45 protein-coding genes and 1 tRNA gene are annotated in these 44,323 nt (G+C 58.7%); 18 read left to right on the plus strand and 28 right to left on the minus strand.

Going from position 1 to position 44,323, the window contains the following annotated elements:
• The 5 genes from VGL70_01195 to VGL70_01215 form a co-directional block, all read right to left on the minus strand.
• On the minus strand, positions 1-692 hold a 692-nt coding region (locus tag VGL70_01195; protein HEY3302129.1), incomplete at its 3' end, for an SDR family oxidoreductase.
• 74 nt (positions 693-766) lie between these two features.
• A complete protein-coding gene (locus tag VGL70_01200) occupies positions 767-1,012 on the minus strand; it encodes a hypothetical protein (protein ID HEY3302130.1) in 246 nt (81 codons plus the stop codon).
• 75 nt (positions 1,013-1,087) lie between these two features.
• Entirely contained in the window at positions 1,088-1,957 is an 870-nt protein-coding gene (locus VGL70_01205; GenBank protein ID HEY3302131.1) for a hypothetical protein, read from the minus strand.
• Between the two features lie 70 nt (positions 1,958-2,027).
• Positions 2,028-2,573, minus strand: coding sequence for a hypothetical protein (locus VGL70_01210; protein HEY3302132.1), 546 nt, complete (start codon positions 2,571-2,573; stop codon positions 2,028-2,030).
• A gap of 456 nt (positions 2,574-3,029) precedes the next feature.
• Positions 3,030-3,299: a hypothetical protein gene (locus VGL70_01215; protein ID HEY3302133.1), complete on the minus strand. Its 270-nt coding sequence runs from the start codon at positions 3,297-3,299 to the stop codon at positions 3,030-3,032.
• A gap of 729 nt (positions 3,300-4,028) precedes the next feature.
• On the opposite strand from VGL70_01215, the gene VGL70_01220 reads away from it, so the two are divergent.
• Together VGL70_01220 and VGL70_01225 are read left to right on the plus strand one after the other, a co-directional pair.
• Entirely contained in the window at positions 4,029-5,138 is a 1,110-nt protein-coding gene (locus VGL70_01220) for a hypothetical protein (protein ID HEY3302134.1), read from the plus strand.
• Between the two features lie 350 nt (positions 5,139-5,488).
• Entirely contained in the window at positions 5,489-5,635 is a 147-nt protein-coding gene (locus VGL70_01225; protein ID HEY3302135.1) for a hypothetical protein, read from the plus strand.
• A gap of 1 nt (position 5,636) precedes the next feature.
• Here the strand turns inward: VGL70_01225 and VGL70_01230 are convergent, their stop codons facing one another.
• The 7 genes from VGL70_01230 to prmA form a co-directional block, all read right to left on the minus strand.
• Positions 5,637-5,780 (minus strand): hypothetical protein, encoded by a 144-nt coding sequence (locus VGL70_01230; protein HEY3302136.1) that lies wholly within the window; start codon positions 5,778-5,780, stop codon positions 5,637-5,639.
• A 116-nt stretch (positions 5,781-5,896) separates the two neighbouring features.
• On the minus strand, positions 5,897-6,139 hold the full coding sequence (locus tag VGL70_01235) for a hypothetical protein (protein ID HEY3302137.1): 243 nt from the start codon (positions 6,137-6,139) through the stop codon (positions 5,897-5,899).
• A gap of 77 nt (positions 6,140-6,216) precedes the next feature.
• A tRNA-Phe gene (locus VGL70_01240) sits at positions 6,217-6,289 on the minus strand.
• Positions 6,290-6,324: 35 nt separating this feature from the next.
• The gene (gshB, locus tag VGL70_01245) at positions 6,325-7,299 is read right to left on the minus strand and encodes a glutathione synthase (GenBank protein ID HEY3302138.1); all 975 of its coding nucleotides are present in this window, start codon (positions 7,297-7,299) and stop codon (positions 6,325-6,327) included.
• Position 7,300: 1 nt separating this feature from the next.
• Entirely contained in the window at positions 7,301-7,867 is a 567-nt protein-coding gene (locus VGL70_01250) for an RDD family protein (protein ID HEY3302139.1), read from the minus strand.
• Positions 7,868-7,909: 42 nt separating this feature from the next.
• Positions 7,910-8,686, minus strand: coding sequence for a 16S rRNA (uracil(1498)-N(3))-methyltransferase (locus VGL70_01255; protein HEY3302140.1), 777 nt, complete (start codon positions 8,684-8,686; stop codon positions 7,910-7,912).
• Positions 8,647-9,525 (minus strand): 50S ribosomal protein L11 methyltransferase, encoded by an 879-nt coding sequence (prmA, locus tag VGL70_01260; GenBank protein HEY3302141.1) that lies wholly within the window; start codon positions 9,523-9,525, stop codon positions 8,647-8,649. Before prmA ends, VGL70_01255 begins: the two co-directional genes overlap by 40 nt.
• A gap of 191 nt (positions 9,526-9,716) precedes the next feature.
• Between prmA and VGL70_01265 the strand changes: the two genes are divergently transcribed.
• From VGL70_01265 to VGL70_01280, 4 genes are all read left to right on the plus strand, one after another.
• Complete coding sequence (locus VGL70_01265; protein HEY3302142.1) at positions 9,717-10,718, plus strand: ABC transporter substrate-binding protein; 1,002 nt, start codon at positions 9,717-9,719, stop codon at positions 10,716-10,718.
• Between the two features lie 10 nt (positions 10,719-10,728).
• Positions 10,729-11,574 carry an ABC transporter permease gene (locus tag VGL70_01270; GenBank protein ID HEY3302143.1) on the plus strand — a complete coding sequence of 282 codons (846 nt, stop codon included), beginning with the start codon at positions 10,729-10,731 and terminating at the stop codon, positions 11,572-11,574.
• 88 nt (positions 11,575-11,662) lie between these two features.
• Positions 11,663-12,448 (plus strand): ABC transporter ATP-binding protein, encoded by a 786-nt coding sequence (locus VGL70_01275; GenBank protein HEY3302144.1) that lies wholly within the window; start codon positions 11,663-11,665, stop codon positions 12,446-12,448.
• 8 nt (positions 12,449-12,456) lie between these two features.
• The gene (locus VGL70_01280) at positions 12,457-13,776 is read left to right on the plus strand and encodes a DUF1015 domain-containing protein (GenBank protein HEY3302145.1); all 1,320 of its coding nucleotides are present in this window, start codon (positions 12,457-12,459) and stop codon (positions 13,774-13,776) included.
• A gap of 22 nt (positions 13,777-13,798) precedes the next feature.
• Here VGL70_01280 and VGL70_01285 read toward each other — a convergent pair whose 3' ends face one another.
• Together VGL70_01285 and VGL70_01290 are read right to left on the minus strand one after the other, a co-directional pair.
• Entirely contained in the window at positions 13,799-15,430 is a 1,632-nt protein-coding gene (locus tag VGL70_01285) for a hypothetical protein (GenBank protein ID HEY3302146.1), read from the minus strand.
• 44 nt (positions 15,431-15,474) lie between these two features.
• Complete coding sequence (locus VGL70_01290) at positions 15,475-16,857, minus strand: dihydroorotase family protein (GenBank protein HEY3302147.1); 1,383 nt, start codon at positions 16,855-16,857, stop codon at positions 15,475-15,477.
• 177 nt (positions 16,858-17,034) lie between these two features.
• Between VGL70_01290 and VGL70_01295 the strand changes: the two genes are divergently transcribed.
• The 5 genes from VGL70_01295 (at position 17,035) to VGL70_01315 (ending at position 22,038) form a co-directional block, all read left to right on the plus strand.
• Positions 17,035-18,048, plus strand: coding sequence for an extracellular solute-binding protein (locus VGL70_01295; GenBank protein HEY3302148.1), 1,014 nt, complete (start codon positions 17,035-17,037; stop codon positions 18,046-18,048).
• 13 nt (positions 18,049-18,061) lie between these two features.
• Positions 18,062-19,813, plus strand: a complete 1,752-nt coding sequence (locus VGL70_01300) for an iron ABC transporter permease (protein ID HEY3302149.1) — start codon at positions 18,062-18,064, stop codon at positions 19,811-19,813.
• Positions 19,814-20,069: 256 nt separating this feature from the next.
• Complete coding sequence (locus VGL70_01305) at positions 20,070-21,062, plus strand: ABC transporter substrate-binding protein (protein HEY3302150.1); 993 nt, start codon at positions 20,070-20,072, stop codon at positions 21,060-21,062.
• Between the two features lie 2 nt (positions 21,063-21,064).
• Positions 21,065-21,481, plus strand: coding sequence for a TIGR03668 family PPOX class F420-dependent oxidoreductase (locus VGL70_01310; GenBank protein ID HEY3302151.1), 417 nt, complete (start codon positions 21,065-21,067; stop codon positions 21,479-21,481).
• Positions 21,482-21,615: 134 nt separating this feature from the next.
• Positions 21,616-22,038 carry a hypothetical protein gene (locus tag VGL70_01315; GenBank protein HEY3302152.1) on the plus strand — a complete coding sequence of 141 codons (423 nt, stop codon included), beginning with the start codon at positions 21,616-21,618 and terminating at the stop codon, positions 22,036-22,038.
• Here the strand turns inward: VGL70_01315 and lpxA are convergent.
• The 4 genes from lpxA to VGL70_01335 are packed head-to-tail and all read right to left on the minus strand — an operon-like array spanning position 22,022 to position 24,409.
• Positions 22,022-22,807, minus strand: a complete 786-nt coding sequence (lpxA, locus tag VGL70_01320; protein ID HEY3302153.1) for an acyl-ACP--UDP-N-acetylglucosamine O-acyltransferase — start codon at positions 22,805-22,807, stop codon at positions 22,022-22,024. The genes VGL70_01315 and lpxA overlap by 17 nt on opposite strands.
• 15 nt (positions 22,808-22,822) lie before the next feature.
• On the minus strand, positions 22,823-23,014 hold the full coding sequence (locus tag VGL70_01325) for a DNA gyrase inhibitor YacG (GenBank protein HEY3302154.1): 192 nt from the start codon (positions 23,012-23,014) through the stop codon (positions 22,823-22,825).
• 11 nt (positions 23,015-23,025) lie between these two features.
• The gene (locus VGL70_01330) at positions 23,026-24,003 is read right to left on the minus strand and encodes an ABC transporter substrate-binding protein (GenBank protein ID HEY3302155.1); all 978 of its coding nucleotides are present in this window, start codon (positions 24,001-24,003) and stop codon (positions 23,026-23,028) included.
• 10 nt (positions 24,004-24,013) lie between these two features.
• Positions 24,014-24,409, minus strand: a complete 396-nt coding sequence (locus VGL70_01335; protein HEY3302156.1) for a VOC family protein — start codon at positions 24,407-24,409, stop codon at positions 24,014-24,016.
• A gap of 134 nt (positions 24,410-24,543) precedes the next feature.
• Here VGL70_01335 and VGL70_01340 point away from each other — a divergent pair, with 134 nt between their 5' ends.
• Positions 24,544-26,322, plus strand: a complete 1,779-nt coding sequence (locus VGL70_01340; GenBank protein HEY3302157.1) for an alpha/beta hydrolase — start codon at positions 24,544-24,546, stop codon at positions 26,320-26,322.
• Positions 26,323-26,560: 238 nt separating this feature from the next.
• On the opposite strand, the gene VGL70_01345 is transcribed toward VGL70_01340, so the two are convergent.
• Positions 26,561-27,064 carry a 3-phenylpropionate/cinnamic acid dioxygenase subunit beta gene (locus VGL70_01345; protein HEY3302158.1) on the minus strand — a complete coding sequence of 168 codons (504 nt, stop codon included), beginning with the start codon at positions 27,062-27,064 and terminating at the stop codon, positions 26,561-26,563.
• Position 27,065: 1 nt separating this feature from the next.
• Complete coding sequence (locus VGL70_01350; GenBank protein HEY3302159.1) at positions 27,066-28,430, minus strand: SRPBCC family protein; 1,365 nt, start codon at positions 28,428-28,430, stop codon at positions 27,066-27,068.
• A 212-nt stretch (positions 28,431-28,642) separates the two neighbouring features.
• On the opposite strand from VGL70_01350, the gene VGL70_01355 reads away from it, so the two are divergent.
• The 6 genes from VGL70_01355 (at position 28,643) to VGL70_01380 (ending at position 34,962) form a co-directional block, all read left to right on the plus strand.
• Entirely contained in the window at positions 28,643-29,431 is a 789-nt protein-coding gene (locus tag VGL70_01355) for an SDR family NAD(P)-dependent oxidoreductase (GenBank protein ID HEY3302160.1), read from the plus strand.
• 8 nt (positions 29,432-29,439) lie between these two features.
• Positions 29,440-30,315, plus strand: coding sequence for an alpha/beta hydrolase (locus VGL70_01360; GenBank protein ID HEY3302161.1), 876 nt, complete (start codon positions 29,440-29,442; stop codon positions 30,313-30,315).
• Between the two features lie 232 nt (positions 30,316-30,547).
• Positions 30,548-31,396: a VOC family protein gene (locus VGL70_01365; protein HEY3302162.1), complete on the plus strand. Its 849-nt coding sequence runs from the start codon at positions 30,548-30,550 to the stop codon at positions 31,394-31,396.
• Between the two features lie 14 nt (positions 31,397-31,410).
• Positions 31,411-32,682 (plus strand): aromatic ring-hydroxylating dioxygenase subunit alpha, encoded by a 1,272-nt coding sequence (locus VGL70_01370; GenBank protein ID HEY3302163.1) that lies wholly within the window; start codon positions 31,411-31,413, stop codon positions 32,680-32,682.
• A 367-nt stretch (positions 32,683-33,049) separates the two neighbouring features.
• Positions 33,050-34,336 (plus strand): aromatic ring-hydroxylating dioxygenase subunit alpha, encoded by a 1,287-nt coding sequence (locus VGL70_01375; GenBank protein HEY3302164.1) that lies wholly within the window; start codon positions 33,050-33,052, stop codon positions 34,334-34,336.
• Between the two features lie 95 nt (positions 34,337-34,431).
• The gene (locus VGL70_01380; protein ID HEY3302165.1) at positions 34,432-34,962 is read left to right on the plus strand and encodes a 3-phenylpropionate/cinnamic acid dioxygenase subunit beta; all 531 of its coding nucleotides are present in this window, start codon (positions 34,432-34,434) and stop codon (positions 34,960-34,962) included.
• 21 nt (positions 34,963-34,983) lie between these two features.
• On the opposite strand, the gene dmpG is transcribed toward VGL70_01380, so the two are convergent.
• From dmpG to VGL70_01420, 8 genes are all read right to left on the minus strand, one after another.
• Complete coding sequence (dmpG, locus tag VGL70_01385) at positions 34,984-36,009, minus strand: 4-hydroxy-2-oxovalerate aldolase (GenBank protein HEY3302166.1); 1,026 nt, start codon at positions 36,007-36,009, stop codon at positions 34,984-34,986.
• Positions 36,010-36,023: 14 nt separating this feature from the next.
• Complete coding sequence (locus tag VGL70_01390) at positions 36,024-36,959, minus strand: acetaldehyde dehydrogenase (acetylating) (protein HEY3302167.1); 936 nt, start codon at positions 36,957-36,959, stop codon at positions 36,024-36,026.
• 245 nt (positions 36,960-37,204) lie between these two features.
• Complete coding sequence (locus VGL70_01395) at positions 37,205-37,993, minus strand: fumarylacetoacetate hydrolase family protein (GenBank protein HEY3302168.1); 789 nt, start codon at positions 37,991-37,993, stop codon at positions 37,205-37,207.
• A gap of 1 nt (position 37,994) precedes the next feature.
• Positions 37,995-38,420: a DUF559 domain-containing protein gene (locus VGL70_01400; protein ID HEY3302169.1), complete on the minus strand. Its 426-nt coding sequence runs from the start codon at positions 38,418-38,420 to the stop codon at positions 37,995-37,997.
• A 76-nt stretch (positions 38,421-38,496) separates the two neighbouring features.
• Complete coding sequence (locus tag VGL70_01405) at positions 38,497-39,372, minus strand: alpha/beta hydrolase (protein HEY3302170.1); 876 nt, start codon at positions 39,370-39,372, stop codon at positions 38,497-38,499.
• A gap of 154 nt (positions 39,373-39,526) precedes the next feature.
• The gene (locus VGL70_01410) at positions 39,527-41,209 is read right to left on the minus strand and encodes an ABC transporter permease subunit (GenBank protein ID HEY3302171.1); all 1,683 of its coding nucleotides are present in this window, start codon (positions 41,207-41,209) and stop codon (positions 39,527-39,529) included.
• A gap of 62 nt (positions 41,210-41,271) precedes the next feature.
• Entirely contained in the window at positions 41,272-42,360 is a 1,089-nt protein-coding gene (locus VGL70_01415) for an extracellular solute-binding protein (protein ID HEY3302172.1), read from the minus strand.
• Positions 42,361-42,635: 275 nt separating this feature from the next.
• Positions 42,636-44,072, minus strand: a complete 1,437-nt coding sequence (locus VGL70_01420; protein HEY3302173.1) for a UbiD family decarboxylase — start codon at positions 44,070-44,072, stop codon at positions 42,636-42,638.
• Between the last annotated feature and the right edge of the window lie 251 nt (positions 44,073-44,323).

Raw genomic sequence — 44,323 nt, forward strand, 5'->3', positions numbered from 1 at the left:
TCCTCGGCGGTTCCGTAGCGGCCCAGGGGAATTTCCCCGGCCATTTCTTTATTTATTTCTTCTACCGCCTTCTTCATGCGCTCGGCGCGCGCCTGGTTCAATTTTTTCGCGCGGTCGGTGTCGATCCTGCCGGGACAGACGTTGTTGACGAGGATGTTGTCCTTGGCCAATTCCCGCGAGAGCGACTTCGCCAGGCCGATGGCGCCGCTGCGCACGCCGTTCGAGAGCACGAGCCCGGCGATCGGTTCCTTGACCGCATACGATGAGATGTTGATCACGCGCCCGCCGCCGACCTTGCGCATGTGCGGCACCGCTTCGCGCGTGAGCCTCACGGCGCTCAAGAAGTTAAGGCGAAACGCGTTCTCCCAATCCTCGTCGGTAAATTTCATGAACTCGCCGGGCGGCGGTCCGCCGGCATTGGTCACGATGACGTCGAGGCGGCCGAACTTCTCCACCGTCTTGGCGACAAATTTTTGAATATCTTCCGCGCGCGTCATGTCGGCGACGAGCTCCAGCACATCGGCGCCGGTCCCGCGCCGGATCATCTCCGCCGTCTCGTTGAGCTGCGCCTCGCCGCGGGCGCAGATGCTCACTTTTGCTCCTTCGCGCGCGAAGCCCAAGGCCACCGCCCTTCCGATGCCCTGGCTCGCGCCCGCCACCAACGCCACCTTTCCCTTCAATCCTAGATCCATGGCCACTCCCAAAGGATGAATGATGAGGGATGAAGGATGAAATTTCCGATTTCAGCCTTCCGCCTTCATCCTTGTCATTTCTGGCTCCAATAAATATTGTTACGAAATTCAAGATTCAATCTCAGAATGTAAAGAGCCAGCATTCCATGCGCGCCGAGCTGGCGCAGTTTCCTCGGGTCGCCCGCCTTCAGCGCTTCCCTTTCCTCGGACGTGAGCTCGTACTGGCCGATGGCAGCCTCGAGATCGGCGGCGGCCTGTTTCAAGACTCCCCCGTTCATCTTGAGATCGAAAAGAAACCGATTGAGATGGTAACTGCTCATGGCGCCTCCGGCGCGATTTCAAATTTTAAATTTTGAATGTTGAGTTTTGAATTCCAATTCATAATTAAAAATTCATCATTCAACATTCTTCCAACTGACGAACCCCCATCCCGTCGCCACGTGGTCGGGCATGTAAAACGTCTCTGACGCCTTGGCGTCGCCGACGGCGCCTATCACGACCATCCAGTTGAGAAATTCCGAATCTCCCGCCTTGCTGATCTCCTCGACGGAATAATCCGCCAGCGCTCTGCCCCTGCCGTCGCGCAGGATCTCCAGCAGCTTGTGATCGAACTGCGTGTCGATCTCGCCGATTCTCGGCGAGCCGGGAAAATGGGAGAGCCCGCCGGTCGCGAGAATCGCCACGCGCTCTTTCCAACCGTCGGCGACTTGTCGAATCAGCTCGCCGATCTGGTAGCAACGTCGCGGCGTCGGTATGGGATCCACCCAGGTATTGACGTAGATCGGCAGGATCGGAATCTTGGGCTCGGGCAAGAGAAAGTAGAGCGGCACGGTCTGCGTGTGCTGCAGCTCGATATACTCGCCGAAGGAAAAATCGATGCCGCGGTCGATCCCCGCCTTCAAGATCGCCCGGCCGAGCTCTTTGTGATTGCGGTAGTGAAACTTGTGGCGCGTGAACTGCCCTTTGACTTCGTCGGCCAAGGTGACAAAAAAAGTCGGGATGTTATTGAAGACGAAATTCACGAACTGATCGTTGGCGACGACGATGAGAACGTCGGGCTCGGCCGCCTCGAGGTCGGCGCGGAGCGCCGCATAGGCCTTCTCGGCGTCGCGCCGGAGTTTTTGCTGCGCCTCTAGAGAAGGCTTGGACGATGCCGCTTGCGGGGCCATGCGATAGTGGAGCTGCATGAACTCGTCCCACTCCGGGCCCGGCTCCAGGAGAATATTCGGCGCGTGACTGGCGGCGACTGCGGCCACGAAAGGCATTCTATCGCCCTCTTTTAGCTTGAGAACCTATAACCCACCTGGGAAAAAAATCAACTTGGTTTTTTGGCGGCTAACCTTTTCTATAGGTCGCAGGGAAGTCGAAGGACGGCGGAATCTTAGGCGGGTCCTTGCCGTAAACAACGGCTATCTCCGCAAGGTCCGCGATTTCAACCCGATCCAATCCTCCGTTCACTCTTTTGCCGTTAACGAATATCTTCGGTTTTTGTTGCACCGGCGGCGCTCCCTTCGCCGTAGCTTTCCAAATATCGAAAAACTGATCCAGCGTGAAAATTCTTCGTTGCGGCGCCTCGACATGGATGATTCCGCTTGGATCGTGCGTATGCAGCCAGTATAGGCAGGTGCGACCCGCGATGCCCACCCCTTCAGGAACCGGATAGAGTTTTCCGTCTACGAATACATCCAGGTGAGCATGGATATGAAAAGCCGTTCCCTCCTCGCGATCGCAGGGGATCCCGGCGATGGGTTGGATCTGCTCGGCGCTATAAGCCGGGGAAATTCGAGTGGCAAGACAACCGATCACCATTCCGGCGGCGATGCTCGCGACGCCCATCTTGGCCAGCTCGCCACTTAATCTTTTGGCTGTCGATGAGTCCATGTTATTTCTCCACGCAGCATTGGCGTCAGAACGCTCACACTATACTTGCTTCCGTGCACGAGAGGCAAGACGGCGCGCCGGCTGACCGGAGATGAAGGTTGGATGTGGCCAGGGACGGAATCGAACCGCCGACACGAAGCCCAAAGCGCGAGAACAGTAAGTGATACAGAGTAGCCGACCTCTAGGAAAATCGTGGTGTTCTGGAAAGCGGGTTGTTACCGAGTGCTACGGTTTGCCGCCTGAAGTTGGAACATTTCTGGAACATTTTTTTCCCGAGGCCAGGGGGTGGGGGGAAGGCTTTCAAGCCCTTCGCGGGACATCGACGAAAGGTCTCTCCGTTCGGCACAAAACAAAAAGGAAACTATGCAATGCGTGACGCAAGTTATGCGTAGAACTCGGGAGGGAGTAGGCTGGCCGAATTGATCGGAATACGTAGTCGGTCAATGTAGGACAGGTTCACGGCTGCTTGCTCGGCGGTGGATTCGCTTTATTCCACTCCTTCACTTGCTCAGGGGTATCGAGGCGTGTCATGAGATGCCAAGTATCAGATCCGCGGAGTCTCCAAGTCTTACCTGTCCAAGTATCCAGCAAAATAACATTGTCGATATTGGTGAGCAGACGATGTGTGGCTATCTGATATCTCCCAGGTTGGGGCAGATCCTTGGCTTGTTGACCCAGCGCGGTACCGCTCAGTGCTAAGATAACCACGAGAATAAATGCTTTCATACAGCTAATCGCTTCCTTTTTTTGGTTTCTGATTCTCACGCCTCCGCAAGAATCCGCAGCCCGTCAGTATCTACGGCCCACCTATCATTAAGCGCCGGATCAATGCCTTTCCACATTAAGGCTGTCGATGGAGCGATTCTGCCCCCATACAGGGCGGGCCGTCAAGCTGAATTTCTTGCTTTGGACCTGAATAGCGTTACGCTAAGTTGATCCTTGGGCGCCTAGCCTGATCCCCGAGAGCCGGGCCGAGGGACGCACGTTCAACCTTCCGGCGGGGGTCTGTTCCTGAGAAGATACCAACCGAGGAAAACAAAGCAAGCGGGAAGCATCGAGACTCCGACCAGGTAGCCAACAACGACGGCCGCGTCGAAGACCAACCACTCCGAGGTCCGGGCCAAGCTTGCACCGAAAAGATAAACCCCGAGAACAACCAAGGCCCATCCGCAGATTTTCTTTGCGACGAAAGGAACAACATTTACCCACTTCACTATGTTCGTTTCCTTACTCACAATTCACCACGCATCTCGATAGCGGAATCTGGAAAAAACACGGTGTCATTGTGCCACCACTCGGCAAAGGCCGACAACTTCAAATTTTTCTTGCCTTTTCCGAGTTCCGCCTTATGATTGAAATCATTCTCGGGGCTTAGCCTGATCCGCGAAACGCCGGTGCCCTCCTGCCCGGCCTGGCCCCTTTCCTCAAAGCAGGAGATATCCGACAGGAGGCGATATGAAGACCAAAAGCAACGGCGAAGTTCCCAGTTCGCCACCAAAGGATTTCCATCCGAACAGCACTTGCATAGCTTACGTCAACGAGGAAGATGACTTTATCGTTGACAATATTTTCACCCCCACCGCTAAGAAAAAAATCAAGGCGCAGGCAGAAAGACGGGCAGCGTACCTTCAAGACGAGAACATACCCGCCGTGTACAGACTATCTCCGTCTTACTATTATAGGGATCAGATCGCACGGTGCATCGAAATCACCGATTCGGGCAAGCAGCGATACACGGATGAGGTCGTGAAGTACGTGGTCCAAGCCGTAAAGCAGTTCGGAGTGGACGCTTTACAATTAAACACGTCTGACAAATTTCGCATTCATCCCCTGTCGGACGAGGAAATTACCGCGAGATTAGCAAACTTCAACGAGACCGCGATGAAGTTTTTTTCGGCTACGGCTCCGGGGAACAAAGTCGTCACTCGATCCCACGTGATCCAGTTAAAGACACTAACGAATCGGGATGAAAGATCGAGATTCGACCCGAAGTATGCAGAGGATTCAAGCGCGTGGATTTCAGAGCTGGAGGAAAAACCAGTCAAGCGAGATCCCCTAGAGTACCTCCATCCATTGGCTAGAGCCCAAGAGGAAAGGGAGTTGTTCGAGCTTCGATACCGAGAAGGATTAGGCGACGTGATTTGCGATGTTCTCAGGTATTGGCGGGAGCAGGTGCAGCGTGGTTCCCTGAAGGAAAGACAGCTTGCAGCAAAACACCTGGGACAGTTTGGCAAAGCATTGATTCCTGAGACAAGAGGGAAAAGGAGGAAAATGAGAACAGCAACCTCGTATGAGGTACAGAAGTTTTACTACAAAGAGCTATTTCGCCTTTACCATGTCGAACTCGCGCTTCGGGAACTCCCCGGCAGTCCAAGGGAAAAGGTCCAATCTGCTAGCAAAAACTTTGAGATATCTGAAGAGACGATCAGAGATCTGTGGTTTCTGGATAAGAATTACAACCCTAAGGGACGGCCTGACCCGATCAGGCAAAGAGCCCGCCTGCTAACCGCGCGACATTTCAAGATTACCGAGCACTCCGTTTCTAATCTCCTCTCTGTGTGGTAGTCCGCTACTCGCTTTCGAACAATTCCCCGAAATAATCCTTCTTTCAGTGAGAAAGCAATCCGCCTTCGCGTGTTAACATCGAGTCAGATAGGCCAAGGAGGGTTGCCGAATGGAAGCATTACTAACCATTGAGGAGGCCGCCCGTTTCCTCAGGGCAAGAACAAGCACATTCCATACATGGGCGTACCGGAGACAAATTCCCTCACAGAAGGTCTGCAATGCGTTACGCTTCAGGCGGGAGGAATTAGAGGCACGGCTTAAGGCACAAGCGCGGCGTTTGTGGGGACTTCTAGGCAGATGGCTATCGGACACGATATCTGGATTAGTGCGAATCTGACTAGGAGACCGAGATGAACGCCGAGTTCTTTTATAAGGGCCCGCTGGGAGCAATGGGGTTTCGATATCGTGGGCGCGAGTGGGCGTTCCTAGCGACCGTGATCATCTTAGCGCTCGTGATTTTAGGAGTGATGATCGTGAAAAGCCTGGCGGGATTTTAACTCAACGAAGGTTGCCCGAGGCTTTGTTGGACTTTCTCAGGTCATGCCAAAGGGCCTTGAAGGGATTGTAGGTTCCCTTATGATAGGCGTAACCGACAAGAACGATGACGATAAAAATAAGATTGATCCAACTAAAGGCATCCAAAAGTCATTCTCCTGCGCCAATGAACTACTGCTTTAAAGATCGACCTAGCACCCAAAGGACGTAAAGGAATGAACCGAACACGACAAGGGCGCCAATGACAGCGATTATCTGGTAAATCATTTGAAGCCCTCCAGAGCCTTAATCGAAGCGCTAACTCTACGATGAATCATACCAATGATCACGGCAAAAACAACCTGAAGAAACATACCCAAAACAAAGAGCAGTATCTTCAAGTGGCTATCCAAAGCTAAAAGGAAGCTGATGACTCCGGCCCCAAGGAGAAACATCCCCGCCCAAAGAAGTCGAATCCACTCGGTGTAATAGCGTATTTTTTCTTTTAGGGCATCCAAATTGAGCACTCTAGGCGCCTCTTCTACCTGCGCCAAGAGAACCCTATATCACAAAATCTGGAATAGAAGTCAGGAAAAATTGGGTGTGGCCAGGGACGGAATCGAACCGCCGACACGAGGATTTTCAGTCCTCTGCTCTACCGACTGAGCTACCTGGCCAGAGGTTGGAAATATTGCTGAAAATGTTCGGAGAGTCAAGATTGGGCGCTGGTTCTTGCGCCGCGCGGTGATTTTTTTTCGACGAAGTCGATGATTCGTTTCTCCAGCCTGACTTTGTCGAGGGCGTTGATCTCCTGAACGCCCGTCGGGCTGGTGACGTTCACTTCGGTGAGATAGCCGCCGATGACATCCAGGCCGACAAAATAAAGACCTAATTGCTTCAACGACGGAGCCATCACCCGGCAGATTTCAAGGTCCCTGGCGTCGAGGCTGGCCTTCATCGCTTCGCCCCCGACGTGGAGGTTGCTGCGGGTTTCATCTTCGCGCGGTATGCGCAGAAGGGCGCCCAGGGGTTCGCCATTCAATACGATGATGCGCTTATCGCCCTTGCGAACCTCCGGAATGTAGCGCTGCGCCATGATGGGGTTCGTTCCGTTGTTCGTCGCCGCTTCCAGCAGCGCGTTGGTATTCCGGTCTTTCTGATTGAGGTAGAAAATCCCGCTGCCGCCGCAACCGTCCAATGGCTTGATGATCATCTCTCCACCCTGATCCGTCATGAACTGTTTAAGTCTCTCGATGCTGGAACCCACCAGAGTCGGCGGGATCAGCTCGGAAAAATTGAGAGCGTAAAGTTTCTCGTTGGCCTCGCGGAGACCGAGCGGGTGATTCACGACCAGGCACTTTCTCTCGTCCACCAGGCTCAACAGATGCGTCGCAAAGAAAAATTTCATGTCGAAGGGCGGATCTTTGCGCATGAGAATCACGTCGAAGTCGGCGAGCGGTCCGGCGCTCTCCTCTCCGAAGCGGTAATGAGGAGTCGCCCGCGCCACGCTTACCCGGCGAAAGCGGCCTTCCGGCACGGCGCCGCGGATCGAGAGGTCTTCGAGCTCCATATAGTAAACTTCGTGGCCTCGCGCTTCCGCCTCGAGCATCATGACGAAGGTCGTATCCTTGTCGATGTTGATTTTATCGATGGGGTCCATGACGACCCCGATCTTCAACGCCGGCATATCAGTCCGCTTTCCGTTCGCGGCTCGCCGCTCGTTCTCTAATCACCCAAGTTCCGGCCAGTAGATCGTGCCAGCCTCTTTTTTCCCGGTTCCATAGAACGCGTAAAAATCCCAGCAGCAGAGGCGCGGTGATAACGGCGGCCAGCCAGCGAATCAACGCCTGGCCAAAAGTGATCGGCCCCCGGCCGGCGCCGACGACGCGCAGGCCGAACAACCACTTGCCTACGGTCCTGCCTTCCATCCGGTGAAGCACGACAAAGTAGCCGCAGACGAGAAAGATCCATGCGCCGAGGAGGACGCTCAACAAACCCTGTTCCGACGCCCATGACATCGAGGATTGATGCGCCGCCAATCCCACGCGGTAACCGAGCAGCGATAGAAAAACGAGCAACAGAGAGAAGAAAATCAGTACCACAATATCCACGAGAAGAGCCGAAAAGCGGCGGAAAAAACCGCCCCATTCAACCGCGCGCGCTTGCTCTTCCTTTTTGAGGCGCTCGTAAAGCCGGTCGAATTCCCGGTCGATCTCAGCCTGGATCTCGGCAACGTCGTTTGCTTCCGCTTCCACAAGTGAAGGAATTGTAGACCCTACGCGGCGGACCGGCAACAACTACCCAAGATCGCCCCATAAAAACTGCGCCAGCGACAGCGCTGTCACGGCGGCGGTTTCCGTGCGCAAAGTTCTTTTCCCCATGCTGACGGAGCGAAAGCCGCTCGCGGTCGCCTCGGCGACCTCATCCCGAGTGAAGCCGCCTTCCGGCCCGATCACGAGGAGGAGCGATTCCACGCTGGATTTTTCTTCCCCGAGGCGCGCCAATCCGTGAGCCGTTTCGTTTTCCCCAAAAATGACCTTTAGATCGCATTGCCACGGCCGCCGGATGAGATCGGTGAAATCCGTGACGTCGAGAATTTCCGGAATTTGGACGCGGCCGGACTGTTTTGCCGCGCTGAGAGCGATCCGCTGCCAGCGCGTCCTCTTTTTTTCTCGCGCCGCGCCGTCCAGCTTAGGCACGGTGCGGCGGCAGAGAAACGGCACGATGGCCACCGCGCCGAGTTCCGTCGCCTTCTCGACCACCCAGTCGAACTTCTCCCCTTTGCCCAGCGCTTGGGCCAACGTGATCCGTGCCGGAGATTCCCGCTCCGGCCGGTACGAATTTAAAATCCGAACCTCTCCCAGACCGTCCGAGTAGGAGCGGATCGTCCCTTCGTGCTCCCAACCTTCGTCGTCGAACAGCGTCACCCGGTCGCCGGGTCCGAGACGAAGCACCCTGCGCATGTGTTCGAGCTCCGCGCCGGCAATCGTTGCGCTCTCGCCGAGGATGTTTCTTTTCGGGAGAAAAAAGCGCGTCACGGCCGGCTCTTCTTTTTGAGCAGCAGCGTCACCCACTCCCTCTCCCGGGTCTGGCGAAGAGGGAGGAACGTCGAGGGGCAGAACCGGCCGAGCACCTGGCGTGCCTTGGGCTCTAAAATTCCCGAGAGAACGAGATACCCGTCCGCGGCAACGCGCTCTTCGAGCGCGGCGGCAAGATCGACGATGGTCTCGGCGGTAAGATTGGCGACGACGACGGCAAACGATCCGTACACTTTGTCGAGTTTCCAATTCGCCAGCCTGATTCTGCGCTCGACGCCGTTGACGCGGACGTTGGCGCGCGCGACCTTGAGCGCCGTGGGATCGTTGTCGAGCGCCACCACTCTCGCGGCGCCCAGCTTGGCCAGCGCGATGGCCAGGATTCCCGATCCGGTGCCGACATCGAGCGCGGTGAGCTCGCCGCCATTGAAGCGCGAAGTCAGGAATTCCAGGTACTCGAGACAACAGCGGGTGGTCGCGTGCGTCCCCGTGCCGAACGCCATGCCGGGCTCGATGATGATGACTTGCCGGCGGCGAGTCGCGGGCGGGTCCACCCACGGCGGCGTTATCAAAAGCGACCGGCCCACTTTGTGCGGCGAAAAAAACCGCCGCCACGAGTTGGCCCAATTTTTTTCTTTGAGCAATTTCCAGTCGAGCGGGTGCTCGCCGAAGCCGGGATAGATTTTCCGGATGTCGCGGAGAAAACGGTGGATCTCGCGCTTCAGAACCGGGGTCCTCGGCGAGCGCGCGAAAAAAGCCCGCACTTCATTGCGTGTGAGAACGACGCCGGGGGAGCCTCTCTCGATGAGGAAATTCGCGATCGCGTCGAGCGCCAGCGGAGAGGCCTTGAGAGAGAGTTGCAGCCACGAGACAGGCACAGAGTTTTTTATGCCACACCGGCGCGCCCGTATCAATGTCGCCCGTCCCGGAACACTACGGGCGGCGTGCAAGAATCTTGTAAACCGTGAAGTTCTGCGATACATACGCAAGCGAGCAGTGCTTGAGAGCACGTTCGTGTAACACGCCGAAGGTCGCTGGCATCAACCCACACCCCAAATAGGAGGAAGCCATGACACAAACAAGATTTTTACGGGCCGCGCTCTGCTTTTGGTTGCTCTTATCCGCCGCCGCTTTGTTTCCGTCCGCCGCTCCGGCCCAGCAGAAGCCCCAGGTCCACATCACGTATTCGGAAAACATGTACGCCACCATAGCGGTGGTGGCGATCGAGAAGGGCTACCTCGCCGCGCAGGGTCTCGACGTCAAGCACGCCAGCGAGGGCACGGCCACGGAGGTGCTCGAGGCCATGATCGGCGGCTCGACCGACTTCGGCGTCGCCTCCCCTTCGCGCGTCGAGGCCATCGCGGCCAAGAAACTTCCCATCAAGGCGATCGCCCTCAACGCTTATGGCTTTACCGGAAGCGTGGTCGTTCCCAAGAAGGACGAGAAAAGCAAAACGATGGCGGACCTCAAGGGCAAGGCGGTCGCCGTCCAACTCGGAACCGGCACGTACGCGGTCTGGGCGCGCTATTTGAAGAGCCAGGGACTATCCGGCAAGGACTTCAGCATCAAAAATATCAAGAACCCGGAAATCCCGGCGACCTTGGAGTCGGGGTCCGTCGACAGCGCGGTAACCTGGGAGCCTTCGCCCAGCCGTATCGTCGCCAAAGGGATCGGCAGAGTTATTCTTGGACCCGACGATCTCACCAAGCCCATCAACTCTTCTTATCCTTTTTTCCTGATCGCGCCTTCGAGATTGATCGACAAAAACCCCGAGGTCGTGCAGAAGGTGCTGAACGCCTGGGCCCAGTCGATCAAGTACATCCGTGAAAACCCGGACGACGTGGCGCGCATCATGACGGAGTCGATGAAAAAGATGCGCGGCCTCACGCTCAATACAGCCGACGTCAAGCGCGAAATTTATCTGACCAAGTACGACCGCCTGGCCATCAGCGACGTAGACATCAAAGACACGGAAGAGCTTTCCCGCGTCTCGGTCGACGACGGCAGAATCAAGGCCGTGCCCGATGTTCGCGCGGTCGTCGACAATCGCTTCGCGGAAAAAGCCAAATAAACAGCTCGCGATGGCGAAAGCACCCGACGTAACCATCCCGGCGGCGCGCGCGGCTCTCAAACCGGAGGGCCGCGCCACCCCGGCCTACTATCTGCGCGGTTTTTTAGACAACTTCCTGCCGCTGGCCTTTATCCTGCTCCTCTGGGAATTGGTCGCCCGAATGGAGGTGATCCATCCCGCCTTTTTTCCCACGGTCACCGAAATTTTTGCCAAGATGTGGGAGCTCACGGTCCAGGGGATTTTCTTAACCGACGTTCTTCACTCTCTGCTCCGGCTTCTTTCCAGCGTCTTCTTCGGCATCATCGTGGGGACGATCTGCGGCCTGCTGATGGGAACCAGCCGTTGGGCGGAGAAGATCTTCATCCCGCCGCTCAATTTTTTTCTCGCGATTCCCGGCATCGCGATTTTTCCACTCGTGATTCTTTGGTTCGGGCTGACCGAGAAGGCGATCATCTTCACCCTCGCCTTCGAGGCGAGCCTCAGCATCATGCTCAATACCTGGACCGGCGTCAAAGGCGTGGATGCCACGCTGATCAACGCGGGGCGCGCCCTGGGGGCAAAAGGAATCAGCTTATTTTGGAAGGTGCTGATCCCGGGAGCGCTGCCCTCGATTATTACGGGTTATCGGCAAGGCTTCTCCCGGGCCTGGCGCATCCTCGTTGCCGGAGAGATGCTCGCCTCGATCGGCACCGGTTTGGGGTTTCGCATCTTCGACGCGCGGGCCTTCCTCGCCTCGGATATCATGTACGCCGGCGTCATCATGATCGGCGTCTTGGGATTTTTGCTCGAGCGCGTGGCGCTCCGGTCCCTCGAAATCTACACCGTCGAGCGCTGGGGAATGCTGAGGGAGCTATAAAAACAAGGCTGAAGGATGAAAGCGGAAGGATGAAAAAGGAAAATCAGAGATTCATCCCTCATCCTTCATCTTTCATCCTTTAAAGCCCATGTCGCAAACCAAACTCGCCGTCCGAAACCTGCGCAAGGTTTTTCAGATCGACGAAGGGTTCGGCCGATCCTCTTCGATCACGGCGATCGACAAAGTCGATCTGGAGATCAAGGAAGGCGAGCTCGTCACCATCATCGGCCCCAGCGGCTGCGGCAAATCGACCCTGCTCATGATCCTCGCCGGCCTCTACGAAAAATCGTCCGGCGAGGTTCTCCTCGACGGCAACTCGATCGACGGCCCGGGCCTCGACCGCGGCGTGGTGTTCCAGGAATTCGCCCTCTTTCCCTGGCTCAACGTGCGCAGCAACATCTGCTTCGGCCTCAAGATGAAAGGAATTCCTGCCGCCGACCACGACCGGATCGTCAAGCACTATCTCGAGATGGTGAAGCTATCGGAGTTCGAGAAGATTTTTCCCCATCGTCTCTCGGGCGGGATGAAGCAGCGCGTCGGCATCGCGCGCGCTCTCGCTTACTCGCCGGAGCTCCTGCTTATGGACGAGCCCTTCGGCGCGCTCGACGCGCAGACGCGCACGAGCCTGCAGCAAATGCTCGTGGACATCTGGGCGGAGACGAAGAAGACGATTCTCTTCGTCACCCACAGCGTGCGCGAGGCGGTCTTCCTTTCGGATCGGATCGTGGTGCTGAGCGCTCGCCCGTCCAAAGTGAGATCCGTTCTCGAGGTCAAACTGCCGCGCCCGCGCCAGCGGCTCTCGCCGTCTTTCCTGCGCTACGAAGAGGAACTTGAAGAGCTGATCGCTCAGGAAATCGCGGAAACAGCGACCTAAGAGTCCCCATGGCAAAAATCGCTTCCTTTAAGGGAATTCTCTACAATCAAAAAAAGATCGCCAATCCTTCGAGGGTCGTCGCGCCGCCTTACGACGTGATCACCCCGGAGGAGCAAGAGAAGCTCTATAGCCGTTCGCCTTACAACATCGTGCGGCTGATCCTGAGCCGGGAGCCGGAGCCGTATGAAAGCGCCGCACGGCTGTTCGACGAATGGCAGAGAGAAGGAATTTTAACGCGGGACGAGAAGCCCGCGATCTACTTTTTGACTCAGAGCTATGCGTACAAAGGAGAGAAAGAGCGAAAAGGATTCATGGCGGTCACCCGGATCGAAGATTTTTCCAGCGGCGCGATCCGCCCGCACGAGGCGACGCTCGCGGCGCCGAAAGAGGACCGGCTCCGGCTCATGCTCGCCTGCAACGCCAACCTGAGCCCGATCTTTGCGCTCTACAACGAGCCCAGGCAGATGATCAATCGCTTGCTGGCGGAGCACGTGCAGGGCAAGCCGGCGGACGTCGAGGTCAAGGAAGATAAAGGCGGGAGCTGCCGTCTCTGGCGCATCACCGACGCCGAGCTGATTCGCATGGCCGAGAGAGAGATGGAGCCACAGCCGCTGTTGATCGCCGACGGCCACCACCGCTACGAGGCGGCGATGAATTATCGCGAGCGCATGCGGCAGCAGACTCCGAACTTCAACGGCCGCGAGGCGTTCAATTACGTCATGATGGTTTTCGCCAACATGAAGGACGAGGGGGTGACGATCCTGCCGACGCACCGGCTGGTGCGCTCGTTTGCACCGATCGGTTTCAGGGAGCTTGAAGAGTCGTTGATGCGCTATTTTTATATCGAGCCGTACCCAAAAAACCCGGAAGGCCAGCGCTCGTTCCTGCGCGCGCTGCAAAGCGGAAGAAAAAAACATCGCCTGATCGGCGCTGCGTTCAAGCGCGACCCGCGCTATCTGATTTTACGGCTGAAAAACAAGCGCTTCATGCAGCGGCTGGCCGGCGATTTGAGCGCGCCGCTGCAAGAGCTGGACGTGAGCGTCCTCCACCGCCTTATCCTCGATCACATCCTCGGCATCAAGCCCGAGGATCAGGTCAAGGAAGGCGCGATTACTTATTCGCAAGACGAAGAGAAAGTCTTGCAGATGCTCGACAAGGAAGATTACATGGCCGCGTTTATCTTGAACCCGACCCAGCCGGAAGAAATCCTGGCGGTTACAGCCGCGGGCGAGAAGATGCCGCAGAAGACGACCTACTTTTATCCCAAGCTGATCGACGGGCTGGTGATGAACAGGCTCGATCCGGTAGAAGAGATCGCGGAAAACTAAAAACTCCCGATCGAGGTTCGGGTCAAGAGCGCGGGATGTGTAGCGGCAGGATCTTGCCGCGCGGGCTCGTGTAGGGGATCTTGCGTTGGATGCGAAACGTGTTGGCGTTGCGCCAGATCCGGCTCATGAACTCGTTGCCCCACGAGCCGGCCGCAAACGCGTCCTGGAGGCGCGAAAGCGCCTTCGCCTCGTCGAGCCCTTGAATGTGCGGATGAACGACGAGCGTCAAGCGGGTCCGCCCATTGCCGTCCTCTTCCTCGACCAATTGGTAATCTCCGGGCGCGCCGCCGAACTCGGCGGGAAAGACCTGCTCCAGAAGCTGGAAGAGATCGCCGTAAAAATAATTCATGCCTTCGCTGGTCAGCTTCTCGAAGCTCCGAATGTGGTGCAAATGGAGCGGGAGGCCGGCGCGCTCCAACTCGCAGCCGCAGCTTCTTTCCTCGAGGATCGCGTAATCTCCGTTCGCAACGTTCAAAAGCATTCTCGGCGCTTCGGCATAGAGCGTCGTGCAGAGCAGCGGATGGATCGAAGCGCCGTTCACGTCGAGCGGCGCAGGATGCCGAATGAGCGCGAGCGTGTTCTGGTTGACGTGAACCTCGTCTGGGAAACTCGGGTTGGCGCAACCTAACCCGGCGCTGTTGTTGCCGCCGTAGCTGTAACGCGACGTAAGGCGCGCACCCGCATGGCGGATAGCTTCTTCCTTCGCCTCGGTCAGCGGCTCTCCGGCGACGTTAAACAACGTGCCGTCGAGCGAGACTCCCAGCTGGCGCGCGGCGCGCGCAATGCGCGCCGCGCTGCTGGCGATCGTGATGACATAGCAGCGCTTCCTGGCTCGTTTTTCTCTTTCGATCCAACGAACGATGCGGCCTATGTCTTCGAATCCGATGAAGCGCGGTAGCGGAAACCCGGGTCCGTTTCTCTTGCCGACAACCACCATCAGATACGTCGACAGATGGTGCGCCAGGCCATGAAACGGACTCCTTTCCGGCACCCAGCGGGCGAACCAGCGATCCGTCGCTTTGCCCAACTTGGCATTCACGAGCAGGTGGTTGACCGCGCCGCCGGGAAGAATCGCGTCGTAGATTGCGTGCGAGTAGGAAAACAGATCGTGCGCGGCAAAGAAGACGCCGGTCCCGAACGTTCGGAGCCGAAGCCAGTCGAAATAAATGATCGAACGCAGCGGACGATCCCGCGTCCCGCTGCTCTCGATCGTATAGCCGGCGGGCGCGCAACGGCGCTCAAAGTCCGCCGGGGTGACGCGGAAGCTCTTTCCGCCCCGGACAATATCTTTTTTCCCCCTGAATTCATCGGAGGTGAGGTAAACTCCCTCCGCCGCAAGGCGCGCGAGCGCCGGTTCGATTCCATGACGGCGCACCAGCGCTTGAAGGTCGGAAAGCTCGCATCCGGCAAGCTTGAGAAGTCTCAAATAGGGATGGTCCGGGCGTTCGTAAATATGCGTTCGCGCCAGGTCGAGAAATCTCTCGGCCCTTTGGTCGAGAGACTTTTTGACCTCATCCTTGGCGCGTTCCAAGGTGATCTGCTCGCGAAGGAATTTACCGACTTGCGCGGCAAGCGCGAATGGATGCCGGATATCGAAGCTTCTGAAAACAGCTTTTACCCGGGGGTGGCTTGACGCGGCGTTGCTTTCTCTCATAGGGCCGAGGGGGCTCCGTTTCCTGACGGCGCGCGGCTTAGCGGCTAGCCGCCGACGGGTGTGACGAACTCGCCGTATCCGGGCTTCCCCACCACGTTGCCGTTCTCCATTACTACGTTGCCGCGAACGATGGTGTAAATCGGCGCGCCTTTCACCTTGCGCCCATGGTAGGGCGTCCAGCCGACTTTGGTGTACGTCGTTTCATTCGTGATCGTCTCCTCGCGCTCCATGTCGACGATCGTGAGATCGGCATCCGATCCGATCTGGATGACGCCTTTCCGCGGATAGACGCCGAAGATGCGCGCGGGATTGTAAGAAGTGATGCGCACGAGTTGATCGAGCGTCAGCTTTCCCTGATTCACCGCGGTCAGAAAAAGTCGCAGATAATCTTGGATCTGCGGCTCGCCGCCGGGAGACTTCCACATATCCTTCCAGCCGATGTCCTTTTCTTCCTTGGTGTGCGGCGCGTGGTCGGTGCCGACGACCTCGATCGTACCGTCCTTGATCGCGCTCCAGAGCGCTTCCGCGTGCTCGTCGGGCACCCAGAAGCCAAGGCAATAGGGTCCGAGCTTTTCGACGTTCTCCCAGGTCGCGAGAAAAAGCGCCCATGGATTGACTTCACCAGTCACCTGCCGCCCTTCTTCCTTGGCGCGCCGGATCATCTCGATGCCTCCGGGCGTGCTCATGTGGAGGATGTGGAGTTTCGTGCCGGTCGATTTTTGCAAGCGGATCAAGGTCGCGATCGCCGTGTCCCAGATGATGCCGTCGAAATCGCGATACGCCTTGCCGTAAGCCTGCGGGCTCTTGTCGCCGCGCTCCCAGTAGCGCTGCTCGATCACGTCCATCAAATCCTGATCGTGCGGATGGACCATCAGCGGCAGGCCGGTCTTCGCCACGGCTTCGAAAGAGCGGAAAAGCGCGCCGTGGTTGTGCAGACCGATGCCCGGCATGTGCGGATAATCCCGCCCGGTGTCCCGCACCATGAAAATTTTAAACGCCAGACATCCCTCCTTGGCGAGCCCGGGGATTTGCTCGGGCACGGTGCCGGACGGGTTGTGATTGAAATCGACGACGGCTTTTTTCTTGTGGTCTTCGATCAGAGCGCGGTAGCGCTCGACGGTCGTCGTCGGCGGGTTCACGTTCGGCATGCCGATCGAGAAGGTCACGCCGCCTGCGGCCGCGGCTTGAGTCGCCGTCGTGAGATCTTCCTTGTGCGTGAATCCCGGATCCCGGTGGTGCGTGTGCGTATCGATCAAGCCCGGTATGACCTTCTTCCCCCTGGCGTCGATGACCTTGGTCGATCCCGGAAACGAAGGATCCCGGCCGAGAGCGACGATTTTGCCCTGGTTTACGGCAACGTCGGCGCCGACAAAGCCACCGGGCGTCCACACCTCGCCGTTTTTCACCACAAGGTCCACCTGATCCATACTTCCCTTCTCCATGCAAAAAAAGTTCGAGAAACCTTTATATGATCCATGTTTTACCCTGTCAACAGAAGACGGAAAAACGGTCCGCGACGGCTGCGCGCGAAGCTTGACTCCGCTAGGTGAATTTGAAAGTATTCAGTCGGGCTTCGTCTAAAGAGGTGAAGGAGGGTTACTAACATGCGGAAGATTCTGAATTCGTTTGTTGCCGGGCTGGCGCTGTTGATCTTTGCCGCAGGTCCGAGCTTCGGCCAGGATGCAAAGCTCATCGACGCGGCCAAAAAAGAAGGCGGAAAGGTCGTCATTTACGGCTCGCTCGAATCCGACAGCATGGATGTCGTGAGTAAGGCCTTTCAAAAGAAAACCGGAATCGAGGTCGAGTACTGGAGAGGGTCGGCCACCAAGGTGATGGACCGGGCCGTGAGCGAGTACCGCGCCGGGAAGCCCGGTTTCGATATCATCCTCACCAACGACAATCCCATGCAGCTCATGCAAAAGGAGGGAATCTTCGCCAAGTACGATTCTCCCTCGGCCAAGGATTTTAGCAAGGACTCCATCGATCCGAATCTCGGCCCCAGATATCGCAACGTCATCATCGGGGTCGTTTATAACAAAAGCGCGATCAGCCCCGCCGACGCGCCGAAATCTCTCGAAGATCTGGTGAACCCTAAATATAAGGGTAAGCTCGTCATGCCCGATCCCACGCAGCACACGACGACGACGCAATGGGTGGCGAGTCTCGAGAAGCTGATGGGCAAGGAAAAGGCCGAGAAATACATCCGGGATCTGGCCGCCATGAAACCGATCCTGGTCGAGTCTCTGCTCCCCGCCGCCGAGCGCGTTTCGACCGGGGAGACGCCGATCGCGATCACCTACGTCAAATACGCTTACATCTACGGTCAAAAAGGCGCGCCGCTGGACTATGTCCGGCTGGGGAAAATGATGGGCGACGGCCACTATCTCGGCCTCGGCAACAAGGCGCCGCACGTCAACGCCGGCAAGGTATTCATCGACTATTTCCTCGGCCAGGAGAGCATGATGATGATCGCCAAGTTGGGCGAGTTTGTGAACCGCAAGGGCGTCTACCCGCCGCTGCCGGATGCCGACAAGATCCAGTTCGTCGAGCTGTACGATCTCGATGCGAAGGGTTTCGCCGAGAAGAAGAAGGAGTACACCAAGATCTTCCTGCAATAGGGATCGCAAGCCGGTGAACGACAGAACCGTTGCAATCGGGCGAGCGCTTCCCACTAACGGGGGCCTCGCCCGAGTCGCATTATTCTTCACCCAGCCCGTTAACCTGATTTTTGTCGGCGTCGCGAGCGTCATCGCTTTTTTGGCGCTCTACCCGAGTTTTTTTCTTTTGTACGGGAGCCTCACCGACTCTCCCCTGGGCGTTCCAGGTCATTTCACGCTGCAAAATTACGTCCAGGCCTACTCCGATCCGACCGCTTACCCGCTGATTCTCACCTCGTTCATCTTCGGCATCGGGGCGTCCGGTCTCTCTGTGATACTAGCGCTTACACTTGCCTGGATCACGATCAGGACCAACGCGCCTTTCAGGAGACTCTTCGAGCTGGTCGCCATCGTCCCGAATATCCTGCCGCCGCTTCTGATCTCGATATCGTGGGTGCTGCTCCTCAACCCGAGTAACGGCCTCATCAATGGGATACTGGTCCGGCTCTTCGGTCTGGAAAGAGGCCCTTTCAATATCTACTCGCTCCCGGGTCTGATCTTCGTCGAGGGTTTGATTCTCACGCCGCTGGCTTTTCTCATCATTGCCGCGGCGCTCAAAAGCATGGACCCGTCGCTCGAAGAATCCGCCAAGACCCTCGGCTCGGGCGAGGTGGGAGTTGCCGCGCGGATTACCTTTCCCCTGATGAGGCCGGCGATCCTGGCCGCCGGAACGTTGAACTTCGTCCGGGCGGTCGAGAGCTTCGATACGCCGGCCATCATCGCGCTGCCGGCGCGGCTCGAGGTTTTTACCACGAAGATCTGGCGCGAGGCGCTGGGCTCTTTTCCCACGAACCATAATCTGGCGGCTACGTACGGCGTCGGCATTCTTCTCATCGCGCTGATCTTTGTTTACCTCTACCGCAGGTTCACTTCCCAGGTGGAGAGCTTCTCTACGGTGACGGGCAAAGGCTTCCGGCCGCACCAGATCGATTTGGGCCGGTGGCGCTATCTCGCCTCGGGCACCGCCCTGCTGATGCTGACTCTGATGGTCATATTGCCGATTCTGGTTCTACTCCTCGTTTCCGTTCTCCCTTACTATCACGTGCCGACTTGGCAAACGTGGCAAAACCTGACGCTCAGCAACTTTCGCTTCGTGGTAGAAAACCCGCGCGTCTTCAGGGCGTTCCGCAACAGCATGATTCTTGCCATCGTCGGCGCCACGCTCTGCATGGGACTTGCAGCTCTGACCGCATACATTACGATCAGAACAAAAATCGCCGCCCGCGGGCTGCTCGAAGGCCTGGTCTTCATTCCGTGGGCGTTTCCAGGGACCGCGCTGGCTCTCGGTCTTCTCTGGGCCTATGTCGATTTTCCCATCCCGATTTACGGGACCCTCTGGATCATCATGATCGCCTACATCACCCGCTTTCTCCCGTACGGACTGAGAGCGGTCAGCAGCACGATCATTCAAATCCACAAGGAACTGGAAGAGGCCTCGACCGTGTGCGGCGCCGGCTTCTTCGCCACATTTCGCCGCATTCTCGTGCCGATGATGCGGCCGGGCATCATGGCCGGCTGGATCATCCTCGCGACGACGTTCATGCGCGAGTTCAGCGCCACGCTGTTTCTCTACAGTCCCGGATCAGAAGCTCTGGGCCCTCTGCTTTATTTTCTCTACCTCGACGGCATGCGCGGCCGGGTCGCCGCGATCGGCCTGGTTATTTCCGTTATCTCCGTTATCCTCATCGCGATCGCGCAGCGGCTATCGCGCTGGGACACGGAATAAGCTAAGAAAAAATATCTCGCGCAAAGCCGCAAAGAGCGCCAAGCACAAAAAAAATTCGAAGCACGAAACCCGAAATTCGAAACAATTTCAAATGATCAAAATATCGAAAATTCGAAACAAGCTTCGTCCAGATTCGATGATTTGGATTTTTCCGATTTGAGATTTCTTTGTCTTGGGAGTTTGTTTCGGATTTCGATATTCGTTTTTCGGATTTGTTTCCTTGGCGTCTTGGCGCGAAGAAATCAGAAAACCTTCGATGGATAAATTGCACTTGACCGTCGCCTGCGGCGACTACGACCGAACCAAGGCGCTGCAAGTCGGAACCGTCCAGCCGGAAGGCATCGCTCTCAACTATCTTCCTCTTCAGGCGGAAGAAATTTTCTGGCGCATGAGCAATTACCGCGAGTTCGACGCCTCCGAGATGTCGCTCTCGAATCACATCACGATGGTCAGCCGCGGCAATTCTCCCTTCGTCGCCATCCCCGTTTTTCCCTCGCGCTTCTTCCGACATTCCTGCATTTTCATCAACAGCGATGCCGGAATCAAAGGGCTGCGGGACTTCAAAGGCAAAAAAATCGGCGCGCCGGAATACTCGATCACGGCGGCGGTATGGATCCGCGGTTTTCTGAACGACGAGTACGGCGTGAAGACGAGCGATATCGAGTGGTTCGTCGGCGGGCAGGAGGAACCGGGCAGGAAGGAAAGAGTCCGTCTGAACCTCCCACCCGAAATCAAAGTGTGTCCGATCGCCGACGACAAGACGCTCAATAGCATGCTCGAGAGCGGCGAGATCGACGGGCTCATCTCCGCGCGGAGCCCTTCGTCGTTCGTCAAAGGCTCGCCAAAAGTCCGGCGCTTGTTTCCCAATTACAAAGAAGTCGAGATGGATTACTACAAGCGCACGAAGATCTTTCCGATCATGCACGTGCTGGTCATCAGGAAAGAAGTCTACGACCGCCACCCGTGGGTCGCCCGAAGTCTCTACAAGGCATTCTGTGAAGCCAAAGACCGCGCCATCCAGGCGATGCACGTCTCCAATACCTTGGCGTGCACTCTGCCCTGGCAGTTCGCCGAGATGGAACTGCTTAAATCGCTCTTTGGCTCCGACTGGTGGCCCTATGGCGTCGAGCCCAACCGGCATCTGCTGGAAACTTTGATCCGCTACATGGGCGAGCAGGGCCTGATCGACCGGCCGGTGAAGCTCGAAGAGCTGTTCGCGCCGAATATCGCCGGCGAGTTCAAGATCTAGATGTGACCAGGCGGGAAAAATTATTTGTCCAATCGGCGCGGATTGCACATCTTGCTAGCGCCGACGATAAAGGCCGGCCTCACGTTATTCCCATCTGCTTCGCCTTCGACGGCAAGGAGATTTACTCTCCGATCGACGAGAAGCCGAAAAAAACTTCTCCGCTCCTCCTTAAAAGAGTCCGCAATATCCGGGCGAACCCTCACGTCGCCGTCGTGATCGATCGATACGACGACAATTGGAATAAGCTGGCCTACGTGTTGATCTCGGGAAGAGCACAGCTTTTATTCCGCGGGGCGCGCCACGCAAAGGCAGTGCGTCTTCTCAGAAAAAAATATTCGCAGTACGAAAAAATGCGACTCGAGGAACGGCCGATTATTCAAATCACGATCGCTGGCTGGACGAGTTGGGGCGTGGTTTAGCATGCCGGCATAGCGCTTCCCGAGCCCAGCCTCGCTGGGGTCCAAAGAACGGTTTGGAGGCCATACGGGAGTATCGTTTTAAAGAATATAAATATATTTTGACAGGGTAGGAATCTTTTGGTATATTCGGGCGCATGAAAACACAATTTTCCACGCTTTTAGCGTGCACGCTGGTTTTAGTCCTCGGTTTGTCTCCCGTCGGGCTGAGGGCCCAGGAGCAACCCGCACAATCCCCGGCCCCGGCTGCCGAGCAGTCCCCGACCAAGGAAGTCGGGACAGAGCTGGGGTGGGGCGTCGGCTCTGTCCTCGCCAACATTTTCTACATGCCGACCAAGATCACCTATGCCGGCCTTGGTCTGCTGACGGGAGGCCTGGGCTATCTGCTGACCGCCGGCCGGGGTGATGTCGCCAACGAGATTATCTATCCGGCGGTGAAGGGCACCTACGTGGTGACTCCGAGGCATCTCAAAGGAGAGGAACCCGTTGTATTCATCGGCGCTTCTCCCGAGGCGTCACAGCAACAGCAGCAGGTTTCTGCGGCTACTCCGCAGCAGTAGGACCGAAGCAAACTCCGCGTTTTGAAGACTTGATGAACGCCAGAAGTGATAGCACTTCCGACGTCAGGTCTTTTTTTGTCTCGAGCTCCCGGACAGCCAAACTGAGATTTCGTCCTTTGCGGAAAAGGACGCGGAAGGCTTCTTTCAGCGCGCGAATTTTCCGCTCATCGAACCCGGCGCGCTTAAGTCCCACGCTGTTCACGCCCCGCACCGTGTGCTGCCAGTCCATGATCGAGTAGGGAGGAACGTCCCGGCTCGCGCCGCTTAAGCCGCGCATCAAGGAAAGCTCGCCCACCCGCACGAACTGATGGACGACACAGTTGCCTGAGATAAAGGCGCTGTTGCCCACCTCGACGTGTCCGCCGAGCAACGCGCCGTTGGCGAGAACGATGTGATCGCCGAGCCGGCAGTTGTGGCCGACGTGCGAAGTCGCCATCAGATAGTTGTCGCCGCCGATGACGGTTGAGGAGCCCGGCGCCGTACCGCGATGCGCCTGAACGAGCTCGCGGAAAACGTTGTGACTGCCGATCTTGAGATAAGTCTCCGCGCCGGAGTAGGCCTTATCCTGCGGCGCGCCGCCCAACACCGCGCCCGGATGGATTTCATTCTCCTCCCCTATTTCGGTCCAACCCATGATCGTCGCGTGCGCCATCACGCGCGTGCCGCGCTGGATCTTGACCGGCCCTTCCACAACGACGTACGGACCGATCTCGCACTCCGAATGTATCTCCGCCCGCTTATCGACGATCGCCGTGGAATGAATGCTCATCGCGCCGCGCTCTGCTCATTGAGAGTCGTCATCATCGTCTTCACCTTTGTTCTCGGTCTCGATCTTCTTTCCGGGAATTCGATAGCGGCCTTCGGCCCAAGCGCCGAGATCGATCAGCCGGCAGCGCTCGGAACAAAATGGGCGGTATGGATTTCCCTCCCATGGGACCTCGGTTCGACACGTCGGACAGCGAACCACGCGCGTCATCGTCGACAACCTTACGAATCCAGCATCGCCGGCGCGAAGAGATCTTCGACCGCCGGCTTTTTCTCCATCAGACCCTGATCGAATGAATAGTCCATGAAGCGTTCGAGGTTGGCGCGGTTCCTGGTTATGCCGTACGGCCAGGGATCCTCGCCCAATAAACTTCTCTCCTCCTCGAAAAAATGGCGCCCCCAGACAAGCCGCGACCAGTTCGGATCGTCGTAATAATGCCGGCAAACTTCTTTCGCCTTCTCGAAGGCCGCCATGACGCTCCCGGCGAGCCACGGGTTTTGTTCGAGGACTTCGTCCTTGAACGCCACGACATGCATGATGGGGAAAAAACCGTTCTTACGGAAGTAGTTGATCTCTTCCTGTTTGGCGTTGGGAAAGAGCCGGCGGATCTTCTCCGAGCCGCCGAGGACCTCTTTCGGCGGGTGCGGCATGAAGAGGGCATCGATCTCTCCCGCTTCCAAAAGGTGGCCGATCTTTCTTCCGGGCGGGACCAGGCGAATTTTTACTCCCTCTTGCGGCTTGAACGGAAGCGTCTCTTCCTTGGCGACGATCCACTCGATCTTGCGCCAGTCGACGCCGTACTCGGACTGCAAATCGCCTTTGGCAAGAACGGAAAGCGTGGTCTGAAACGTGCTGAGCCCGACTTTGCGGCCGATGAGATCTTTGGGACTGTCGATGCCCGCGTCGGTCCGGACCCACATCTGCGACATGCTGAAGAGGCGGCGCGGAAATACGGGAACCGCGGTAAACGGCATGCCGCGGCTTCGCGCCATGAGATAGGACGACAGCGAAAGCTCGCAGATGTCGAACTCGCGCTTCTGGAGCATCCGTTCGTGGCGATCGACGCCGTGTTTTAGAGGCTCCGATTGCCCGACCAGCAGGACGTTGAGGTCCACGCCGTCGATCGACACCGCGCCGTCGAAAAAAGGAAAGTGGCGGTCGTAGTGCGAGAGCGCCATCGTCAAGCTGAGTTTTGCCATCGCCGCTCTCTTAGCTCTTCTTCAACGGCTGATAATCCATGAAGCCGTGGACCGAGAGGTCGATCAGATTCCCCTCCGGGTCCGACACGCGCATTTCCGCGAACGGAGTCCCTTCCGGCCTTTTCTTGACCGCTTTGTTCGGCTGTTGCTTTTTCACCCGCTCCAACGTTTCGTCCATGTTCTCGATCTGAACGCCGAAATGATAGAGCCCGTTCGGGCTCTGCTGCGCCGAGTTGTCGAGGATGGCGAGCTCGAAGTAGCCGTCGGTGAGATGCACGGATTTTCCCGTCGCGTGTCCCGGATGCGAGCCTCGATGAAGCTCCTCGAAACCGAAAACTTCCTTATAAAAGGCGGCCAACTTTTCCGGATTTTCCGTTCGAATCGCCAGATGGCGTATTCGTGCCATGGTTCTTCCTCCTCTTCGGCGACGCTCATTTCTGATTATCCCATTTGCGCCGCTTCTGTCCACCCCTTCATCCGCTGCTGGTTGCGCAACCACGCACCATCGTATAGTTTCGTCCCATCAAACCGCACGGAATCATGCTCCACTCGCCGCGCCGCATTGCGCTAGTTATCGCGTCAGGCATCGGTTTCTTCATCATCGTCGCGAATTGGGAGAACGCGAAGCCGACGCAAGCTTCGGCGGCCCAATCGACGCCGAAGGCGAACTTGATTCGCGATATCGCTTACACCAAGCCGGCCGACCCTAAGAACGCACGGCGTCAAACCCTCGACCTGTATCTGCCGGAGATGTCCGTGCGCAAGCCGCCGCTCCTCGTCTTCGTTCACGGCGGTTTCTGGACGCTCTCCGACGACGAATATCAAATCGGCCCCGCTGTCGCGGAGGCTCTACTTCCTAACGGGGTCGCCGTCGCGCTCGTGCGCTATCGGTTGGCGCCGGCTCACACGCACCCCGTCCCGGCCCAGGACGTGGCCGCGGCCATCGCTCACCTCATCCGGTCGGCCGACAAGTTCGGCTACGACGCCAAGCGCGTCTATCTCGCCGGCCATTCGGCGGGCGCGCATCTTGCGGCGCTCGTCGCGCTCGATGGAAGTTATCTAGGCGCGCAGCGTCTGACGCCGCGATCGCTGGCGGGAGTCGTTGGCTTCAGCGGCATTTACGATCTGCGGCCGAGGCCGGAGAGCGCCGAGCAGCAGAAACTCGCGGTCCGACAGGCATTCGGAGACAATCCGGATAAGCTCGCGACTGCGTCGCCTACGACTCATGCGCGGGCGGAGGCGCCGCCGTTTCTGATTCTGGGCGCCGAAAACGATTTTCCCGGTTTTCTCATCGACGCGAAAAGATTCGCCGAATCGCTCCGCAAAACCGGCCACAAACAGGCCGAGCAATTCATTCTTCCGGACCACGACCATTTTTCTCTCGTTCAGTTGATCGACCGCGACGCCGAACTCCGGAGCCTGCTGTTGGAATTTTTTAAAGCGCAACCTCTCCCGCGAGAGATAGCGGTGCTGATCGAAGCCAAGCGCCGTTGGCTCAATCCGCCGCTCTCGACCGCGCCCTTTTGGCGCGAGAAAAAACTGATCCGCTCCTATCCGGTGGACCGAAGATTCGTGGAAGAGCTGGTTCTTCTCTACAGCGGTATGAAGTATGAGCTGCTCGAATGGCCGCTGGAGACGTACCACGCGATCGATCTCTTTGCCTATCTGGATTCTCTCCCGCCGGAAAAGATCGGCCGCGGCAAATATCTCACCGTCACCAATTTTCGCAACGAGAAATTATTTTTCGACCGCCATCAAATCGAGCCCTACAAGCCCGTCATCGTCGTCGGCCTCGACGACGAAAAGAATCTCTTCCGTCTCGGCGTTTTCTACCAGGCGCTCAGGGAATATAGCTGGAGAGGCGGCGCCAAGCCGCCGATGATGGCGCGTCCGTTGGGCGCCTTCATTCGCTTTCTGGAAGAGCCGCCGCCGGAGCTGATTCGCCAGGCGCCGTACTACGGGCTCACGGAAAACAGCTTCCAATTAGTCGAGGACGATCCCCTCGCCTCTTTGAAGGACCTACCCAAGCAAGTCTACGAAGCGGTTACCGTTCGTAACGGCTGCGTTTATTGCCACAGCTTTCACGGCGTCGGCCCGCAGAGCCACCACGTCACGGCGGCCAACAACAAGCCGCACGGCGGGCTGGCGTTGGCGCTGGAATCTTATCCCGAAAACGTGTGGAAAGAGTTCATGTTCAATCAGGAGGCGGCGGCGAAAAAAATCGGCGCATCGCCCAATATCGTCGCCGAAGACGCGCGGCAGGCATTGTACGATTTAGTGGTCGAGTCGCGGAAAAAGCAGAACGCAGTTGGGCAATGAAGGACTGGAATGAAAGTTTTGGAGCGGGCGACGGGGATCGAACCCGCGACGTCCAGCTTCGGAATTTTCTATCGAATTTGATGTTTTCTTCTTCTGCAGCAAGAACTTAGTCGATATTTTCTGCCCCTGAAACCTTTTCTGACCTCATATATAACTGCCGCATCTAAACGAGAAGCCTCTTTTTATCCGAAAATTCCGCTGACTTCTCCTCATGAGATCATTTAAAGTCGAGGGTTGGTTAGAAAAAGATGGAAAGGGTCCGCGGGAGAACGGGTCTCAGCATGATGATCTCGCGGGCGGCAATCTTCCAGCCCTGGTCGGTTCTTCTCAACCTGTCCTCACGGCGGCCCGTGAACGATGTTTCATGGCGGCCATGGCGAACTTGGAACACCAGGAAGTTGGAGTAAGCATTGACCTCGTCGCTCGCCTCCGAAGGCTCCACCAGAATATTGGTGATGAGCCGCTCCGTCAGCGACGGCGGCACTTCCGCGTGCCGGAGGCCGGTATCCAATTGCGAGACCCTGAGCGCGAGGCCCTGCTTGTCGTCGTTGAAGTAACCGAAATGCAAGTCGTCGGATTCGTAGGCGCGCTCCAGATTCTGCACGTTCTCGATGGTGGGCATCCGATATCGAGCGTCGTCCGTGAACAGCGCCAGCCAATCACGAAACCGTAAGCTGTCCAGCAGTCGCGCCTCGTGATAGAGGAAGCGCTCGATCTCTTGCTGGACGTGAGCGAAATCCATTTTATTGGGACCCCTTGGCCGCCATCAGCTCCGCCCAGTAGCGATAGAACTGCCGCTGATTCACCTCCCAGTTGATCGGGCCAACCAAACCCGGCAGACGCTCGATCGCCCAACTCTTGTCCCTGAGCGCTTGCAGTGCGGGATGGTCCCGGTCGAAACCCATCGCCATGTTGTAATGGAACGGCTGCTTCCTCGCCACGTGGGCGGCAAGGTTGTCCGAGGACCGCTCGAAATTTTCCGTGTCGTCCGATTGGATCATCCCGGCCGCCGACTGGCGAGTCATCAGCGCCTTGATCGCTTGCTCCTTTACGACCTTGGGCGCGTCCTTCTCGACGACGCACCACTCCCAGCCCTCGGAAAGGAGCGGGCCGCGCGGATGCCATTGAATGAGCCCGCGCGCGAGGAAAGCCGCGCCGGAGCTGATGATGGACAGATTGGGAAAGATGTTGGCGTTGGAAAAGCTCTGCACCTGGGCGGGATCGTTTCCATAACGCTCCTGGATGCGGCGGTAGCGTTCTTTGATCCAGTCCACGGCTTCGGCGCCCAACCGTTGGGCGGTCGCCAAGTCGGACTCGTATAGGCTCGTCTCCGCCCCGAGACGGAGAACGCCCATTCCATGGGGAACCCCCGAGCCGTAGCCGACGCAGACTTGGAGCGACTCGTCCAGGCCCAACCGGATGCTGGCAAAGCTTTCGGACCTTCCCGCCATGATCTTGAAGTAGCTCGCATGCGTCGTGGGGACGTGGTAGTCGTCCCCGGCGAAGTTATCCGCGAGGAGTTTCCAGTTCGCCGGCATGAAGAAGCGCTGGCGGCCCCCGACCACTTGCATGCCGCCCAAAGGCTCGTGAACCAGCAGCCGGTCGAGATACCAGGTGAACACGCCGAGGTAGTCGCGCAGGGGAGCGATGTTGGCGTCCCACGAGGCGAAGATCATTCCGCCGTACGCCTCGATGCGCGGCGGTTCGACGAGCTTCAACTCGTCGCGATTCAAGCAGCCTTGATAAGCCGTGTCGAAGAAAGGGACGCCGACAAGCTTCCCCTGGGTGTCGAACTGCCAGCCGTGAAACGAACAGGTAAAAGTCTTGGTCTGCCCGCGATCGAAGAGGCACACCTGGTTGCCGCGGTGCAAGCACTTGTTGAGAAAGACACGCACGTTACCGTCGACGTCGCGGAGCATGATGACCGAGTCCTCGCCCATGGTGTTGGTAATGTAATCCCCGATCCGGGGAATACTGGATTCATGCCCGACGAACAGCCAAGTGTGTCCGAAGACTCGCTCCAACTCTTCGCGATACACTTCTTCATCCGAGTATGCGCCGGCGTACACCAGGCCGCGCTCGCTATCGACTAATCCCTGAGCGGCCATCCGTAGCTTCCTTTCCGTTTCCCGGTATTTTCCTCCACGCGCTCAGCCACCGATGCGATGATACGGCGTTGGCATATTATGTCAACCGTTATTGCGATCGGCTATGCCTGTCGAGCCGTTCAGCCTATTGACAATGATCGTGAAGCCACAATAAATAAACCAGGCCGTGGTCGGAGCGAGAAATCTGTCGAAATTTTTTTAGCAGGAAAATTATGGCTGGACTGTTAGCAGGGAAAGTCGCGCTGATCACCGGGGCGAGCTCCGGTATCGGCAAGGCGGTGGCGAAACGCTTTCTCGAGGAAGGCGCGAAGGTTGCGATCATGGACAGCTCGGAGAAAAGATTGGCCGGGCTCACCGAGGAATTGGGGAAGGACGCTCTGACCGTGCACGGCGACGTGAGAAAGATCGAGGACAACGAGAAGGCGGTCGCCGCGACGGTGGAAGCCTTCGGCCCTTTGAATATCTTCGTCGGCAACGCGGGCGTGTTCGACGGCTTCAAGAGTCTCGCCGATATAGCGACAAGCGAAATCGCGGCGGCTTACGAACAGGTCTTCGATGTCAACGTTAAAGGCTATCTCCTGGGAGCGAAGGCCACCATGCCGGAGCTTCTCAAGACGCACGGCAATATGGTATTCACGGCTTCGATCGCCGGCCTGCGGCCGAACGGCGGCGGTCCGATCTATACGGCTTCGAAGCACGCCGTCGTCGGTTTGATCCGCCAGCTCGCTTCCGATTTGGCGCCTCATATTCGCGTGAACGGCGTCGCGCCCGGCGGGACGCTCACGGACTTTCAGGCGGCGCCGGCCCTGGGAGCCGTTCCGGCCTTTCCCGACAAACAGTCGGCGGAGGAACGCATGAGACAAAACAACCCGCTCGCGATGGCGCTCAGGCCCGAGGATCACACCGGCGTTTACGCGCTGCTCGCTTCGGATCAAGCGCGGGCCATGACCGGCGTCGTCATCGAGAGCGACGGCGGCGCGGGTGTGCGGCGACGCAGATAAAAGGAGGGATGATGACCATCTGGACGGACCTACTCGGAAGCCGGGTCAGTTATTACGGCAAGAAATTCAGGACGCGCGCGATCGAGGCGGGCAGCGGCGAGCCGCTGATCATGCTGCACGGCGTCGGCGGCCACGCCGAGGCCTACAGCCGAAACATCGTGCGCCTCGGGAAGAGCTATCGCGCCATGGCGATCGACCTCGTCTGGCACGGCTTTTCCTCGAAGCCCGCGTACAACCAACGCTCGATCCCGACGTACGCCGAGCAGATCCTCGACCTGATGGATTCTCTCGGCCTGGAGAAAACCAACCTCGAAGGCGAGTCGCTCGGCGGCTGGGTGGCGATCTGGTTCGCGCTGCATCATCCGGAGCGCTTGAACAAGCTCATTCTCAACACCACCGCCGGTCTCCGCTTCAAGCCGGGAGTCGTCGAAGAGCGGCCGGCCGAAGGGCGGCAGCTCTTGAAGGAGCGCTCCATCGCCGCGATCAACAACCCCAACCTCGACACGATCCGCAAACGGCTCGAGTGGCTTATGGCGGCGCCCGACCGCGTGACCGAAGAGCTTGCGGAGGTGCGCTACCGAATCTACTCCGACCCGGAGACGCGCCGGTCGTTGACGGACGTTTTCAGCAACTCTTTCGGCGAGGGCGATTCGCGAACGTATCAGCTTCCCGAGGAGCGTCTGAAGGAGATAAAAACGCCGACGCTCGTTTTGTGGACGGAAAAAAATCCCGGCTCCGGCCCGGACGTGGGGCGACACATCGCTGCGCAGATTCCCGGAGCGCAGTTCCACTGCATCGCCGACGCCGCGCACTGGCCGCAGTGGGAGCACCCGGAGGAGCACGACGCGGCGGTGCTCAAATTTTTAGGCGGAGAAAAAGTTTGAGCGCTCTGAAAGCCGCCACCCGCTCTCCGAGCCCGCGCGATAGGGCGGTGGTTAATCACAGCGTTAGTGTCGGACGCGCGGGCACTCCGAACGGGCGACGTCTTTCAGAGCGAGGTCGAGGGGGCGAGGCGGAGGGTCGCGGACGTCCGAGAAGAAAAGATCGACTCATGGCAGTGACCTATCGGCCGCGACCCGGAGCCTTGCGCCCGAAGGACTCGCTTATGGAGGAAAGATGAAGATCGCCGCGCTGGGCTACGTTGGAATCAACGCGACGGATGCGCAGGCGTGGGCCCGCTTCGGCCCGGAGATCCTGGGCCTGCGCGCCGCTCCCGCGGGAGAAGACGGAACGGTTTATCTGCAAATGGACGAGCGCGCCTACCGCCTCGCCGTTCATCCGGCGTCGACGAACGGCCTCGCGTATATCGGCTGGGAGCTGCCTTCGGCTTTGGATCTAGAGCAGGCTTGCGTTGAATTGGAGAAAGCCGGCCTGAAGCCCGTGCGAGGAAGCGAAGAGGACTGCGCGCTGCGCCGGGTGGCGGCGCTGGTGAAAATCGCCGACCCGTATGGCAACCGGCTCGAGCTTTTTTACGGCCAGCTCAACATCTGCGAAGCCTTTCAGCCGGCGCGGCCGATCGGCGGCTTTGTCGCGGGAAACCTCGGCCTCGGCCACGTCGTCATCGGAGTGCCCGATCTCGAAGCGGGAAAAAAATTCTACACCGAGACTCTCGGCTTTCGCCTGAGCGACTTCGTCCCCGACCGGCTGGTCTTTTTCCACTGCAACCCGCGCCACCACTCGATCGCCTTCGGCAAGATCGGTCCGGGCCTGCGCCACATCATGCTCGAGGTGAAAACCATCGACGACGTGGGAAAAACGTTCGATCTGTGTCAAGCGAGCGGCGTTCCGATCACCAAGGCTCTCGGGCGCCACAGCAACGATCGGATGTTCTCTTTTTATATGAAATGTCCCGCCGGCTTCGAGATCGAATACGGCACCGAGGGCCGGCTCGTGGACGACGCGACCTGGAGCGTGCAGCAGGTGGACCGCGGAAGCATCTGGGGACATCAGCGCATAGCCGGTTAGCGGCGGAAGGACCGATGGCGCAAGAAAATAAATTCATCGCCGATTTGGAGAAGGGCCTTATCGATCGGAAAATCTTCTCCGATCCCGCGATCTACCGGATGGAGCTGGAGCGCGTCTTCGCCCGCTGCTGGCTCTACCTGGGGCACGAGAGCCAGATTCCGAATCCCGGAGACTTCATTACGACCTACATGGGCGAAGATCCGGTGATCGTCTGCCGCGGCCGGGACCAAAAGATCCGCGCTTTCTTAAACGTCTGCCGCCATCGGGGAAACCGCGTCTGCCGCCTGGATCAGGGCAACGCGGATTCTTTTACCTGCTCTTATCACGGCTGGACGTACGGCAACGATGGCTCCCTCATCGGCGTCCCCTACTTCAAGGAATATTATTACGGCGAGCTCGACAAAGAGAGTCTGGGCCTCATCCCGGTCCCGCTCGTCGATCGATACAAAGGACTCATCTTCGGCAATCTTGATCCCGCGGCGCCTTCGCTCAGCGACTACCTCGGCGACATGGCCTGGTATCTCGACATCATTCTCGACCGGCGCGAGGGCGGCACCGAGCTGATCGGCGGCACGCACAAATGGACGATCAGCGCCAACTGGAAACTGGCGGCGGAGAATTTCGTCGGCGACATGTATCACACGGGATCGACGCACGCGTCGGCGGTGAAATCGGGCTTCAGCGGCAGCCAGAGCGGCAATCGGTATAGCCCGGCGTTGTCATCCGGATTTCAGATAAGCCTGCCGGCCGGTCACGGCTTGGGGGCGCGCTGGATCAGCGGCGGAGATGCGGCCGTCGGCGCGCCTGCGCCGGAGGTGGCCGCTTACCTCCGAGACACGCACGCCGAGGCGGAGCGCCGGCTCGGGCCGGTGCGCGCCGGCATGATGTCGCCCGTGCACGGCACGGCTTTTCCGACCTTCTCGTTTCTCCACGGCACCCACACGATCCGCGTCTGGCATCCCAAAGGGCCCGACAAGTTCGAGGTGTGGGCCTGGTGCATCGTCGATCGAGAAGCGCCGCCCGAGGTCAAAGAGGCGATCCGGCTCCATTACTTGAGACGCTTCAGCCCGGCGGGCACCTGGGAGCAGGACGACAGCGACAACTGGATCCAGGCGACGGATACGAGCCGGGGCATGGCGGCGCGTAGGATTCCGGTAAACTACCAGATGGGCCTGGGGCACGAGCGCGCCCAGGAGGGACTGAGAGGGATCGTCGGCGATTTTTTCAGCGAGACCAACCAGCGCAACTTCTACCGCTCCTGGGCCGAGCTGATGGCGCGGAAATGATGTGAGAGGTGCAAGTCGCCACCCGCTCTCCGAGGCGGCGCAATAGGGCAGTGGTTAATCCTAACGGCAGTGTCGGATGCGCGGGCCCTCCGACCGGCCCTTCGACTTTGCTCAGGGTGGTGAGCTTGTCGAACTAGCGACAGCTTCCTCCGGCGAGGCCGAGGGCATGTCCTCGCAAGGCTCGGAATTGCAAATCGCAGATTTCAAATCTCAGATTTTGAGATTTGAGATTTGCCATTTGAGATCCCGAAGGGCTGGCCGCGACCCGGATGCTTACGCCCGAAGGACTCGCTTCAGCCTGAGGCTGACCAGCCTAAAGCTGATCCGGGGGAATGACGTTTGTGGTGTGACGTTACAAAGTTGAAGCATGATCGACGTTAAAAATTTGACCGACGGCGAGCGCGGGCTCATCGATCGGAGGATTTTTTCCGACCCCGAGATTTATCGGCTCGAGCTGGAGCGCATCTTCGCGCGCTGCTGGCTCTACCTCGCCCACGAAAGCCAGATCCCGAATCCCGGCGACTTCTTTACGACCTACATGGGCGAAGACCCGGTGATTGTCTGCCGCGGTCAGGACCAAAAGATCCGCGCGTTCTTAAACGTCTGCCGCCACCGGGGAAACCGCGTCTGCCGCCTGGAGCAAGGCAACGCGAATTCTTTTACCTGTTCGTACCACGGCTGGACGTACGGCAACGAGGGGAGTCTCATCGGCGTCCCCTACTTCAAGGAATACTACTACGGCGAGTTAAAGAGAGAGGAATGGGGCCTCGTACCCGTGGCGCAACTGGACAGCTACAAAGGGCTTATCTTCGCGACCTTCGATCCGAAGGCCGCGCCGCTCGTGGAATACCTCGGGCACATGGCATGGTATCTGGACTTCATCGTCGATCGGCGCGCAGGCGCCGCCGAGGTGCTGGGCGGCGTCCACAAGTGGACGGTCAACGCCAACTGGAAGCTTCCCGCGGAGAACTTCGTCGGCGACTGGTATCACACCTTCACCACGCACGGGTCGGCTTTTCAGGTGGGCTACGCCGCCGCCAAAGTCGGCATAGGTTCCAGCGAGCAGGCGCCGGGATTTCAGATCAGCCTCGGCGGAGGACACGGCCTCGGCGGCCGCCAGGTCGAGGGCAAAGGAGTACAGCTCCCTTATGCCCCGGTGATCGCGAATTATCTGCGCGACATCGAGCCCGAGCTCGAGCGGCGCCTCGGGCAAGCCCGAGCGCGAACGATCCGGCCGGTCCACGGCACCGTGTTCCCCCATTTTTCTTTTCTGTACATCACGCCGACGATCCGCGTGTGGCATCCCAAAGGGCCGGAGAAAACCGAGGTGTGGTCATGGTGCATCGTCGACAAAGAAGCGCCGGCGGAAGTCAAGGAGGCGTTTCGGCTCTTCTATCTCAGGCGCTTCAGCCCGGGCGGAACCTGGGAGCAGGATGACGGCGACAACTGGACGCGGATCACGGAGACGAGCCGGGGCGCCGGCGCGCGGCGCGTTCCGGCGAACTATCAGATGGGCCTCGGCCACGAGCGCGGCCACGGCGAGCTCCGCGGCCGGATCGGCGAGATCATCAGCGACATCAACCAGCGGAATTTTTATCAACGCTGGGCGGACCTTCTGGCGGAAGATAAACATGCTTCGACAAGCTCAGCATGAACGGAAAGTCATGTAATCTCCGTTCGCCCTGAGCCTTGTCGAAGGGCGAGGCAGGTTCGTCACCGGAAGAAAAAACACAAACGGACGAAACAAGTATGACTCACGAAAACTCACGAAGCGTCTCTGACCCGCGGCATCGCGAGATCGAACACTTTCTCTTCCACGAAGCGCGGCTGCTCGACGAGCGGCGCTTCCACGAATGGGTCGAGCTTTTCACGGAAGACGCGCGCTACTGGATGCCGATCCGCTCGGATCGGTCCGGGAACGAGCCCGCTCGCGAATTTACCAAGGATAACGAGCTGGCGTTTTTCGACGAGACCAAAGAGACGTTGAAGCAGCGCGCGCAAAAGCTCGATTCCGGAATGGCGTGGGCCGAGGAGCCGCGCTCGCGCACGCGCCATCTCGTCGCCAACGTCGAGGCTTACGAAACGGACGGTCCCGCGCAGGTAAAAGTCTACTGCAATTTCATCGTCTACCGCACGCGCCTGGAGACCAAAGAGGATCTCTTCGTCGGCTGGCGCGAGGATCTCCTGAGAAAAGAAAAAGATTCCTGGAAGATCGCCGGAAGAAAGATTTTCCTCGATCAAACCGTGCTCTTCGCGGACAACTTGAGCATTTTTTTCTAGAAGAAGATCTCTGGTCTCTCCCTACGCCGCGGCGTGCTTCTTTTTTTCCGCCAGCTCCATCGCCACCTCGACGATCATGTCCTCCTGGCCGCCTACGACCTTGCGCCTGCCGAGCTCGACCAGGATGTCGCGCGCGTCCACGCCGAACTGCTGCGCGGCCTTGTCCGCGTGGAGAAGAAAGCTGGAATAGACTCCGGCGTAGCCCATGGTAAGACTGGCCTTGCCGATGCGCACGGGCTTCGGCATGATCGGCCGGACGACCTCTTCGGCCGTGTCCATGATTTTCCAGAGATCGATGCCGGTTTCATAACCCAGCTTATTCAGCACCGCGACCAGCACCTCCGTCGGGGTATTGCCGGAGCCCGCCCCCAAACCACAAGTGCAGGCGTCCAGCCAGCGCGCTCCCTCTTCGATTGCGACCACGCTGTTCGCGACGGCGAGCGAGAGATTGTTGTGGCCGTGGAAGCCGATGCCGATCTTCAGTGCCGCGCGCAGGGCCGCCACGCGCTCTTTGACCGTGTGGGGCATGAGGGCGCCGGCGGAATCGGTCACCAGCACCACGTCGGCGCCGGCGGCCTCCATGATCTTTCCTTGTTCGACGAGCTTCTCCGGCGAGGCCATGTGGGAGAGCATGAGCATGCCGATGGTTTCCATGCCCATCTTTTTCGCCAGCCCGATGTGCTGCTCCGAAACGTCCGCCTCGGTCACGTGCGTGGCGATCTGCGCCACTTTGGCGCCGCAATCGGCCGCCATCTTGAGATCCTCTTTGGTGCCGATGCCGGGAAGGAGGAGGACGGCGAGCTTCCCCTTCTTGATCACCGACGAGGCCGCCTTGAGCAGCTCCAGCTCGGCCTGCTTGGAAAATCCGTAAGTGACCGTCGAGCCGCCGAGCCCGTCGCCGTGGGAAACCTCGATCATCTCCACGCCGGCATCGTCCAGCCCCTTGGCGACCTTCGCCACCTGCTCGGCGGTGAACTGGTGGCTCAGCGCGTGGCTGCCGTCCCTGAGGGTGCTGTCGAGGATATGGACGAAAGTTTTCTCGCTCATGACTTCTCCTTCCCTCACCCTCTCCCAGAGGGAGAGGGATGGGGTGAGGGTTTCTTCCACGTGCCTGCGATCAGATGGCGTGCGATCTCCTCGCCGACCTTCACCGCCGCCGAGGTCATGATGTCTAAATTGCCCGCGTACTTGGGCAGGTAGTCGCCGGCGCCTTCGACTTCGACGAACAGCGTGACCTTCTTCTTGCTCTTGCCGTTGGGGACGTCTTCGATCAAAGGCTTGGCCAACAGGCGATAACCCGCGACATATTCCTTGATCCGGCGAATCATCTCGTCGATGGATTTTTTCAATTTTTCCGGATCGGCGTCCTCGACGACGCCGTAGACGGTGTTGCGCATGAGGATCGGCGGCTCGGCCGGGTTGAGCACGATGATGGCTTTGCCGCGCTTCGCGCCGCCGATCTTTTCCAGGCCGCGCGCGGTGGTATCGGTGAACTCGTCGATGTTTTGCCGCGTCCCCGGGCCGGCGCTTTTGCTGGCGATCGTCGCGACGATCTCGGCGTATTGCACGGGGCCTGCTTCTCCCAGAGCGTAGATGAGCGGCACGGTGGCCTGGCCGCCGCAGCTCACGAGATTGACGTTGGGCTCGCCCACGTGCTCGTTCAAGTTGACGAGCGGAATCACGTAGGGGCCGACCGCCGCCGGAGTGAGATCGATGGCGATCTTGTTTGCCGCTCTGAGCAGCGGCGCGTGCTGCACGTGCGCCTTTGCGGTCGTCGCCTCGAAGACGATGTCGAAGAGATCTTTCTGTCGCAGCAGCCCGTCGATGCCCTCGTGGGTCGTGGCCAGCCCTTCGGCCTTGGCGCGGGCCAGCCCTTCCGAATCGGCGATGATGCCGGCCATGATCGTCGGGACGAGAGACCGGCTCCGCTTCAACTTGTGGAGCAGATCGGTCCCGATATTGCCGGAGCCCAAAATAGCCGCGCGAATTTTTTCCATGAGAGTTCCTCTAGTAGCTTTTAGATTCTTACGTTTGAAATGTTATACACAAGAACTACAAGAAAATTTATCGCGCCAAGACGCCAAGAACGCAAAGAAAGAAATATTTCTCCGAACTTGGCGCGCTTTGCGTCTTTGCGCGAGGCATCTTTTCTCCGATTCCGTAACCCGAATGCAGGCGAAACTTTCAAATATTTTTGCTTAGCTATTACCACGCTTCTTTGACTGACGACTGACCGCTATCTTCATACGAACCGCACCGAAACCGTGCCGAGGCCGTCGAACGAAGCGCGCAAATGATCTCCGGCCGCCACATCAACGGCCGCTGAGATCGCTCCCGGCATGACGATCTCTCCCGCTTGCAGCGCCACTCCGAACTCTCCGATGGCGTTGGCGAGCCACGCCACGGCGTTGGCCGGATGGCCGAGGATCGCGGCCCCGGCGCCGGTGTGCGCCACCTGCCCGTTTTTCTCCATCACCATGCCGATCAATTTGAGATCCAACTGATCCACCCGGCGCGGCGGACCGCCCAGGACGACGCGCGCCGAAGAGGCGTTGTCCGCGATCGTATCGCAGAGCTTGATCTTCCACCCTTCGATGCGGCTGTCGATGATCTCCAGCGCCGGAACCACGAAGCGCGCCGCAGCCATCACCTGCATCGGCGTCACCCCCGGCCCCTTGAGGTCGCGCTCGAGGATGAAAGCAATCTCGGGCTCGATCTTCGGTTGGATCAGCTCCTTGACCGGGAACGCGCTCCCGTCCTGAACGATCATGTGGTCGAGGATGTGGCCGTAATCGGGCTGGTCCACGTTCAGCATCTTTTGCATCGCCTGGCTCGTGAGACCGATCTTTTTTCCCACCACCTTCGCTCCGGCCTGCTTTTTCATGTCGATCAAGGTGAGCTGTATGGCATAAGCGTCCGCTGCGGTGATTCCCGGAATCGTCGTCGTCAGCGGCGCCAGAGTCGAGCGGCTCTGCTCCGCCTGCCGAAGACGCGCCGCCCACTCTTTGATTTGCGCTTCCGTCAAAGCCATGTCAGTTTCTCCTAAGTTGCGTCCTCTTAGAATGAGACTTGATCACCCTCTCCCGCTTAACGGGAGAGGGTAGGGGTGAGGGTTCTTCTAAGACCTCGGCAATCCTTTGTAAAACAGCCTCGGTATTTTGAAGCGCGTCATGGTCCCAAAACCGGAGAACGCGATATCCGAGGGTCGACAAAAATTGGGTCCTCGCAAGATCCTTGTCCGCCTGCTCAAGATGCTGACTTCCATCTAGTTTGATAACCAGCTGTTTTTCAAGGCAGCAAAAATCAACGATGTACACACCGATAGGCTGCTGACGCCGGAACTTCGCGCCACAAATCTGTCTTGCACGCAGTCGGGTCCAAAGATGCCGTTCGGAATCAGTCTGATCGCGGCGCAAACGGCGAGCAAGCGCCCGACTTCTTGAAACGTTATTGATCATTTCCTGCTCTCACCCTCACCCTTCCCTCTCCCTCTGGGAGAGGGTGTAGAACAGAAATCAGAGACCGTGATTCCGACTACCAGTATCTGCTTCGATACGTGTCGATCTGCAGATCGCTCGGTTCGCTGCTCAAGAACTCGCCGAGCACCCGGTTGAAAATATCCGGCTGCTCGAATTGCGGCCAGTGCGCCGCCTTGTCCACCAGGACAAAACGCGAGCCGGGCACCGCCTGGTGCACCTTTTCCGCCACCGGCCACGGACAGGTCGGATTGTGCGTCGTCCAGAAAAAGAGGATCGGCGCTTTCAGCTTCGGAATCTTCTCGATCAGACCATAATGTTTCCGGTCGCCGCCTTGCGCCACACGCTCGATGAACTCCGGCTGGCTGTAGATCTTGAGCCGGATCGCCACCAATTCGTCCGGCAGAATTTTAGGATCGTGAAACAGCCACTCCATGCGCTTGCGGATGGTTTCCATCGTGGTCTTTTCCACTACGTCCTTGGTGAGCTCGCGCAGCCGGCTCTGCCCGGTGAGATAACCGTGCTCGTTGGATGGAATGCCGCCCACGATCAACCCCAGTTTCATCACCCGCTCGGGATGCTCGTGCGCGGTGTAGACCGATATCTGACCGCCCTGAGACTCACCCACGAGATGGGCTTTTCGAATCCCGGCCGCGTCCATCAAATCCAACAGGTGTTTGGAGAAGGCCTCGAGATTATAAGTCAGCTTCGGCTTGTCGGTGTAGCCGTGGCCGAGATAATCGATGGCGAGGACACGGAAATGCTCGGACAGGGGAATCAAGTTGCGTATCCAGGTTTCCGCGTGGCCGCCGCCTCCGTGCAGCAAGATGACCGGCTCGCCGCTTCCCTTCTCGAAACAGCGCGTCCTTACGGCGCCGGCCGTGTAATACTTCTCAAGCGGTTTGAACGCTTCAAGCTCTTGGATGAACGACATAAGACCTCCTCAAATTATCCAAATCCAGGTGAAATGGAAAGAGCACCCTTGTTCAAGTCGTTCAAACCGTTTGAATCGTTCCAATCGTTTGAACCCCTTGTGCCTTTTTCCCTCACCCCTTCCCTCTCCCTCTGGGAGAGGGAGAGGGTGAGGGTCACTGCGTTCCCAGCCTCAATCCCAACCGCCTGCCGATCAGCGCCGCGGCGATCGCCGCCACGCTGATGACGACGCCCAAGATCGACGCGACCTCCAACTGTCCGCCGCGGGAAAATTCCATCATCAGGATCGACAACGGCCGGGTCGCGGCCGTGACCAGAAGAATCGTCGTACTGATGTCTTTGAGCGCGCCGATGAAGACCAGAATAAACAGGCTCACCAACGTCGGCGCCACGAGCGGCAGGGTGATGCGCCGGAAAGTGGTGAACCAGCTCGCGCCGCTTGCCTCGGAGGCATCCTCGAGATCGCGCGCGATCTGGCCGAAGGCGCTCTTCATCAAGTGCGTGCCGATCGGCATCTCTTTCACGATCAAGACTAAGATCAGCGGCACGAACGTCCCGTAGAAAAGCGAGACGCCGGGGAGCGAGAGCAAGAGCCAGAGCAGCGCCACCCCCAACAAAATCCCCGGCACGGCCCACGGCAGCCAGGCGAAGATGCTCACGAGCTGGCGTCCCGGGAGCCGGCTGCGCTGGATCACGTAACCGATCAGGGAGTACAAACCGACGCCTAGAAGAGCCGCGCTCAACCCGAGAATCAGAGAATTCCCCAGGGAGGATAGAAAGAGCGGATCGCCGAGCGCCGTGCGCCAGTGAGCGGTCGTGAACGGAGCGGCGACGTTGAAAAATCCGTAGAGCCGCATGAACGAGCCGGTGAGCAGCATGGCGAGCGGAAGAAAGATCCCCACCGTGACGAGCGCGATGCAGAGAGCGGACGCGAGGTAACACCACCTGCCGATCCACACGGGTCTCAGGCTCATGCCCTTTCCGGTCACGGTGCCGAACTCCCGCGACGCGGTGAAGCGCTGGTAGAAAAGCGCCAGCACGAACAGCACGCCGAGAAAAAAGGTGCTGAGGGCCATGGCCGGCGAGAACCGCGCCGGCTCCCAGGAGATAAGGTCGAAGATCCTCGTCGCATAGACGTCGATCCCGACCGGAGTGCCGATCAACTGCTCGATCTCGAAGGCTTCGAGGCTCCGGATCAAGCCTGCAATGGTCACCGTGAGGATGGTGGGAGAGAGAATCGGGATGGTGATGCGCCTGAGCGTCGTCCATGCGCTCGACCCGCAAGCCCGCGCCGACTCCTCGATCGCCGCGTCGAACTGGCGCAGCGCCGGCATCAGCAGAATGGTCATGACCGGGACCATGGTCAAGGTCAGATGGATCCACAGAATGCCGCCGACGGAGTAGATGCTGAACGGCGACTTGTCCACGAACGGCAACTGCATCAGCGCTCGATTGATCAATCCGTAGTTGGGATCGAGCAGCAGGATCCAGCCGAGCGTCAACGGCAGATGGGGCAGAAAAAACCCCAGCCAGAGCGAGAACTCGATGAACGAGCGGCCGGGGATGCGCGCGCGGACGAGCAGCCACGACAAGAGAAATGCGATTCCGACGCCGGCAAAAGAGCGGGTGGAAAGAAGAAAGCTGTAGCCGATCGCGCGCGCGGTCTTCGCATCGGAAAAACCCTCCTGCCAGCCCGCAAGCCCGAGCCGGAACGGTTTTCCCGGCGAGGCCACATTGAAGCTGTTGAGCACCACGAAGCCCAGAGGGACCACGGTGAAAAGACCGACGAGAGAGACGACGACGATTCCGGCCAGCTTAAAGCGGGAACTCCCGGACAACCATTCTCGAGCGCTCGAAGCTGAGAAAAAAAATGGCTGGGGCTCGCTTCTCGTTTCGTTGCTCAACGTCCGAGCGCCTCTGCGAGTCTCTTCTGCACTTTGGGTGCGACGTTCAAGATCCAATCCTCGGTGTACTGGTCCAACTTATAGTCCACTCCAGGCTTGGGAATGACGTAGTCGGGGACCATATCCTGGCGCACGTCGGTGCGGCGGCTCGGCTCGAGCATCTCGCGCGCGTAAATCTCCTGTCCTTCCTTCGACGCAAACCAGTTGACGAACACGATCGCCGCGTTGGGATGCGGCGCCCCCTTGACCAAGGTGATCGTGCTGTATCCTCCCACGAGGCTGCCGGGCACGTCCTTGGGGAAGTGGCGCACGATGGGAAACCCCTCCTTGCGAAACAACTCGATCATCACCTGCACGGCGCCGAGCGCGACGGGATGCGTGCCGCGCGCGACCCACTCGACGAGCTGGCGCAGGTCCTGCGTGAAGGCGACGTTTTGATCCTTGTACAGCTTGACGACGAACTCCTCGCCGAACTGATGGAGAAGATAGCGCGCCACCGCGTTTCCCGGGCCGCCGCGGCGCGGATCGTACGACGCGATCTTTCCTTTCCATTCGGGCTTCAAGAGGTCGGCCCAAACCGCGATGCCGTTGGGATCGGCCTTGTCTTTGTTCAGGATCAGGTCGGTCATTACCCAGTCGGACGTCTGAAGGAGGTAGCGCTGCTGGTTGTCCACCCATTTGATTTTTCCCTTCTGCCACATTTTAGGGTTCGCCGCCTCGGGAAGAATCAGCTTGTCGGCGATAGGCTCGATCAGCCCTTTCGGCATCTCATTGACAATTCCGGAGCTGGCGCCGCCGATGTTTACGTCGATGCTCACCCGCCCGGCGGCGGCCTCCCGCTCAATTCTGACCGACACCTCGCCGGAGGGAAGGCCCAGGTATTCCAGGCTGATCCCGTGGGCTTTGCGCAGCCCGTCGATGAGTCCTTGACGGAAACCGGACACCGGCGGGCCGGAAACCACCACCTTGCCTTCCTTCTTGGCCTCCGTGACGATCTTCTCCCATCGCTCCTGCGCCGCGCCGGAAAAAGGGAAGAGCAGCGCCAGTCCCAAGCCGAGCAAAACGAACCCAGATACTTTTTTCATGTCCAGCTCCTCCTGCCTATCCGCTGTATGAGCCTACGTCGGCTCGAAGCCGACAAAAACTATTCCCTCTCCCCCACGTTTTTGGTGGGGGAGAGGGTAAGGGTGAGGGGGCGCTGAGTCTCGGACCCTCACCCCTGCCCTCTCCCGCAAGCGGGCGAGGGAGATATGGCTTGCCTCCTCCGGAGACTTCGCGAAATCTATTTCGCCTAAAGGCGAGGGTTCCACCATCCCTGAAGGGGACACTAACGATACTACGGGCGTATGCCCGTGGAGCTTTATTTAAGCCACTCGTCCATGCGCCACTTTTTCCACGCTTCTTCCCTGCGCCCCTCGCTGAAAAGATTGACCGGCGGGAAATCGCCCAGCCGGCGGTAAGGCCGGCAGGCGTTGACGATCAGACGCGAAAAGGGATACGCCGGCTTGTCCGTGCGCTGCTCGATGCTCAGCATCGGGTTGAAAACCCAATCCGTCTCGATCGTGGATACCTTCGTCCCGCTCGCTGGATCCATGCGCGTCCCGATGGCCCAGAGCACTTCGCGCGGATCGTCCACGTCCACGTCGTCGTCGACCAGGACGAGCAGCCGCTGCTGAATCGGCGACTTGTCCAACGCCGACATCACTCGACTGACGTGATCTTCATCCTGCTGGCGGATGCTGATGACCACGCCGCCGACGTTGACGAGATCGCGCACCGCTTGAATGCCCTGGATGCCGGCCTTCTCCAGACGGCTCCAAAGTCCGGTCACCAGCCGGAACGGCAGCGGCGAGGCGTAATGGCCGCTGATCGGCTTGAACGGCGGCGCGCCGAGCAGAATCGGATCGTTCCGATAGTAGATGCGATCGACCTTCACCACCGGCTGCGGCACCGTGCCGCCCATGTAATAGCCGGTGTATTCGCCGAAGGGCCCCTCGCCTTTGCGCTCGACCTCGGGCGGAGGGATCGTTCCTTCCAAAACGATCTCGGCGGAAGCGGGAATCGGCAAGCCGGTCAATTCTCCCTCGACGATCTCGACGGGCTCTTTGCGGATCGCGCCGGCAAAATCGTATTCCGGAACTCCCGAAGGACAGCCGAGGCGGCCGCACGACGAGAGAAAAATAACCGGCTCTTCCCCGAGCGTGACGGCGATCGGACACGACTCCCCTTTAGCCCAATATTTTTTGACCATCCGCATGCCGTCGTTGCTCGGGCCCTGATACATCCCGGTCGTGTTGCGGTCGTGCACCATGAGACGGTAGGTGCCGACGTTGACCTTGCCGCTGTCGGGGTCGCGCAGGATCTCCATGCAGCCGGTGCCGATGTAGCGGCCGCCGTCTTTCTCGTGCCACTTCGGCACGGGAAAACGGAGGAGGTCCACGTCGCGCCCGTCGAGGACGTTCTCATGGAACTCGGCCGATGCGACTTTCACGGGAGGCACGGGTTGATAGGAGCGATAGAATTCCCGCCAGCGCTCCATCGCCTGGCCGGTGGAAAGATCAGCCGGCATGTCGATCGCGAGCAGGGATCTTTTCAGCGTACTGCAGAGATTGACCAGCAGGCGGTACTCGGCCGGATAGCCGGGGATCCGCTCGAAAAGAAGCGCGGGGCCGCCGCGCTCGAATGACAGCTCGGAGATCACGCCGATCTCCAGGTCCCAGTTGGCGCCTTGAATTCTTCTAAGCTCGCCCGCTTCCTCGAGCCTGGCGGCAAAACTCCGCAGATCTTTGTAGGGCATCAGAGCTACCTCTTATTGTGCAATCGAAAACCTAGCCATTACGGAGTCGGAAAAACGTTGCTCGCGCAAAGACGCGAAGTACGCCAAGGTTCCTCAAATCCCCCTCTTTCCCCCTTTGTCAAAGGGGGATGAAAGGGGGATTTCTGAATTTCTTTGCGCCCTTGGCTCAGCCACGAGGATGGCTGATCAGCCTTAGGCTGAGTCTTCGCTGGCGCGATAAACTTTGTTGATGTCATTCTCAATTCTCCAGC

The organism is Candidatus Binatia bacterium (assembly GCA_036504975.1).
Taxonomy (GTDB): domain Bacteria; phylum Desulfobacterota; class Binatia; order UBA9968; family UBA9968; genus JAJPJQ01.

What these genes read in the sequence shown, in the direction of transcription:
- VGL70_01200 (HEY3302130.1), bottom strand. Translation starts at nt 1,012, where the DNA reads ATGAGCAGTTACCATCTCAATCGGTTTCTTTTCGATCTCAAGATGAAC.
- VGL70_01205 (HEY3302131.1), bottom strand. Translation starts at nt 1,957, where the DNA reads ATGCCTTTCGTGGCCGCAGTCGCCGCCAGTCACGCGCCGAATATTCTC.
- VGL70_01210 (HEY3302132.1), bottom strand. Translation starts at nt 2,573, where the DNA reads ATGGACTCATCGACAGCCAAAAGATTAAGTGGCGAGCTGGCCAAGATG.
- VGL70_01215 (HEY3302133.1), bottom strand. Translation starts at nt 3,299, where the DNA reads ATGAAAGCATTTATTCTCGTGGTTATCTTAGCACTGAGCGGTACCGCG.
- VGL70_01220 (HEY3302134.1), top strand. Translation starts at nt 4,029, where the DNA reads ATGAAGACCAAAAGCAACGGCGAAGTTCCCAGTTCGCCACCAAAGGAT.
- VGL70_01225 (HEY3302135.1), top strand. Translation starts at nt 5,489, where the DNA reads ATGAACGCCGAGTTCTTTTATAAGGGCCCGCTGGGAGCAATGGGGTTT.
- gshB (HEY3302138.1), bottom strand. Translation starts at nt 7,299, where the DNA reads ATGCCGGCGTTGAAGATCGGGGTCGTCATGGACCCCATCGATAAAATC.
- VGL70_01265 (HEY3302142.1), top strand. Translation starts at nt 9,717, where the DNA reads ATGACACAAACAAGATTTTTACGGGCCGCGCTCTGCTTTTGGTTGCTC.
- VGL70_01270 (HEY3302143.1), top strand. Translation starts at nt 10,729, where the DNA reads ATGGCGAAAGCACCCGACGTAACCATCCCGGCGGCGCGCGCGGCTCTC.
- VGL70_01275 (HEY3302144.1), top strand. Translation starts at nt 11,663, where the DNA reads ATGTCGCAAACCAAACTCGCCGTCCGAAACCTGCGCAAGGTTTTTCAG.
- VGL70_01280 (HEY3302145.1), top strand. Translation starts at nt 12,457, where the DNA reads ATGGCAAAAATCGCTTCCTTTAAGGGAATTCTCTACAATCAAAAAAAG.
- VGL70_01285 (HEY3302146.1), bottom strand. Translation starts at nt 15,430, where the DNA reads ATGAGAGAAAGCAACGCCGCGTCAAGCCACCCCCGGGTAAAAGCTGTT.
- VGL70_01290 (HEY3302147.1), bottom strand. Translation starts at nt 16,857, where the DNA reads ATGGATCAGGTGGACCTTGTGGTGAAAAACGGCGAGGTGTGGACGCCC.
- VGL70_01295 (HEY3302148.1), top strand. Translation starts at nt 17,035, where the DNA reads ATGCGGAAGATTCTGAATTCGTTTGTTGCCGGGCTGGCGCTGTTGATC.
- VGL70_01305 (HEY3302150.1), top strand. Translation starts at nt 20,070, where the DNA reads ATGGATAAATTGCACTTGACCGTCGCCTGCGGCGACTACGACCGAACC.
- VGL70_01315 (HEY3302152.1), top strand. Translation starts at nt 21,616, where the DNA reads ATGAAAACACAATTTTCCACGCTTTTAGCGTGCACGCTGGTTTTAGTC.
- lpxA (HEY3302153.1), bottom strand. Translation starts at nt 22,807, where the DNA reads ATGAGCATTCATTCCACGGCGATCGTCGATAAGCGGGCGGAGATACAT.
- VGL70_01325 (HEY3302154.1), bottom strand. Translation starts at nt 23,014, where the DNA reads ATGACGCGCGTGGTTCGCTGTCCGACGTGTCGAACCGAGGTCCCATGG.
- VGL70_01330 (HEY3302155.1), bottom strand. Translation starts at nt 24,003, where the DNA reads ATGGCAAAACTCAGCTTGACGATGGCGCTCTCGCACTACGACCGCCAC.
- VGL70_01335 (HEY3302156.1), bottom strand. Translation starts at nt 24,409, where the DNA reads ATGGCACGAATACGCCATCTGGCGATTCGAACGGAAAATCCGGAAAAG.
- VGL70_01340 (HEY3302157.1), top strand. Translation starts at nt 24,544, where the DNA reads ATGCTCCACTCGCCGCGCCGCATTGCGCTAGTTATCGCGTCAGGCATC.
- VGL70_01345 (HEY3302158.1), bottom strand. Translation starts at nt 27,064, where the DNA reads ATGGATTTCGCTCACGTCCAGCAAGAGATCGAGCGCTTCCTCTATCAC.
- VGL70_01350 (HEY3302159.1), bottom strand. Translation starts at nt 28,430, where the DNA reads ATGGCCGCTCAGGGATTAGTCGATAGCGAGCGCGGCCTGGTGTACGCC.
- VGL70_01355 (HEY3302160.1), top strand. Translation starts at nt 28,643, where the DNA reads ATGGCTGGACTGTTAGCAGGGAAAGTCGCGCTGATCACCGGGGCGAGC.
- VGL70_01360 (HEY3302161.1), top strand. Translation starts at nt 29,440, where the DNA reads ATGATGACCATCTGGACGGACCTACTCGGAAGCCGGGTCAGTTATTAC.
- VGL70_01365 (HEY3302162.1), top strand. Translation starts at nt 30,548, where the DNA reads ATGAAGATCGCCGCGCTGGGCTACGTTGGAATCAACGCGACGGATGCG.
- VGL70_01370 (HEY3302163.1), top strand. Translation starts at nt 31,411, where the DNA reads ATGGCGCAAGAAAATAAATTCATCGCCGATTTGGAGAAGGGCCTTATC.
- VGL70_01375 (HEY3302164.1), top strand. Translation starts at nt 33,050, where the DNA reads ATGATCGACGTTAAAAATTTGACCGACGGCGAGCGCGGGCTCATCGAT.
- VGL70_01380 (HEY3302165.1), top strand. Translation starts at nt 34,432, where the DNA reads ATGACTCACGAAAACTCACGAAGCGTCTCTGACCCGCGGCATCGCGAG.
- dmpG (HEY3302166.1), bottom strand. Translation starts at nt 36,009, where the DNA reads ATGAGCGAGAAAACTTTCGTCCATATCCTCGACAGCACCCTCAGGGAC.
- VGL70_01390 (HEY3302167.1), bottom strand. Translation starts at nt 36,959, where the DNA reads ATGGAAAAAATTCGCGCGGCTATTTTGGGCTCCGGCAATATCGGGACC.
- VGL70_01395 (HEY3302168.1), bottom strand. Translation starts at nt 37,993, where the DNA reads ATGGCTTTGACGGAAGCGCAAATCAAAGAGTGGGCGGCGCGTCTTCGG.
- VGL70_01400 (HEY3302169.1), bottom strand. Translation starts at nt 38,420, where the DNA reads ATGATCAATAACGTTTCAAGAAGTCGGGCGCTTGCTCGCCGTTTGCGC.
- VGL70_01405 (HEY3302170.1), bottom strand. Translation starts at nt 39,372, where the DNA reads ATGTCGTTCATCCAAGAGCTTGAAGCGTTCAAACCGCTTGAGAAGTAT.
- VGL70_01415 (HEY3302172.1), bottom strand. Translation starts at nt 42,360, where the DNA reads ATGAAAAAAGTATCTGGGTTCGTTTTGCTCGGCTTGGGACTGGCGCTG.
- VGL70_01420 (HEY3302173.1), bottom strand. Translation starts at nt 44,072, where the DNA reads ATGCCCTACAAAGATCTGCGGAGTTTTGCCGCCAGGCTCGAGGAAGCG.